The sequence below is a fragment of the Amycolatopsis sp. NPDC024027 genome, assembly GCF_040638975.1.
In the GTDB taxonomy this organism is placed as follows: domain Bacteria; phylum Actinomycetota; class Actinomycetes; order Mycobacteriales; family Pseudonocardiaceae; genus Amycolatopsis.
The window spans coordinates 258,672-314,990 of the sequence record NZ_JBEZYY010000005.1; the positions used below are offsets into that span (position 1 = coordinate 258,672).

The 56,319-nt window shown below is 71.7% G+C and carries 51 protein-coding genes (1 of these 51 cut by a window edge); 18 read left to right on the plus strand and 33 right to left on the minus strand.

The genetic code is table 11. The features are described 5' to 3' along the window. Positions 1-117 precede the first annotated feature (117 nt). Genes AB0F52_RS15610 through AB0F52_RS15625 form a run of 4 tightly spaced genes read right to left on the minus strand, consistent with a single transcriptional unit; the run spans position 118 to position 5,521 of the window. On the minus strand, positions 118-1,770 hold the full coding sequence (locus AB0F52_RS15610; RefSeq protein ID WP_360170285.1) for an ABC transporter ATP-binding protein: 1,653 nt from the start codon (positions 1,768-1,770) through the stop codon (positions 118-120). Further along, positions 1,767-2,663 (minus strand): ABC transporter permease, encoded by an 897-nt coding sequence (locus tag AB0F52_RS15615; protein WP_360170288.1) that lies wholly within the window; start codon positions 2,661-2,663, stop codon positions 1,767-1,769. Before AB0F52_RS15615 ends, AB0F52_RS15610 begins: the two co-directional genes overlap by 4 nt. Continuing rightward, positions 2,660-3,685 carry an ABC transporter permease gene (locus AB0F52_RS15620; RefSeq protein WP_360170291.1) on the minus strand — a complete coding sequence of 342 codons (1,026 nt, stop codon included), beginning with the start codon at positions 3,683-3,685 and terminating at the stop codon, positions 2,660-2,662. Before AB0F52_RS15620 ends, AB0F52_RS15615 begins: the two co-directional genes overlap by 4 nt. Before the next feature lie 3 nt (positions 3,686-3,688). Then, on the minus strand, positions 3,689-5,521 hold the full coding sequence (locus tag AB0F52_RS15625) for an ABC transporter substrate-binding protein (protein WP_360170294.1): 1,833 nt from the start codon (positions 5,519-5,521) through the stop codon (positions 3,689-3,691). A gap of 181 nt (positions 5,522-5,702) precedes the next feature. Here AB0F52_RS15625 and AB0F52_RS15630 point away from each other — a divergent pair, with 181 nt between their 5' ends. Together AB0F52_RS15630 and AB0F52_RS15635 are read left to right on the plus strand one after the other, a co-directional pair. Next, the gene (locus AB0F52_RS15630; RefSeq protein WP_360170297.1) at positions 5,703-6,530 is read left to right on the plus strand and encodes a M55 family metallopeptidase; all 828 of its coding nucleotides are present in this window, start codon (positions 5,703-5,705) and stop codon (positions 6,528-6,530) included. Continuing rightward, positions 6,523-7,821 (plus strand): M20/M25/M40 family metallo-hydrolase, encoded by a 1,299-nt coding sequence (locus tag AB0F52_RS15635; protein ID WP_360170300.1) that lies wholly within the window; start codon positions 6,523-6,525, stop codon positions 7,819-7,821. Before AB0F52_RS15630 ends, AB0F52_RS15635 begins: the two co-directional genes overlap by 8 nt. On the opposite strand, the gene AB0F52_RS15640 is transcribed toward AB0F52_RS15635, so the two are convergent. Continuing rightward, the gene (locus tag AB0F52_RS15640; RefSeq protein ID WP_360170303.1) at positions 7,818-8,543 is read right to left on the minus strand and encodes a dienelactone hydrolase family protein; all 726 of its coding nucleotides are present in this window, start codon (positions 8,541-8,543) and stop codon (positions 7,818-7,820) included. The genes AB0F52_RS15635 and AB0F52_RS15640 overlap by 4 nt on opposite strands. A 24-nt stretch (positions 8,544-8,567) precedes the next feature. After that, on the minus strand, positions 8,568-9,542 hold the full coding sequence (locus tag AB0F52_RS15645) for a zinc-binding dehydrogenase (protein WP_360170306.1): 975 nt from the start codon (positions 9,540-9,542) through the stop codon (positions 8,568-8,570). A 54-nt stretch (positions 9,543-9,596) separates the two neighbouring features. Here AB0F52_RS15645 and AB0F52_RS15650 point away from each other — a divergent pair, with 54 nt between their 5' ends. Continuing rightward, on the plus strand, positions 9,597-10,358 hold the full coding sequence (locus AB0F52_RS15650; RefSeq protein ID WP_360170309.1) for a helix-turn-helix transcriptional regulator: 762 nt from the start codon (positions 9,597-9,599) through the stop codon (positions 10,356-10,358). Here AB0F52_RS15650 and AB0F52_RS15655 read toward each other — a convergent pair. Together AB0F52_RS15655 and AB0F52_RS15660 are read right to left on the minus strand one after the other, a co-directional pair. Further along, positions 10,348-10,992, minus strand: coding sequence for a methyltransferase domain-containing protein (locus AB0F52_RS15655; RefSeq protein ID WP_360170312.1), 645 nt, complete (start codon positions 10,990-10,992; stop codon positions 10,348-10,350). The genes AB0F52_RS15650 and AB0F52_RS15655 overlap by 11 nt on opposite strands. A gap of 42 nt (positions 10,993-11,034) precedes the next feature. Next, entirely contained in the window at positions 11,035-12,690 is a 1,656-nt protein-coding gene (locus AB0F52_RS15660; RefSeq protein ID WP_360170315.1) for a tannase/feruloyl esterase family alpha/beta hydrolase, read from the minus strand. A gap of 149 nt (positions 12,691-12,839) precedes the next feature. Here AB0F52_RS15660 and AB0F52_RS15665 point away from each other — a divergent pair, with 149 nt between their 5' ends. Continuing rightward, positions 12,840-17,165, plus strand: a complete 4,326-nt coding sequence (locus AB0F52_RS15665) for a GH92 family glycosyl hydrolase (protein WP_360170318.1) — start codon at positions 12,840-12,842, stop codon at positions 17,163-17,165. 143 nt (positions 17,166-17,308) lie between these two features. Here AB0F52_RS15665 and AB0F52_RS15670 read toward each other — a convergent pair whose 3' ends face one another. Beyond that, positions 17,309-18,253 (minus strand): WYL domain-containing protein, encoded by a 945-nt coding sequence (locus tag AB0F52_RS15670; RefSeq protein ID WP_360170321.1) that lies wholly within the window; start codon positions 18,251-18,253, stop codon positions 17,309-17,311. Between the two features lie 93 nt (positions 18,254-18,346). Here AB0F52_RS15670 and AB0F52_RS15675 point away from each other — a divergent pair, with 93 nt between their 5' ends. The 3 genes from AB0F52_RS15675 to AB0F52_RS15685 all read left to right on the plus strand — a co-directional run bounded on the left by AB0F52_RS15675 (position 18,347) and on the right by AB0F52_RS15685 (position 24,074). After that, positions 18,347-18,742: a RidA family protein gene (locus tag AB0F52_RS15675; protein ID WP_360170786.1), complete on the plus strand. Its 396-nt coding sequence runs from the start codon at positions 18,347-18,349 to the stop codon at positions 18,740-18,742. Positions 18,743-18,822: 80 nt separating this feature from the next. Further along, the gene (locus AB0F52_RS15680; protein WP_360170324.1) at positions 18,823-21,954 is read left to right on the plus strand and encodes a GH92 family glycosyl hydrolase; all 3,132 of its coding nucleotides are present in this window, start codon (positions 18,823-18,825) and stop codon (positions 21,952-21,954) included. After that, the gene (locus tag AB0F52_RS15685; RefSeq protein WP_360170789.1) at positions 21,951-24,074 is read left to right on the plus strand and encodes an FUSC family protein; all 2,124 of its coding nucleotides are present in this window, start codon (positions 21,951-21,953) and stop codon (positions 24,072-24,074) included. The genes AB0F52_RS15680 and AB0F52_RS15685 overlap by 4 nt, the downstream gene beginning before the upstream one ends. A gap of 67 nt (positions 24,075-24,141) precedes the next feature. On the opposite strand, the gene AB0F52_RS15690 is transcribed toward AB0F52_RS15685, so the two are convergent. From AB0F52_RS15690 to AB0F52_RS15710, 5 genes are all read right to left on the minus strand, one after another. Continuing rightward, on the minus strand, positions 24,142-24,771 hold the full coding sequence (locus AB0F52_RS15690) for a DUF4360 domain-containing protein (RefSeq protein ID WP_360170792.1): 630 nt from the start codon (positions 24,769-24,771) through the stop codon (positions 24,142-24,144). Between the two features lie 245 nt (positions 24,772-25,016). After that, complete coding sequence (locus AB0F52_RS15695) at positions 25,017-25,160, minus strand: hypothetical protein (protein ID WP_360170327.1); 144 nt, start codon at positions 25,158-25,160, stop codon at positions 25,017-25,019. A gap of 34 nt (positions 25,161-25,194) precedes the next feature. Continuing rightward, a complete protein-coding gene (locus tag AB0F52_RS15700; protein ID WP_360170330.1) occupies positions 25,195-26,046 on the minus strand; it encodes a TIGR03560 family F420-dependent LLM class oxidoreductase in 852 nt (283 codons plus the stop codon). Continuing rightward, positions 26,037-26,414, minus strand: a complete 378-nt coding sequence (locus AB0F52_RS15705; RefSeq protein ID WP_360170333.1) for a VOC family protein — start codon at positions 26,412-26,414, stop codon at positions 26,037-26,039. The genes AB0F52_RS15700 and AB0F52_RS15705 overlap by 10 nt, the downstream gene beginning before the upstream one ends. After that, on the minus strand, positions 26,411-26,809 hold the full coding sequence (locus tag AB0F52_RS15710) for a nuclear transport factor 2 family protein (RefSeq protein ID WP_360170336.1): 399 nt from the start codon (positions 26,807-26,809) through the stop codon (positions 26,411-26,413). Before AB0F52_RS15710 ends, AB0F52_RS15705 begins: the two co-directional genes overlap by 4 nt. 94 nt (positions 26,810-26,903) lie before the next feature. Here AB0F52_RS15710 and AB0F52_RS15715 point away from each other — a divergent pair, with 94 nt between their 5' ends. The 3 genes from AB0F52_RS15715 to AB0F52_RS15725 all read left to right on the plus strand — a co-directional run bounded on the left by AB0F52_RS15715 (position 26,904) and on the right by AB0F52_RS15725 (position 29,183). Beyond that, positions 26,904-27,335, plus strand: coding sequence for a MarR family winged helix-turn-helix transcriptional regulator (locus AB0F52_RS15715; protein ID WP_360170339.1), 432 nt, complete (start codon positions 26,904-26,906; stop codon positions 27,333-27,335). A 139-nt stretch (positions 27,336-27,474) separates the two neighbouring features. Beyond that, positions 27,475-28,461 carry a malate dehydrogenase gene (locus tag AB0F52_RS15720; protein ID WP_360170342.1) on the plus strand — a complete coding sequence of 329 codons (987 nt, stop codon included), beginning with the start codon at positions 27,475-27,477 and terminating at the stop codon, positions 28,459-28,461. 122 nt (positions 28,462-28,583) lie between these two features. Then, positions 28,584-29,183, plus strand: coding sequence for an ATP-dependent Clp protease proteolytic subunit (locus AB0F52_RS15725; protein ID WP_360170345.1), 600 nt, complete (start codon positions 28,584-28,586; stop codon positions 29,181-29,183). Between the two features lie 106 nt (positions 29,184-29,289). On the opposite strand, the gene AB0F52_RS15730 is transcribed toward AB0F52_RS15725, so the two are convergent. The 4 genes from AB0F52_RS15730 to AB0F52_RS15745 all read right to left on the minus strand — a co-directional run bounded on the left by AB0F52_RS15730 (position 29,290) and on the right by AB0F52_RS15745 (position 34,077). Next, complete coding sequence (locus AB0F52_RS15730) at positions 29,290-31,344, minus strand: M3 family metallopeptidase (protein ID WP_360170348.1); 2,055 nt, start codon at positions 31,342-31,344, stop codon at positions 29,290-29,292. Positions 31,345-31,437: 93 nt separating this feature from the next. Beyond that, a complete protein-coding gene (locus AB0F52_RS15735; protein ID WP_360170351.1) occupies positions 31,438-32,145 on the minus strand; it encodes a histidine phosphatase family protein in 708 nt (235 codons plus the stop codon). A 50-nt stretch (positions 32,146-32,195) separates the two neighbouring features. Then, the gene (locus AB0F52_RS15740) at positions 32,196-33,038 is read right to left on the minus strand and encodes an undecaprenyl-diphosphate phosphatase (RefSeq protein WP_360170354.1); all 843 of its coding nucleotides are present in this window, start codon (positions 33,036-33,038) and stop codon (positions 32,196-32,198) included. Between the two features lies 1 nt (position 33,039). Further along, a complete protein-coding gene (locus tag AB0F52_RS15745) occupies positions 33,040-34,077 on the minus strand; it encodes an LLM class F420-dependent oxidoreductase (protein WP_360170357.1) in 1,038 nt (345 codons plus the stop codon). 86 nt (positions 34,078-34,163) lie between these two features. Between AB0F52_RS15745 and AB0F52_RS15750 the strand changes: the two genes are divergently transcribed. The 3 genes from AB0F52_RS15750 to AB0F52_RS15760 all read left to right on the plus strand — a co-directional run bounded on the left by AB0F52_RS15750 (position 34,164) and on the right by AB0F52_RS15760 (position 36,465). Next, positions 34,164-35,132 (plus strand): aldo/keto reductase, encoded by a 969-nt coding sequence (locus AB0F52_RS15750; protein WP_360170360.1) that lies wholly within the window; start codon positions 34,164-34,166, stop codon positions 35,130-35,132. 98 nt (positions 35,133-35,230) lie between these two features. Continuing rightward, positions 35,231-36,244 (plus strand): hypothetical protein, encoded by a 1,014-nt coding sequence (locus AB0F52_RS15755; protein WP_360170363.1) that lies wholly within the window; start codon positions 35,231-35,233, stop codon positions 36,242-36,244. Then, positions 36,241-36,465, plus strand: a complete 225-nt coding sequence (locus AB0F52_RS15760; RefSeq protein WP_004561940.1) for a DUF5703 family protein — start codon at positions 36,241-36,243, stop codon at positions 36,463-36,465. Before AB0F52_RS15755 ends, AB0F52_RS15760 begins: the two co-directional genes overlap by 4 nt. Here the strand turns inward: AB0F52_RS15760 and AB0F52_RS15765 are convergent. The 3 genes from AB0F52_RS15765 to AB0F52_RS15775 are packed head-to-tail and all read right to left on the minus strand — an operon-like array spanning position 36,462 to position 38,209. After that, the gene (locus tag AB0F52_RS15765) at positions 36,462-37,199 is read right to left on the minus strand and encodes an SRPBCC domain-containing protein (protein ID WP_360170366.1); all 738 of its coding nucleotides are present in this window, start codon (positions 37,197-37,199) and stop codon (positions 36,462-36,464) included. The two genes, AB0F52_RS15760 and AB0F52_RS15765, sit on opposite strands and share 4 nt — an antisense overlap. 1 nt (position 37,200) lies before the next feature. Beyond that, on the minus strand, positions 37,201-37,788 hold the full coding sequence (locus AB0F52_RS15770) for a helix-turn-helix domain-containing protein (protein WP_360170369.1): 588 nt from the start codon (positions 37,786-37,788) through the stop codon (positions 37,201-37,203). Between the two features lie 31 nt (positions 37,789-37,819). After that, a complete protein-coding gene (locus tag AB0F52_RS15775) occupies positions 37,820-38,209 on the minus strand; it encodes a MerR family transcriptional regulator (RefSeq protein ID WP_360170372.1) in 390 nt (129 codons plus the stop codon). A 28-nt stretch (positions 38,210-38,237) separates the two neighbouring features. Between AB0F52_RS15775 and AB0F52_RS15780 the strand changes: the two genes are divergently transcribed. Next, on the plus strand, positions 38,238-38,927 hold the full coding sequence (locus AB0F52_RS15780; RefSeq protein WP_360170375.1) for a methyltransferase domain-containing protein: 690 nt from the start codon (positions 38,238-38,240) through the stop codon (positions 38,925-38,927). Positions 38,928-38,929: 2 nt separating this feature from the next. Here the strand turns inward: AB0F52_RS15780 and AB0F52_RS15785 are convergent, their stop codons facing one another. The 3 genes from AB0F52_RS15785 to AB0F52_RS15795 form a co-directional block, all read right to left on the minus strand. After that, positions 38,930-39,811, minus strand: coding sequence for an alpha/beta hydrolase (locus AB0F52_RS15785; protein WP_360170378.1), 882 nt, complete (start codon positions 39,809-39,811; stop codon positions 38,930-38,932). After that, a complete protein-coding gene (locus AB0F52_RS15790) occupies positions 39,811-41,133 on the minus strand; it encodes a M20/M25/M40 family metallo-hydrolase (RefSeq protein ID WP_360170381.1) in 1,323 nt (440 codons plus the stop codon). Before AB0F52_RS15790 ends, AB0F52_RS15785 begins: the two co-directional genes overlap by 1 nt. 69 nt (positions 41,134-41,202) lie before the next feature. Continuing rightward, complete coding sequence (locus AB0F52_RS15795) at positions 41,203-42,015, minus strand: NYN domain-containing protein (RefSeq protein ID WP_360170384.1); 813 nt, start codon at positions 42,013-42,015, stop codon at positions 41,203-41,205. A 194-nt stretch (positions 42,016-42,209) separates the two neighbouring features. Between AB0F52_RS15795 and AB0F52_RS15800 the strand changes: the two genes are divergently transcribed. Beyond that, positions 42,210-42,821 carry an HAD family acid phosphatase gene (locus tag AB0F52_RS15800; protein WP_360170387.1) on the plus strand — a complete coding sequence of 204 codons (612 nt, stop codon included), beginning with the start codon at positions 42,210-42,212 and terminating at the stop codon, positions 42,819-42,821. Between the two features lie 7 nt (positions 42,822-42,828). On the opposite strand, the gene AB0F52_RS15805 is transcribed toward AB0F52_RS15800, so the two are convergent. Further along, complete coding sequence (locus AB0F52_RS15805; protein WP_360170390.1) at positions 42,829-43,758, minus strand: LacI family DNA-binding transcriptional regulator; 930 nt, start codon at positions 43,756-43,758, stop codon at positions 42,829-42,831. Between the two features lie 174 nt (positions 43,759-43,932). On the opposite strand from AB0F52_RS15805, the gene AB0F52_RS15810 reads away from it, so the two are divergent. After that, entirely contained in the window at positions 43,933-45,108 is a 1,176-nt protein-coding gene (locus tag AB0F52_RS15810) for a CaiB/BaiF CoA-transferase family protein (RefSeq protein WP_360170393.1), read from the plus strand. 24 nt (positions 45,109-45,132) lie between these two features. On the opposite strand, the gene AB0F52_RS15815 is transcribed toward AB0F52_RS15810, so the two are convergent. Next, positions 45,133-45,888 carry a CoA ester lyase gene (locus AB0F52_RS15815; protein ID WP_360170396.1) on the minus strand — a complete coding sequence of 252 codons (756 nt, stop codon included), beginning with the start codon at positions 45,886-45,888 and terminating at the stop codon, positions 45,133-45,135. Positions 45,889-45,997: 109 nt separating this feature from the next. Here AB0F52_RS15815 and AB0F52_RS15820 point away from each other — a divergent pair, with 109 nt between their 5' ends. After that, positions 45,998-46,168: a hypothetical protein gene (locus AB0F52_RS15820; RefSeq protein ID WP_285991687.1), complete on the plus strand. Its 171-nt coding sequence runs from the start codon at positions 45,998-46,000 to the stop codon at positions 46,166-46,168. 6 nt (positions 46,169-46,174) lie between these two features. On the opposite strand, the gene AB0F52_RS15825 is transcribed toward AB0F52_RS15820, so the two are convergent. The 7 genes from AB0F52_RS15825 to AB0F52_RS15855 form a co-directional block, all read right to left on the minus strand. After that, entirely contained in the window at positions 46,175-46,843 is a 669-nt protein-coding gene (locus AB0F52_RS15825; RefSeq protein ID WP_360170399.1) for an HAD family hydrolase, read from the minus strand. Continuing rightward, positions 46,840-47,721, minus strand: a complete 882-nt coding sequence (locus tag AB0F52_RS15830; RefSeq protein ID WP_360170402.1) for a LysR substrate-binding domain-containing protein — start codon at positions 47,719-47,721, stop codon at positions 46,840-46,842. The genes AB0F52_RS15825 and AB0F52_RS15830 overlap by 4 nt, the downstream gene beginning before the upstream one ends. 14 nt (positions 47,722-47,735) lie before the next feature. Next, positions 47,736-48,104 carry a DoxX family protein gene (locus AB0F52_RS15835; RefSeq protein ID WP_360170405.1) on the minus strand — a complete coding sequence of 123 codons (369 nt, stop codon included), beginning with the start codon at positions 48,102-48,104 and terminating at the stop codon, positions 47,736-47,738. Between the two features lie 59 nt (positions 48,105-48,163). After that, positions 48,164-50,479 (minus strand): glycoside hydrolase N-terminal domain-containing protein, encoded by a 2,316-nt coding sequence (locus AB0F52_RS15840; protein WP_360170408.1) that lies wholly within the window; start codon positions 50,477-50,479, stop codon positions 48,164-48,166. A 96-nt stretch (positions 50,480-50,575) separates the two neighbouring features. Then, the gene (locus tag AB0F52_RS15845; protein ID WP_360170411.1) at positions 50,576-51,340 is read right to left on the minus strand and encodes an NAD(P)H-binding protein; all 765 of its coding nucleotides are present in this window, start codon (positions 51,338-51,340) and stop codon (positions 50,576-50,578) included. Positions 51,341-51,397: 57 nt separating this feature from the next. After that, positions 51,398-54,979 carry a CARDB domain-containing protein gene (locus AB0F52_RS15850; RefSeq protein ID WP_360170414.1) on the minus strand — a complete coding sequence of 1,194 codons (3,582 nt, stop codon included), beginning with the start codon at positions 54,977-54,979 and terminating at the stop codon, positions 51,398-51,400. Positions 54,980-55,182: 203 nt separating this feature from the next. Beyond that, positions 55,183-55,623, minus strand: coding sequence for a helix-turn-helix domain-containing protein (locus AB0F52_RS15855; protein WP_360170417.1), 441 nt, complete (start codon positions 55,621-55,623; stop codon positions 55,183-55,185). Between the two features lie 130 nt (positions 55,624-55,753). On the opposite strand from AB0F52_RS15855, the gene AB0F52_RS15860 reads away from it, so the two are divergent. Further along, positions 55,754-56,319, plus strand: the 5' portion of a protein-coding gene (locus AB0F52_RS15860) for a thiolase family protein (RefSeq protein WP_360170420.1). 631 nt of this gene lie beyond the right edge of the window; the window shows 566 of its 1,197 coding nt (coding positions 1-566); it begins with the start codon at positions 55,754-55,756; its stop codon lies beyond the right edge, outside the window.

The following is a 56,319-nucleotide window of genomic DNA, read 5'->3' on the forward strand; positions in this document are numbered from 1 at the left end:
GGCGCCCCCCGGCCGGGGCGGGGTTGGGTGGCTGCACCCTTTTAACTCTGGGGCCACTTGGCGGCACCTACTCCCCCCCCCCCCCACCTCTACGGGGGCCGGAACCGGTGCCGCGGGTCAGGTTTCGACGGTGCGGTGCTGGAGGGTGCCGCCGGGGAGGGCGGCCAGGAGGGACTTCGTGTACTCGTGCCGCGGGTCGAGCAGGACCTGTTCGACGGTCCCGGTTTCGACGAGCTCGCCGCGGTACATCACGGCGACGCGGTCGGCGATGTTCCAGGCCAGGCCCAGGTCGTGGGTGATCACCAGCGCGGCGAGGCCGAGTTCGCGCCGCAGCCGCAGCAACAGGGCGAGGATCTCGCCGCGGACGGAGGCGTCGAGGGAGGCGACCGGTTCGTCGGCCACCACCACCGACGGTCCGAGCGCCAGCGCCCCGGCGATGACGACGCGCTGGCGCTGGCCGCCGGAGAGCTGGTGCGGGAGCCGGTCGGCGTACTTCGCGGCGGGCCGCAGCTCGGCGGCTTCCAGTGCCCGGTGGACGACGGCCCGCTCGTCGGCGAGCCGGTGGATCCGCGGGCCCTCGGCGACGGCCTCGTACACGGTGTGGGCCGGGTTGAGCGCACTCGTCGGGTCCTGCAGGACGAGCTGGACCTGACGGCGGTAGGCCTTGAGCCCGGCCCCGCCGGTGGGCACGGGTTTCCCGGCGTAGCGGACGACGCCGGAGTCGGGCTTCTGCAGCCCCAGCAGGGTGCGGGCGAGGGTGGTCTTGCCGGAGCCGGACTGGCCGACCAGGGCGACGATCTCGTCGCGGGACACCGTCAGGTCCACCCCGGCGACGGCGTCGATGCGGTTGCCGGTGCGGTCGCGGAAGGACACGCGCAGGTTCTCGGCGGCCAGCAGCGGCTCGCCGGTGGGGGCGCGGTCCGCGGGTTCGGGTGGGAGGGGGGTGCTGGTGGCCGGGGCGAAGCGGGACACCGGGTCGCCGACCGTCGGGAACGCCGCGGCGAGCGCTCGCGTGTGGTCGTGGCGGGGCGAGCCCATCACCTGGGCGCTGGGGCCTTCTTCGACGATCTGCCCGTCGTACATGACGGCGATGCGTTCGCAGGTGGCGGCGAGCACGGACAGGTCGTGGCTGATCATGATCAGGCCGATGCGCTGTTCGGCGACCAGCTTGGTGAGCAGGGCGAGGACCTGGGCCTGGACGATGACGTCGAGGGCGGTGGTCGGCTCGTCGGCGATGATCAGCCGGGGCGAGCAGGCCAGGGCCATGGCGATCATGACGCGCTGCTTCTGCCCGCCGGACAGCTCGTGGGGGTAGGCGCCGGCCCGGCTCGGGGGCAGGTCGACCTGGGTGAGCAGTTCGGCGACGCGCGTGCCGACCTGCGCGTCGGTGAGGGCCTTCCCGGCCGGTGCGTGCAGCCGCAGCGGTTCGGCGATCTGCTCGCCGATCTTGCGGACGGGGTTGAGCGCGTGCATGGCGCCCTGGAAGACCACCGACGCCTCGGCCCAGCGGACCGCGCGCAGCCGGCCCCACTTCATGGTGGTGACGTCTTCGCCGTCGAGGAGGATCTCGCCGGTGATCTTGGCCGTGCGCGGCAGCAGCCGCAGCACGCTCATCGCGACGGTGGACTTGCCCGAGCCGGACTCGCCGGCGACGCCGAGGGTGCCGCCGGGGTCGAGGGTGAGGTCGACGCCGCGGACGGCGGGCACGTCGGTGTCCCCCACGGCGTAGGTGACGTTGAGGTCGTGGATCTGCAGCAGCGGGGCGGTCACTTCTTCAACCTCGGGTTGAACACGGTCTCCAGGCCCCGGCCGACCAGGGTGAAGCAGAGGACGACGAGGACGATGGCGATGCCGGGCGGGAGCACGTTCCACCAGGCGCCGCGGCTGATGGCGCCGTTGTTGAGCGCGGTTTCCAGCACCAGGCCCCAGGTGATGGAGTTGGGGTCGCCGACGCCGAGGAAGGACAGGGTCGCGTCGGCGATGACGGCGTTGCCGACGACGAGGGTGGTGTTGGCCAGCACCAGCGGCATCACGCCGGGCAGGACGTGCCGGCCGATGATGTGCAGGTGGCCGCCGCCGAGGGCGTGGGCCCGCTCGATGTAGGACCGGCTCTCGATGGTGAGGGTCTGGGAGCGGACGAGCCGGGCGGTACCGGGCCAGGCGGTGAGGCCGATGGCGATGATGATCGTGCCGACGCCCTTGGGCAGGACCGCCGAGAGCGCGATGGCGAGGATCAGCGAGGGCAGGACCAGGAAGAAGTCGGTGAACCGCAGCAGGGTCGCCGACACCCAGCCGCCGAAGTGGGCGGCGGCGACGCCGATCAGGGTGCCGATGACCACCGACAGCAGCGCGGCGGAGAAGCCGACGAGCAGGGAGATCCGGGTGCCCCAGACGGTCATCAGCAGCACCGAGCGGCCGAAGTTTTCGGTGCCGAGCCAGAACTCGCCGCTCGGCGGGGACAGTGGCTGCCCGGTGGCCTTGGTGACCTCGAGGCCGCTCTCGTCGCTGATCAGCGGCAGGAGCAGGGCGACGAGCACGGTGGCCCCGAGCAGGACGAGCCCGGCGAGCGCGCCGCGCTGGCCGGCGAACTCGCGCCAGGACCTGGCCAGCGACGCGCGGCGACGGGCCCAGGCGATCTGCCGGGGCGTCTCGGCGGTGGTCATGAGGCACGCACCCTGGGGTCGAGCACGCGGTAGAGCAGTTCCGCGAGCAGGTTCATCAGCACCACCGCGCCGGTCAGCACGGTGAACACGCCCTGCAGCACCGGCAGGTCGGGCCCGTGCAGGGCGTCGTAGATCAGCTGGCCCAGGCCGGGCCAGCTGAACACGGCTTCGACGGTGACCGCGCCGGCCAGCACCGAACCGAACTGCATGAACACCAGCGTGGTGGTGGGCAGCAGGGCGTTGGGGACGGCGTGGCGGCGGCGGACGAGGTCGTCGCGCAGGCCCTTGGCGCGCGCGGTGGTGAGGTAGTCGGCGTTCATCTCCCCCAGCAGCGACGACCGCATGATCAGCATGTACTGGGCGTAGAACACCGCCACCAGCGTGACGCACGGCAGCACCAGGTGGTGCAGGACGTCGAGGGCCTGGGAGAGGAAGTCCGGGGCGGCGTCCGGGGAGTGCATGCCGCGGCTGGGGAACAGGCCGTTGGTCACCACGAGCAGCATCAGGCCGAGCCAGAACTGCGGGACCGACCAGAGGGTCAGCGCGAGCCCGGTCTGGGTCCGGTCGAAGAGGCTGTCGCGGCGCCAGCCGGCGCGGATGCCCAGCCACAGCCCGAGCACGATGGCGAGCAGGGTGGCGCTGCCGACGAGCAGGATGGTCGGCCAGAGCCGTTCGCCGATCATGTCCGCGACCGGGCGGCCGTTGTTGAGCAGCCGGGATTCGCCGAGGTCGCCGTGCAGCAGGTCCCGGAAGTAGTTGCCGAACTGGACGAGCACGGGCTTGTCGACGCCCATTTTTTCGCGCAGTTCGGCGATCATCTGGGGGCTGGTCGGGTGGTCGCGGGTCATGGCGGCGACCGCGTCGCCGGGCAGCATCCGGAAGAGGAAGAAGAACAGCACGATCACCAGCACGATGCTGATCAGCGCTTCGAGGAGCTTCTTGAGCACGAACCGGGCCGTGCCGGTCCCGCCGCGGTGCTCGTCGGGGTCGACGAGCACCGCGGCCTGGTCGGGGGTGGTCATGTCTTACTCGCGGTCCTCTGCGGTCTTGCCGCGGCGGCCGAGCATGATGCCGCCGCCGACGAGGACCACCACGACGACCGCGCCGAGGACGATCCACAGCACGGTGTTGCCGCTGCCGGAGTCGGCGGCGTTCGTGGTGCCGGCCGGGGTGGCGCCGTAGACGCCCCAGTAGCCGGTCTGTTCGAGGATGGCGCCCTTGGGCTGCGGCTGGGTGGTGAAGCCGGAGAACTTGTCGGAGCGGTAGGCCTCGAGGGCGTTCTGGTAGTCGAGCACGATGGTCGGGAACTGGCTGTAGAGCCGGGCCTGGGCCTGCTTGACGTACCCGGCGCGCTTGGCGTCGTCGGTCTCGGTGAGCTGCTTCTTGTACAGGTCGTCGTAGGCGGCGTCGCAGAAGAACGTGTCGGTGCTGCCGCCCTTGCCGTCCGGGCTGGGCCGTGCGCCGCAGGTGTGCAGCGACAGCGCGTAGTCCGGGTCGGGGTTGGTGCCGTAGCCGCCGATGGCGAGGTCGTACTTGCCGGCCTGGGTCCGGTCGGACAGTTCGTCGTCGGAGACGAGGTCCTGCTTGACGGTGATGCCGATGTCCTTGAGCCAGCCGGTGACGTACTGGGCGACGCCCTGGTCGTAGCTGCGGTTGGCGTGGCCGGTGAGGCGCAGTTCCAGCTTGGCGCCGCCGGGGGCGGTGCGGACGCCGTCGGGGCCCTTCGGGTAGCCGGCCTGGTCGAGGGTCGCGTTGGCGGCGGCGAGGTCGAACTTGACCTTCTCGGCGGCGCTGGGGTCCCAGTGGTAGGCGGCGTAGACGGGGGGTACGACGCCGCCGCCGACCTGGCCGAGGCGCTTGAGGACCTTGTCGACGATTGCCTGGGTGTCCACGGCCTGCGTGATGGCCTTGCGGAGGTTGATGTCCTTGAGGACCGGGTTGCCGTCCCCGATGGGGTTGTTCGCGTTGTCGGTGACGCCGAAGTTGATCGACAGCTCGTCGTAGCGGCGGCCGGGGGCGGCGTTGGTGGTGATGCCCTGCTGGCCCTTCAGCGCGTCGAACTGGTTGGGGTTGAGCCGGTTGATGACGTCGACTTCGCCCTGCTTGAGCGCGTTGACCGCGGCCTCGCTGTCCTTGAACTGCAGCAGCTGCAGTTCGTCGACCTTGGGCGCGCCGCGCCAGTAGTCCTTGTTGGCCTTGAACTTGACGTACTCGTTCGGCTTGTACTCGGTGAGCTGGTACGGGCCGTCGGAGACGCCGGCGACGGCGAGGGTGTCGGTCGAGGCGTCCTTGAGGTCCTTGATCGGCTCCCAGATGTGCTGGGGCACGATCGGCACGTCGAGCAGGTTCATGTTGACCTGCACGGTCTTGGTCTTGATGACGAGGGTGGTGTCGTCGGGGGCGGTGACCGTCTCGAAGTTGGCCACGTAGTTGCCGTTGGCGGTGCGGGCGTTCTCGTCGTCGAGCATGCGGTTGAAGGTGAAGGCCGCGTCCTTGGCGGTCACCGGCTGCCCGTCGCTCCACTTGACGCCGCTGCGGATCTTGAACGTCCAGGTGAGCTTGTCCGGCGACGGGGTCCACGACTCGGCGAGCGCGGGCGAGGCTTCGGCCTTTTCCGCGTTCGGGATGGTCAGGAACTCGAAGGTGAACCGGCCGATCTGCGTGGACGCCGACAGCGCGGCGGTGAAGGGGTTCAGGTGGTCGATGCCGGTGGTGAGCGCGACCCGCAGCACCTTGCCCTGCTGGGCCTGGGCGGGAACGGCGAGCGGGATCGCCGCCAGTGTCGCGGCCGCGACGACCGCGCCCACCCGGGCGAACCGCCCGCACCTGTGTTGGAACTGCACCGAAAACCACCCCATCATTCGCTGGTGAGCCTCCCCAAGGACGAGAAGTAACCACATACCGGGACAACCGCGCAATATGTTGCCGCCTCGGCAGGTGCCCGATCGTTATCGACCCGCCGATCGTGACGCTGCGTGATATTCGGCCCTGGGGGCGTTTCGCGTCCGGAGGGCGGGCGCGCTGGCTAGAGTGCCCGGCATGCGCATCCTGATTTCGGCGGACATGGAGGGCGCCACCGGCGTCACCTGGACCGACGACGTCGTGCCCGGTTCGCCGCAGTGGGACCGCTTCCGGCGGTTGTTCACCGGCGACGTCAACGCGGTGCTGGCCGGGCTGTACGAGGCCGGGGCGAGTGATGTGCTGGTCAACGAAGCCCATTCGTCGCAGCGGAACCTGCTGCTGGAGGAGCTCGACCCGCGGGCGCGGATGCTCACCGGGCGGCACAAGCCGCTGTCGATGATGCAGGGCGTCGATTCCGGTGTGGACGGTGTGGTGTTCCTCGGCTACCACGCCGGCGCGGGCTTCGACGGGGTGCTCTCCCACACCTACCTGGAGAACCAGATCACCGGGGTGTGGCTGGACGACGTCCCGGCGAGCGAGGGCCGGCTGAACGCGGGCATGGCCGCGGAGTACGGCGTCCCTGTCCTGCTCGTTTCGGGTGACGACAAAACGTGTGACGACGCCCGTGATTACGCTCCGGAGGCGGAGCTGGTCCAGGTGAAGGAATGCGTGAGCCGGTACGCGGCGATCTGCCTGCCGCCCGCGCGCACGGCGGAGCTGCTGACCGGCGCCGCGGCCGACGCCATGGCCCGCGCCGGGCGGGAAGACCGCCGGGTGGGCGCGCACCGGATCGAGGTGGAGTTCGACGCGAGCCACCTGGCGCAGTCGACGGCGGTGATCCCGACGGTGGAGCAGATCGGGACGCGGCGGGTCGGGTTCGACGCGCCGACCATGACCGAGGCGATGAAGTGTTTCAAGGTCGTCACGGCGATCGCGGCGGGGGCGGTGCAGGGTATCTATGGCTGACGTCGTCGAGCTGTGCGCGGACCTGATCCGGTTCGACACGACCAACCGCGGCGGGAACGACGCCGAGCCGGAGCGGCCGGCGGCGGAGTACGTGGCCGCGTTCCTGGACGGCCTGGGCATCCCGTCGCGGATCCTCGAGGCCGCGCCGGGGCGGGCCAGCGTGATCGCGCGGGTGCCGGGCACCGATCCGTCGCTGCCCGCGCTGCTGGTGCAGGGGCACCTGGACGTCGTTCCGGCGGACGCGGCGGACTGGTCGGTGCCGCCGTTCGCCGGGGAGGTGCGCGACGGGTACCTGTGGGGCCGCGGCGCGACCGACATGAAGGACTTCGTGGCGATGGTGCTCGCGGCGCTGGCCGGCGGGGCGCGGCCGCGGCGCGAGCTGGTGCTGGCGTTCGTCGCCGACGAGGAGGACCGCGGCGACTGGGGTGCGCACTGGCTGGTCGCCCGGCACCCGGAGCTGTTCGACGGCTGCGTCGCGGCGATCAGCGAGTCGGGCGGCTACACCTACCACGTGCCCGCCGCCGACGGCCGTGACGTGCACCTGTACCCGGTCGGGACGGCCGAGCGCGGGACCGCCCACCTGCGGCTGACCGCGCGGGGCCGGGCCGGGCACGGGTCGCGGCCGAACGACGAGAACGCCGTCACCCGGCTGGTGGGTGCGCTGCACCGGATCGCCGCGCACCGGTGGCCGGTGTCGCTGACCCCGGCGGTGCGGGCGTTCCTGGAGCGGACCGGCGCGGCGCTGGGTGTCCCGGTCGAGCTGTCCTCTTCGGACGGCGTGGACGCGGCGGTGGCCGCGCTGGGCCCGGCCGGTGGGCTGGTGCTGCCCACGATCCGCAACAGCACGACCCCGACGATGCTGGCCGCGGGGTACAAGGTGAACGTGATCCCGTCGACGGCGACCGCCCAGGTCGACGTGCGGGTGCTGCCGGGCACCGAGGAGTCGTTGTTCGCCGCGCTGGACGAGCTGCTCGGCGAAGGCGTGACGCGGGAGTTCGTCGCGCACCAGCCGCCGGTGCAGGCACCGGTGGATTCCCCGTGGTTCGCCTCGATGGCGCAGGCTCTGCGGGCGGAGGATCCCGAGGCCGTGGTGGTGCCGTACTGCCTGGGCGGCGGGACGGACGCGAAGGCGTTCGCGCAGCTGGGGATCGACTGCTACGGCTTCGCGCCGTTGTGGCTGCCGAAGGGGTTCCCGTACCGGGCGATGGCGCACGGGGTGGACGAGCGGGTGCCGGTGGCGGGCCTGCACTTCGGCACCCGCGTCCTGGCCCGGTTCCTGGAGAACTGCTAGAGGGCGCGGTCGAGCAGTGCCAGCAGGCTGTCCCAGTGGTGTCGCAGGCCGGCGGGGTCGAAGGCGTCGGTGTCGGCCATGGTGAAGCCGTGGACGGTGCCGGGGTAGATCTCGGAGGTGTACTCGAGCCCCGCGGCGTCCAGGGTCTTGTTGAGCTCGCCGAGCGCTTCGGGTGTCAGGTCGGATTCGGCGTGACCGAAGTGGGTTCGGGCGGTGAGCCGCTGCAGGCTGCCGGGTCCGGCGGCGCCCACGGGAGCGTGGAATCCGGCGAGGGCGGCCACCCGGCCGGGGTGGGCCGCGGCGGTGTGCGTCGCCAGGAGGCCGCCGATGCAGTACCCGGTCACTGCGACCGGGCCGGGGGCGACCTCGGGGCGGGTGGTGAGGAACTCGAGGTAGGCGTCGGCGTCCCGCAGGATCCGTTCGGTGGTGTGCGCCTCGATCATGGGCATCAGCTCGGCGAAGATCGCGGGCCGGGCTTCTTCCCCGATGTGGTCGGGGAGCTCGAGCACCGGCGCCGGGCCGTGGCGGTAGAAGATGTTGGGGACGAGCACGAAGTACCCGTGACCGGCCAGTTCTTCGGCCATTTCCCGCAGGACGGGCCGGCTGCCGAAGCCGTCCGGGTACATCAGCACTCCGGGGTGGCGTTCGCCTTCGCCGGGGAACGCGGCGAAGGCGTCGGCCTGGCCGTCCGCGGTGGGGATCTGCAGTGACTGGGTGGGCATGATGGCCGAGCCTAGGCCACCGGATCAGGGCACGACGACGAGTTTCCCGGTGGCGCGGTCGTCCTCCATGTACCGGTGGGCGGTGGCGATCTCCCCCAGGGGGAAGACCCGGTCGACGTGCGGGTGGTAGGTGCCGGCTTCGACTTCGGCGACGATCCGCTGCAGCAGGGCCGTGCTGCCCTTGCGGTCGTCGCTGTGGAAGGCGGTGAGCTTGGTGCCGGACGGGATCTTGGCGATCGGCTCGAAGTCCGGGACGATCCAGCCGCTGAGCGAACCGGCCACGCACACCGTGCCACCCCGGCGGACCAGGCGCAGGGAGTCCACGGCCGTGCGGGCGCCGACGAGGTCGAGGACCCAGTCCGGGCCCTCGGGCCAGAGTTCCGGCAGGCCGGCCAGCGGGCCGCCGTCGTCGTCGTCGATGAGAACGTGGCCGGCGGTCAGGGCGGCCGCCTTGTCCGGCCGGCGGGTGGTGGCGGCGACCTCCAGGCCGTGGCCGGCCGCGATCGAGGCGGCGGCCAGCCCGACCGACGACGTGCCGCCGCGGATCAGCAGCCGGCCGTGGCTGCCCGGGCCGATGCCGAGCGCGTCGAGTGCGCCCTGCGCGGTCAGGTAGGTCTCGGGGAGCGCGGCCAGCACGTCCCAGGGCAGGGTGGTGGTGACCGGCATCAGCAGCGGGTTCGGCAGCAGGGCGTATTCGGCGTAGCCGCCGTCGAAGGCGCGGCCCATCTCCCCCATCACCGCCGCGACCGTGGTGCCGTCCGGGAGCCGCGGGTCGGTCGAGGCGGCGACGGTCCCCACGCATTCGATCCCGAGCACCCGCGGGAAGACCACGTCCGGGGAGTGCCCTTGCCGGGTCCTGAGCTCCGATCGGTTCAGCCCGGTGCCCCGCACCCGCACCAGGCTCCAGCCGTCCCGGACCGCCGGGACCGGCACCTCGTGGATCTCCAGCACGTCCGGGCCGCCGGCGCGGACGCAAACCGCCGCTCGCATCGTCTTCATGCGTCCCACTGTCGTCGGCGCGGGCCTGGCCGACCACCGGTAGAATGCCAAGTCATGCCCATTGGCCGCCAAGCCTCGCCGGTCTCGCGGATCTGGCCGTCCGGCGGGGTGCACCTGTGGCCGCCGGGGGGAACCAGCGCGGCGGACGCCCACGAGCGCGGGCACCTGGTCTACGCCGCCCGGGGCGTCCTGTCGGTGCACACCGAGCGGGGCACGTCGATCGTCCCGGCGAACCGGGTGGCCTGGACGCCGGCCGGCTTCACCCACCGGCACCGCGCGCACGGCCACACCGACATGCGGATCGTGTTCCTGCCCGCGTCGCTGGCCCGGCTGGTGCCCGATCGGCCCGCGGTGTTCACCGCGTCGGGTCTCGCCCGTGAGGTGCTGCTCGCCCTCACCGGCCCGCGCGAGTACGACCGGGCCGCCGGTGCCCGCCTGCGCCGGGTGCTGGTCGACGACCTACGCGAAGCGCCCGAGCAGCCGTTGCACCTGCCCGAGCCGCGCGACGACCGGTTGCGGGCGATCGCGCGGAGGCTGTACGAGGAACCCGGGGACAACACCCCGCTGGCGGAGCTCGGGTCGCGGATCGGCGCCAGTGCGCGCACGCTGAGCCGGTTGTTCCGCGACGAGCTCGGCATGACGTTCCACGAGTGGCGCACCCAGGTGCGCGTCGGCCACGCGCTGATCCTGCTCGCCGACGGCCATGACACCGCGTACACGGCTCGCGCGTGCGGCTGGGCGAACCCGAGTCACTTCATCGCGGCGTTCACGGCCGTCGTGGGGACGACGCCCGGCCGGCATCGGGCTAACGGGTGAATGTGGCCCAGTAGCGGGCGCCGTCTCGGATGGTTTCCAGGCTGACCAGCCGGACGCCGTCCTGGGCGACGGATTCGATCTCGGCGCGGCTGAACGGCCACGGCGGGCTCTGCCAGTTCGCCATGTCCATGTTCTCTTCCGCCACCTCGCACACGATCGCCGTGCCGCCCGGGGCGAGGAACGAGGCCAGCGACGCACACGCCGCGGGGCGGAAGTCGCGGGGCATGGCCTGGATGTTCATCACCTCCACGACCAGGTCGAACGCCCGGGCCCACGCCGCCGGTGGGTTCAGCAGGTCCGCCACGACGTAGTCCACTGCCGACTCCGGGAACCGGGCGCGGGCAGCCGCCACCGCGGTCGGGGCGACGTCGAAGCCCGTCACGGCCCAGCCGTGGGCCGACAGCAGTTCCGAGTCGTCGCCGAGGGCGCTGCCGACGACCAGGGCGCGGCGGCCGGCTCCGGGGTGGGCCTCGGCCCAGGCCGCCAGGTCGATGCCCGGTTTGCCGCGGGTCCACGGGACCTCGGCCTCGCCGCGGGCGGCGGCGGTGTAGAGCTGGTCGAACCACCGGGTGGGGCTGCCTTCGGCGAGGGAGGCGCGGGCGAGTACGCGGTCGGCGGGTTCCGGCGTCGTCATGATCGTGACCCTAGCGGCGACGCCGGGACCCGCGGGACCGATTTACGGCGCGACCGGCCCCGGGAGGTCGTACAGCTTCTCCCCCGCCCAGTGGACGACGTCCCGGACCGGCGAGGACGGCGGTGCGGGACGGAAGTTGGCGGCGTCGTCGACGCTGCCGGTGCCGTCGTAGACCGCTCGCTGCGGGTAGGCGAACACCGGCCGGGTGCGGGTGACGGTGCCCGCGGCGTCGCGGCCGGTCGCGGTGACCCGGGTGGGGGTGGTGCCGCGTTCGACCCAGGCGACCAGTTCGCGCAGCGGGTCGAACTCGGTGAGCGTGGTGCCGCCGCCGCAGTGGTAGAGCGACGGGACCATGAACAGCCGGGCCCAGTCCTGCGGACGGCCGTGGGTGAGCCGCTGGTAGTAGTCGAGGGTGCCGGCCGGCGGGATGGCTTCGTCGTTCCAGCCGTGCCAGAGCAGGAGCTTGCCGCCGCGCCGGTGGAACGCCGACAGGTCGGGGCTCATCGCGTTGTAGCGGACGCCGACCCGGGTGAGCCGGTCGAATTCCGCCTGGGTGAAGGCGAAGGTGTCGACGGTGGCGGCCGGCGCGCCGATCGGGTAGCCGAGGTAGCGCAGGTAGTTGTCGGCGAGGTTGCGGGCGAAGGCGAAGCCGCCGGTCTCCGGGGTGGCGATGATCCACCCGGCCCAGGACAGCTCCGACCCGGGCAGCTGGCCGCCGGGGTAGAGCAGCGTGCCGTGGGCGTCGGCGGGCGGCGAGTACAGCCGGCGGGTCGCGGCGACCTGGTCCGGGGTGAGGCAGGCCGGGCTGTCGCCGTCGGGGCAGGTCAGTGCCGCGGGGTCGAAGTGGCAGGCGCGGGGGTCGTCGAGCTGGCCGTCGGCGAGCCCGTCGAGGCGGTCGCAGGCGGCGAGGACGGCGTTGTGCAGGGCGGGCAGTTTGGCGGCGGTGAGGATGGGGCTGCCGTCGGCGGCGGTGTTCGCCCGCGCGAGCCAGGTCTGGTAGACCCCGAGCAGCGGGCTCCAGGAGTTCGCGGGTGCGCCGGCGTCGATGCCGTCGAAGTCCGCCGGGTAGCGCTGGGCGAGCTGGAGGCCTTCGCGGCCGCCGTCGGAGCAGCCGCTGAAGTAGGACTTGCGCGGCGGGGCGCCGTAGAAGGCCTGGATGATCGCCTTCGAGGCGCGGGAGACGACGTGGGGTGCGCGGAATTCGAGGTCGTTGCGGGCCGCTTGGTCGTGTGCGCCCCAGCTGCCGTCGTCGACGACGGCGGGGGTCTTGCCGATGTGCCCGTCGTCGGTGGCCGCGACGGCGACGTCACCGCCGTGGGGCAGGCCGCAGTCGGCGAAGGCGGGCGGGTTGACCAGGCCGCAGAAGCCGCCGCAGCCGTACTGCAGGTAGCGCCCGGCGTAGGTCTTGGTGGGCAGGCGCAGCTCGAACCGGACGGCGGGTTCGACGTAGCCCTGCACACCGCAGTGTTCGGGGTCGGTGCCGGTGGCCGCGACGACGGTGGCCACCGTGACGTGCGTGGCGGCCCCCGGGAGGGCGAACCCGCGGGCGAGGTCGGTGCAGGCGGTCACCGGCCGAATGATCGATTCCGGGGCTGCGACGGCGATGGCGGGGACGAACGTGGCCGCGGGAGCAGGGGCGAACGCGGCGGTGGCGAGGGTCAGCGCGGTGATGGCGGTGAAGATCTTCAGCGGTCTCATCCGTCCCCCGTTTTTCCGCGTTGTCTGATTCCGGCCAGGTTTGGCGACCGGTCTTGACATCGATGTCACCCGCGCGTTTCCCTTCCTTGGCGCCGCCGGTCCCCGCCTGCGCGCGCTGCTGAAATCCGCCCTCCGAGCTTGGAGCAACGATGCCCCGAAGCGCCAGACCCCCGGTCGCTTTCCTGGTGACCGCCGCCGTGGTCGCCGCCGGCCTGGTCGCCCTCCCCGCGGCCTCGTCCGCCGCCGAAGACGCCCTGCCCGCCGACTTTTCGTCCTCGTTCGAGGCCGGTGACGTCCAGCCGACGTGGACCGACACGGTCGACACCGACGCGGCGGGCAAGCCGCGTGCGTCCGGGATCAACGGCGCGAACGGTACCGCGATCCCCGGTGACATCCGCGGCAAGGTGACCGAAACCGGCGCCAGCAGCGAAAACAGCGGTGGCGGCGAAGTGGTGTCGAACCTCGTCGACGGGACGACCGACACCAAGTGGCTGTCGTGGGACCCGACGGCGTGGGCGCAGATCACGCTGACGGAGCCGACGTCGATCACGCACTACGCGATCTCCTCGGCCAACGACTTCGACAACCGCGACCCGAAGGACTGGACGCTGCAGGGCTCGAACGACGCGAGCGCCTGGACCGACCTGGACAAGCAGTCCGATCAGGCGTTCACCGCGCGGTTCCAGCAGAAGGACTACAAGCTGGCCGCGCCGACCGCGGCGTACAAGTACTTCCGGCTGGACGTCACCCGCAACAACGGGGGGCCGATCCTGCAGCTGTCGGAGCTGCTGCTGGCCAACGACGAGCCGGCGCCGCCGCCGCTGCCGAACATGCGCAGCTTCACCGACTCCGGGCCGACCAGCGGGTACACGAACAAGAACCGCGTCGGCTTCACCGGGCTCAAGGCGTTCCGCTACTCCGGCAGCCAGACCCAAGGCCACGGCTGGTCCTACAACAAGGTCTTCGACGTCGACATCCCGGTCGTGGCCACGACCGAGCTGACCTACAAGGTGCAGCCGCAGTTCATCACCGGTGACCTGAAGTACCAGAGCACGAACGTGGCGATCGACCTGGTCTTCACCGACGGCACCCGGCTGCGCGACCTGGGCGCGACCGACCAGTACGGGTTCCCGCTCACCCCGGAGGGCCAGGGCAAGAGCAAGGTCCTCTACACCAACCAGTGGAACCTGGTGCGCTCGGCGATCGGCACGGTGGCCAAGGGCAAGACCGTCGACCGGATCCTGGTCGGCTTCGACAACCCCGACGGCCCCGGCTCGCTGCAGGGCTGGCTGGACGACGTGAAGATCTCGGCGACGCCGACCCCGCCGGCCAGCACCCGCCCGACCGACAACGTCCTCACCACGCGCGGCACGATGGCCAACGGCACCTTCTCCCGCGGCAACAACTTCCCGGCCACGGCCGTGCCGCACGGGTTCAACTTCTGGACCCCGGTGACCGACGCGAACGCCGACAACGGCGACGTCCGGTGGATGTACAACTACCACAGCCAGAACAACGAGCAGAACCTGCCCGAGCTGCAGGCGTTCAGCGTCAGCCACGAGCCGAGCCCGTGGATGGGCGACCGGCAGACCTTCCAGGTGATGCCGTCCGCGGCCACCGGGGTGCCGGACGCGAACCGCGACGCCCGGGCGCTGGCGTTCAAGCACGACAACGAGACCGCTCGCGCGCACTACTACGGCGTGCAGTTCGAGAACGGGATCAAGACCGAGATCGCCCCGACCGACCACGCGGCGGTGTTCCGGTTCTCCTTCCCGGGCAGCGACTCCAGCCTGATCTTCGACAACTACAAGAACCAGGGCGGGCTGACGCTCGACACCGCGGGCGGCACGCTGTCGGGCTACACCGACGTCAAGAGCGGCCTGTCGGCCGGGGCGGGCCGGATGTTCGTCTACGCCACCTTCGACAAGCCGGTCACCGCGGGCGCCAAGCTCACCGGGCAGGGCCACGACGACGTGGCCGGCTACCTGCGGTTCGCCGCCGGCGCCGACAAGACCGTGACCATGCGGATCGCGACGTCGCTGATCAGCGTGGACCAGGCGAGGAAGAACCTGGCGCAGGAGATCGCGCCGACCGCGACCTTCGACTCCGTCCGCGACGCCGCGCAGCGGGTCTGGGACGACCAGCTGAAGGTGATCGAGGTCGAGGGCGCGTCGAAGGACCAGCTCACGACGCTGTACTCGAACCTGTACCGGCTGTTCCTCTACCCGAACTCCGCGTTCGAGAACACCGGCACGAACGAGAAGCCGAAGTACCAGTACGCGAGCTTCGTCTCGCCGAAGGCCGGGGCGGACACCCCGACGCAGACCGGGGCGAAGATCGTCGACGGCCAGACCTACGTCAACAACGGGTTCTGGGACACCTACCGCACGACGTGGCCGGCGTATTCGCTGCTCACCCCGGAGATGGCCGGGAAGATGGTCGACGGGTTCGTGCAGCAGTACCGCGACGGCGGCTGGATCTCGCGGTGGTCCTCGCCGGGCTACGCGGACCTGATGACCGGTACCAGCTCGGACGTGGCGTTCGCCGACGCCTACCTCAAGGGCGTGCGCAACTTCGACGTCAAGGCGTCCTACGACGCGGCGCTGAAGAACGCGACGGTGACCCCGCCGAACAACGCGGTCGGCCGCAAGGGCATCGACGAGGGCATCTTCCTCGGCTACTCGCCCAACACGGCCGACCACGGGTTCTCGTGGTCGATCGAGGGGTACGTCAACGATTTCGGCATCGCGAACCTGTCGAAGAAGCTCTACGACGAAGCCCCGGCCAGTGACCCGCGCAAGCAGGAGTACCTGTCGAACTACGAGTACTTCACCAGCCGCGCCCAGCAGTACGTGAACCTGTTCGACCCGAGTGTCGGGTTCTTCCAGGGCCGGGACGCGGCGGGCAAGTTCAGCCGGTCGCCGCAGGACTACGACCCGCGGGTGTGGGGCATCGACTACACCGAGACCAACGGCTGGGGCATGGCGTTTTCCGTGCCGCAGGACGGTCAGGGCCTGGCGAACCTCTACGGCGGCAAGGCGGGCCTGGCGAAGAAGCTGGACGCCTTCTTCGCCGACCAGGAGACGGCGAACTTCCCCGGCTCCTACGGTGGGGTGATCCACGAGATGCGGGAGGCCCGCGACGTCCGGATGGGCCAGCTCGGGCACTCCAACCAGGCCTCGCACCACACGCTCTACATGTACGACTACGCGGGCCAGCCGGCCAAGACGCAGGAGAAGGTCCGCGAGGCGCTCTCGCGGCTCTACACCGGCAGCGAGATCGGCCAGGGCTACGGCGGTGACGAGGACAACGGCGAGCAGTCGGCGTGGTGGACCTTCAGCGCGCTGGGCTTCTACCCGCTGCAGATGGGCAGCCCGGACTACGCGATCGGGTCGCCGCTGTTCAAGAAGGCGACGATCCACCTGGCCGGCGGCAAGGACCTGGTGATCAACGCGCCGAAGAACAGCGCCAAGAACGTCTACGTCCAGGGTGTGAAGGTCAACGGCAAGGCGTACTCCTCGACGTCGCTGCCGCACGAGCTGATCGCCCGCGGCGGGAAGATCGACTTCGACATGGGCCCGAACCCCTCGGCGTGGGGCACCGGCCCGAACGACGCGCCGAAGTCGATCACCCAGGGCGCCGGCGCGCCGGCGCCGCTGCACGACGAGACCGGTCCCGGCAAGGGCACGCTGTCCACTTCGGACGGCTCGGACGCGGCCGCGCTGGTGGACAACACCTCGCGCACCCAGGCCGCGGTCACGGGTGCCGTGCAGTACCAGCTGAACAACACCGATGAGGCCGTCACGAACTACACGCTGACGTCTCAGACCGGTGCGGGTGATCCGAAGAGCTGGGTGCTGAAGGGCTCCTACGACGGCAAGACGTGGGCGGTGGCCGACCGGCAGGAGAACCAGGCGTTCAGCTGGCGGCAGCAGACCCGGGCGTTCAAGGTGGCCGACCCGGCGCACTACACCCACTACCGGCTCGAGGTGACCGCGACCAGCACCGGCGCCCCGGCGCAGCTGGCCGAGTTCGAGCTGCTGGGCAAGCCGGACGCTTCCTGCACTCGCACGGTGACGGGCGTCCAGTCCGGTCCGCTGTCGATCACTTCGGGCACGGTGTGCCTGCAGGACGCGACCATCTCGGGGCCGGTCACGGTCGGTCCCGGAGCGTCGCTGATCGTCCGCGGCGGTCAGGTCAAGGGCCCGCTCGCGGCGACGGGTGCGGCTCAGGTGGTGCTGAACCGCACGAAGGTGGGCGGTCCGGTGGCGATCACGGGCGCGACCGGTCAGGTGTCGATCGAGCTGACCGACATCGGTGGCCCGGTGGCGTTGACCGGCAACCACGGGCCGGTGCTGACGTCCAGCACGGTCGGCGGCCCGCTGGCGTGCGCGGTGAACAACCCGGCGCCGACCGACCACGACCTGCCGAACGTCGTGCGCGGCCCGGTCGCCGGGCAGTGCACGACGATGTAGGTCCGCGGTAGTGCGGTGAGGGCCACCCCGAGTTGATCGGGGTGGCCCTCACCGTTTCCGGAGTTGCAGCCGGAACCGAATGCAGTGAATGACTCATTCCTGGCCTCCGACGCCAGGAATGAGTCATTCACTGCATCGCTGGGTCAGGGGGCGTCGGTGTAGCGGGTGGCGATCGCGCTCGCCCGTTCGCGCAGGGCCGTGCGCAGCGACTCCGGCGTCAGGGCTTCGGCGTCCGTGCCCAGCTGCCACAGCGCCCACTCCGCGTGCCACGCGTCCTGGTAGGTGACCTCGAGCCGCAGCCACCCGTCGTCCTCGGGTTCCTCCGCGCGGACCGCCACCGCCGCGCTCAGCAGATCCTCCCGGCGGGCCGGACGCACCCGGACCCGCACCGTCAGGTGGCCGTCGGCGAGGAAGGCGGCGCAGCGTTGCCGCCAGATGCGGTCCAGGTCGACCTCGCCCGGCCGCTCGGCCGGTTCGTCCAGCGATTCGGCGGCGAGGATTCGCGACAGCCGGTACGTCCGGTCCGCGCCCGCTCTGGTCGCCAGCAGGTAGCCGCGGTCGCGGACGGTGACCAGGCCGATCGGGTCCACCGTGCGCCACCGCGGCTCCTGGCCCGTGGCCGCGTAGTGCAGGCGCAGCCGGTGGCCGGCGAGGACCGCGCGGCGGACCTCGAGCATCGTCGCCGGGTCCACCTCCTCGGGCTCGGGACGGCGGGAAAGCAGGTCCGTCTCCGGCTCGACGAGGAAGCGCCCGGCCGTGACCACGTGGGTTTCGGGCAGCGCGTCGGCCACCTTGCGCACCGCCGACGCCAGTGCCGGGCCGAGGCCGAACGCGCGCCCGGTGGTCAGCAGGGCCAGGGCCTCGTCGTGGTTCAGCCCGGTGAGCTCGGTCCGGAAGCCGGGCAGCAGCGCGAACCCGCCGTACCGGCCGCGTTCGGCGTAGACCGGGACGCCGGCCGCCGACAGCGCGTCGATGTCGCGCAGCACCGTGCGGGTGGACACCTCCAGCTCGCGGGCCAGCGCGTCCGCGGTCGACCGGCCGCGCCGGCGGAGCAGCAGCACCAGGGAGACCAGCCGGTCGGCACGCACCTCGAGACCGTAGCGAATACACGACAGAGGATGTCGTGATTGGCCGGAAAGCTCCTCGGCGCAGTACTCGCAACGAACGGAGCTGATGTGGCACTGGAACGAACAGCGGTCAACCCGGTGACGTGGTCTCATGCGCTGGGCTTCAACCAGGGGGAGGTGGTCTCCGGGCAGACCCGCACCCTGTACTGCTCCGGGCAGACGTCGACGGACGCCGAAGGCAAGCCGCAGCACGAGGGTGACATCGCCGCCCAGCTCGCGGTGAGCCTGGACAACCTGGAAGCCGTGCTCGCCGAGGCAGGCATGTCTCTGGCGCATCTGGTCCGGCTCAACGTCTACACCACCGACGTCGACGGGCTGTTCCCGCACTACGGCGTGCTGGCGGCCCGGCTGGGTGCCGCCGGGGTGGCCCCCGCCACCACGATGCTCGGGGTGAGCCGGCTGGCGATCCCGGGCCAGCTGGTCGAGCTGGAGGGCACCGCCGTCGCCTGAAAAGGACACTGCTGCCCGCACCGGCGCGGGCAGCAGTGTTTCAGCACGCTGCGCCGTTCGGCGCCGGTTACGGTGGGCGCATGCCCGACGCCGTGTTCTTCTCGTCCTTCGAAAGCGGTGACCCGCAGCCGGCGGACCCCGGCCTGCACGTCGGCGACGGACCGGACCGCTCCCCCACGGCCAAGACCGGCGTGGGCTTCACCGGCACACGTGCTCTGCGCTACACCGCCCGGCCCCGCGCCGTCCTGTTCGAACTCGACGTGCCCGTCACCGGGCGCACCGAGCTGTCCTATGTGGTCTTCCCGGTCGCCGACGGCGAGATCCCCGCCTACCACGCCACCCGGGTCAGCCTCGACGTCGAATTCGCCGACGGCACCTCCGCCGGGTTCGCCCCGGCGGACGACAAGACGCTGTGGGTGGACCAGTGGAACCTCGTCCGCCGCCCGCTGGGGGCCTTCGCCGGGCGCCGGATCAGCCGGATCGTGCTGCGCACCGACGCGCCCGCGGAGATCACCGGCTGGCTCGACGACGTCCGCGTCGCCGACCGTCCCGAACCGCCGCGCGACGCCGTCGACTGCGTCCGCACCACCCGCGGCACGCACTCCAGCGGCGACTTCTCCCGCGGCAACACCTTCCCGGCCACGGCCGTGCCGCACGGGTTCAACTTCTGGACCCCGGTCACCGACGCCGGCGTGACCAACTGGCTCTACTCCTACCACCGCCACAACGACGCGCAGAACCGGCCCGCGCTGCAGGCGTTCGCGCTATCGCACCAGCCGAGCCCGTGGATGGGCGACCGGCACACCTTCCACATCATGCCCGGCACCGGCCCGGTCGAGCGCGGCCGCCGCAAGCGCGCCCTGGCCTTCAGCCACGACGACGAGACCGACTCACCGCACCACTACGGCGTCCGGTTCGCCAACGGGATGACCGCCGACCTCGCACCGGCGTCGCACGCGGCGATCATGCGGTTCACCTTCCCGGACAAGCACGGCTGGCTGCTGTTCGACAACGCCCGCAACCGCGGCCGCCTCCGCCTGAACCCCGACACCGGGGTGATCAGCGGGTACACCACTGTCCGCTCCCGGCTGTCGGCCGGGGCGCGCCGGATGTTCGTCTACGCCGTGACCGACGCCCCGGCCACCCGCGGCGCCAAGGTCCGCTTCCCGCCGTGGCGGCGGGTTTCGGGCTACTTCGAGTTCGACGGCCCCGACGTCACGCTGCGGATCGCGACGTCGCTGATCAGCCTCGCCCAGGCCCGGCGCAACCTGGAGCTGGAAATCCCGGCCGGGACGACGTTCGAGCAGGTCAAAGCCCAGGCCAGGCGGCTGTGGCAGGAGGAGCTCGGCCGCGTCGAGGTCGAAGGCGCCACCGAGGACCAGCGGACCACGCTGTACTCCGGCCTCTACCGGCTGTTCCTGTACCCGAACGTCGCGCATGAGAACACCCCCGACGGGATCCGGCACGCCAGCCCGGTCGTGCGCCGGCGGTGGCCGAGCACCCGCCGGCGCACCGGCGCGAAGGTCGTCGACGGCGAGCTGTACGTCAACAACGGCTTCTGGGACACCTACCGCACCACCTGGCCCGCCTACGCACTGCTCGCCCCGGAGCGCTGCGGCCGGATGATCGACGGCTTCGTCCAGCAGTACCGCGAAGGCGGCTGGATCGCCCGCTGGTCCTCCCCCGGCTACGCGGACCTGATGACCGGCACCAGCTCGGACGTCGCCTTCGCCGACGCCTACCTCAAGGGCGTCCGCGACTTCGACGTCGAGGCCGCCTTCGACGCCGGGCTGAAGAACGCCACCGTCAGCCCACCGCGCCGCGCGGTCGGCCGCAAGGGCCTCGAAGAGTCGATCTTCCTCCACTACACCCCGGCGTCGGTCCGCGAAGGACTGTCCTGGGCGCTGGAGGGGTGCATCAACGACTTCGGCCTGGCCAACCTCGCCGAGACACTGTCCCGGGAAAGCGACGGGCCGCGAGCCCGGACGTACGCCGACTACGCCGCCTACTTCCGCGAACGCGCGAAGGACTACGTCCACCACTTCGACCCGGAGATCGGCTTCTTCCAGGGCCGCCACCGCGACGGCCGCCGCAAGTTCGCCCCCGAGGGCTACGACCCGGCCGCCTGGGGCGGCGACTTCGTCGAGACCAACGCCTGGAACACCGCCTTCACCGCACCGCACGACGGCCCCGGCCTCGCCGCCCTCCACGGCGGCACCGAAGCGCTCGAAGCCAAGCTGGACACCTTCTTCGCCACCCCGGAGACCGGCCGCCGTCCCGGCGCGTACGGCGGCCTCATCCACGAGATGACCGAAGCCCGCGACGTCCGGATGGGCCAGTACGGCCACTCCAACCAGCCCTCGCACCACATCCCCTACGTCTACAACCTCGCCGGCGCGCCCGCGAAAACCCAAGCCGTCGTGCGGGAGGTGCTGCGGCGGCTCTACCTCGGCAGCGACATCGGCCAGGGCTACCCCGGCGACGAGGACAACGGCGAGATGTCCGCCTGGTACGTCTTCAGCGCCCTCGGCTTCTACCCCCTCGCCGTCGGCAGCCCGCGCTACGCGATCGGTTCACCACTGTTCGAGAAGGCGACCGTGCACCTGGGCGAGGGCAAGAAACTGGTCGTCCACGCGCCCGGCAACACCGATGAGACCGTCTACGTCCGCGGGCTCACCGTCGACGGCGCACCGCACGACGCCACCTCGATCGCCCACGCCACCCTCGCCGCCGGCGCCGAACTCGTCTTCGACCTGACGACCGAACCCACCGGCTGGGGCGCACCGCCGCCACCCGCCGAGCACCCGGCCCCCGTCACCGACCTGTCCGGCACCGCGACCAGTTCCGACGGCGCACGCGTCGGCGCGCTCTTCGACGACACCACCCGCACCCAGGTCACCTTCCGCAGCGCCACCCCGGCGATCGAGTTCACCGTCACCGGCGAACCCCGCGAAGTCACCCTGTACACGCTGACGTCCGGGGATCGCCGCGGCGACCCGAGCGCGTGGGTGCTGGAAGGCTCCGACGACGACACTGACGGCGCCGGCTGGACCACGTTGGACGAACGCGAGGGCGAACTGTTCCGCTGGCGCCGCCAGACCCGCCCGTTCGCCCTAGCCACCCCGGCCGCGCACGCCCGCTACCGGTTGCGGATCACCGCCACCCGCGGCCGCCGTGCCACCCTCGCCCAATGGGAGCTCCTCGCCCGATGAACCACCTCCGCACCGCCGCCCTCGACCGGCTCGTGGCGGCCGACCCCGGCCTGGTCCGGTTGCGGCTGGCCGGCTCCGCCGTGCTCGGCATCGTGCTCGCCGTGGCCGCGCTGCTCCCCGCGCACGTCCCGCTCACCGTCACCCTCGTCGGCGCCATCGCCGCGATGATGACGGCGTTCACCGTCAACGACCCCACCCCGGGCGGCCAGGCCGTCACCCTCGTCCTGGCCTTCCTCACCGGGGCCGCGTCGATCACCGTCGCCAGCCTCGGCTCGGCCGTGCCGCCGACCGACAGCATCGTGTTCGTCCTGCTGATCTTCGTCGCGGTCTACGCCCAGCGCTTCGGCGCCCGCGGCACGGCGCTCGGCTCGATCGCCTTCTTCCTGTTCTTCTTCCCGATGTTCCTGCAGGCCCACGTCACGCAGGTCCCGCAGCTGCTGATGGCGCTCGGCGTCGGCGTCCTGGCCAACGCCGTCGTCCGGTTCGTCCTGCTGCGGCGCAACGCCGCGGCCGAATTCCTCCGCGTGCGCCGCGCCTTCCGCGCCCGCCTGGGTGCCGTCGTCCGCGCCACCGAGGCCCACCTGGCGGTGTCCAACGCCGTCTCCGCGGGAAGAAGTACGTCGGCGGTCAACGGCAGCGAACGCACCCGCAAGCAACTGCGCTCGGCGCTGGCTCGGCTGCACGAGTGCGTGCTGCTCATCGAGGACGCCGCCCCCGACGTCCTCGACGACCGCGCCGCCGACCGGCTGCGCCGCCGCGCCATCGAAGTCGAGCTCGCGGTGCAGTGGCTGGCCATCACCGTCCAGCGCACCTGCTCCGGCGAACTCACCGCCGAGGTCCGCGACGACCTCATCGCCCGGCTCGCCCGCTTCCGCGCCCTCATGGAACGCGACCCGCGCGAGCTCCCGCTGATCAGCCAGACCGGCGAATACAGCCGCATGCTCGTCGAAGGCAGCCGCATCGACGAACACGCCGCCCCCGGCGACGGCGTCCGCAAAGCACTGGCCGAGCTGGCCCTCGCCGACGACCGGGCCCAGCGCGCCGCCGCGCCGGAAACCACCGCGGACCCCCTCGAAGACGAAGACGAGGAACCGGAACCCCGGCTCGCCTACGACAACCGGACCCGCAGCGCCATCCAGGCCGTCGTCGGCGGCGGGCTCGCCGTGGTCGGCGGCGAACTCGTCTCCCACCAGCGCTGGTACTGGGCCGTGCTCACCGTCTTCGTCGTGTTCATCGGCGCCTCCAGCGCCGGCGCCACCTTCGTCAAGGGCGTCCGCCGCCTCGGCGGCACCCTGATCGGCATCGTCGGCGGCGTCCTGCTGGCGTCGCTGGTCGGCGGCAACACCGCCGCCACCCTCGGCCTCATCCTCGTGTGCGTGTTCGGGATGGTCTACACCGCCCGGGTCTCCCAGGTGGTGATGGCCTTCTTCGTCACGAGCATGCTCGGCCTGCTCTACAGCCTGCTCGGCACGTTCAGCCTCGAAGTGCTCTGGATCCGCGTCGCCGAGACCGCCGTCGGCGCCGCCGCCGGCATCCTCGCCGCGGTCGTCATCGTCCCGGTCCGCACCCGCTCGGTCATGCTCGACGACATCGCCGCGGTGCTCGACGACCTCGAAGAGTTCCTCGAGCACACCCGCGGCCTGCTGGCGGGCGAGGAGAACGTCAACATCATCGAGCTCTCCCGCGACCTCGACCGCAGCGTCGAGCAGGTCCGCACCACCATCGAACCGCTGACCCACCCGGTGAACCTCCGCAGCGCCCGCCGCGACTACGGCTGGCACGTGCTCACCACCCTGGAAACCATCGCCTTCCGCGCCCGCCACGTCGCCGCGCGCGCCCAGCCCGGCCAGCTCGCCGGCCCCGACGCCGACCGGCTCCGGCAGTTCACCGGCCGGCTACTGGCCAACATCGACGTCCTCCGCAAAGCGCTGAGCGCCCCGGGTGGCCCCACACCCGGCACGCTCGTGCGCGACGACGGCACCCCCGTCTCCGACCGCGTCGAAGCGGCCGAAACCCGCGCCGTCCTCTCCAGCCTCAGCCACCTCGACGAGGCCCTCGTCTCCCTCGGCCGCGTCTTCGACGTCGAAGCCACCGATCCCCGGGCCCCGGCGACGCCCTGACGGCACCGGGGCGGCGCAGCTTTTCCCGCCGCGCCGCCCCTCTCCACCTCCGGTCACCCGGAGCCGATCACGGGCAGGTCAGCCACGCGAAGTGGTAGGTGGTGGTGATGCTGCCGTCGGTCGAGTCCATCGTGACGTAGCTCGTCGTCTTCTTCGGATCCGACGTCCCGACCGCGGACCGCAATTCCGTGTTGATGTTCAGGTTGCGTTCCTCGCCACACGGCTTGAACGCGATCGCGCCCACCTCCGTGGAATCGGTGAAATGCCAGTCGTCCTCGAAAGGCCCGGTCAGCGGGTGCTGAACGTACGCCGTCGGAGAATTGCCCTGGAAATAGTAGTTCGCTCTTTCCAGGCCGGTCGCACCACGTTCCAGGTGCGCGAATCCGCGGTAGTCGGCCTGCGCGATTCCGTAGGTGAACCCCTGCGGCACGTGCACCCGCAGGCCGATCTGGCAGTTCTTCCGGGCGTCCAGCGGCCCGGCTCCGACCCCGACCAACGCTGTGTAGGCGCTGTAGGTCACGGTGAACGCCGTATTGTCCTGCGAGACGGCGACCGCGGACGTACCGGTCGGACAGCCGGTGCCGATGGCGTTGACGACGTCGATGACGATTTTGTCGGGCGGCGGAGGGGTGTTCCACGAATGCGGGGTGACCACTGAGGACAGCGCCATTACGGCAGCAACGACCGCAGACAGCATCGGAATCCTTCCCAATACATTCAAATTGGGGACGGGGGCGCCGACCATGGTATCGAAAGGATCATGGAAGCAAACCCCGCTGAACGGAGCAACGCTGCACGGCTCGTCCCACCAAGCGACATTGCTCACGTTTCGATAATTTTCGCAAAGCCCATTCCGGTCGCCGCGAATAAATGCCCGGAGAAAACGATTTCGCGCCCCCGCTCCTCTGGCCGGCGCCCGCGATCACCCGCGTGACGTCCGGCTCAGCCGATCAACGCCGCCGCCCACCCCAGCGTCTCGACCCCGCCACCGGCCACGCACCGGATGATCCGAGCGATCAGCGACTTGATCAGGCTGGCCGCCGGGAGTTCGGCCACCTCGATCCGGCGCCACGAATCGCCACCCACGATCGAGCGGTGCACGCTCCGGCCGCCGCCCGGCTCAGCCGACCAGGGCGGCCGCTCGCCCCAGCGTCTCGACCCCCGCCACCGGCCACGGGCCGGCCGTGATCACCACCGCGTGGTCGATGCCCCACCCGGCGAACTCCTCGCACCGCCGCGCGAACGACTCCGCCGGCTCACCGGGGACCAGCCGGGTGCTGATCGTCTTCTCGATGGCGTCGTACGGCCGGCCCGCCTCTTCGCAGTGCCGCGCCAGGACGGCGAGCTTGTGGCGCACCGTCCGCCCGCCGTCCGGGATGTCGAACACGTTGCACGCGTCGGCGTACCGGGCGACCAGCCGCAGCGTCCGCCGTTCACCCGCGCCGCCGACGAGGATCGGCGGCCGCCGCACCGGCCGCGGACTCCCGATCGGACGCTCGAGCCGGTAGTGCTCGCCTTCGAACGGCGACTCGTCCCCCGCCCACATCCGCAGCGCCAGCCGCACGGTCTCCTCCACCCGCGCCAGCCGCTCGCCCGCCGGAGGGAACAGCAGGCCCATCGCCCGCGCCTCGCCGTCGTGGTGCCCGGCACCGATGCCGAACCGGGCGCGCCCACCGGACAGCACGTCCACCGTGGTGACGGCCTTGACCAGCAGCGCCGGCGGCCGGAACGTCACTGCCGAAACCATCGTGCCGAGCCCGATCCGGGCGGTCCGCCCGGCGAGGAAACCCAGTGTCGTGTACGCCTCCAGCATGGGCGAGTCCGCGGTGCTGTGCGGGTCGGCCTGCAGCAGGTGGTCGGCGACCCACACCGTGTCCAGCCCGGCATCCTCGGCCGCCACCGCGACCGCCGCGAGCTCTTCGGCCGGCTTGTCCGGCCACGAAAAGTCCGTGACCCCGATGCTCAAGCGCACGGCTGCCCCCTCGTCAGCAGCTCCAGGTTGTGGCCGTCGGGATCCTCGAAGTAGATCCCGCGGCCGCCGTGGAGACCGTTGACCTCACCGGGCCGTTCGTGGAACGGGTCCGCCCAATAGCCGACGCCCGCCGCTTCGATGCGCGCCATCGCCGCGTCGAAGTCGTCCTCGCCGACCAGGAACGCGTAGTGCTGGCTCGTGACGCGCTCCACCTGCAGGTAGTCCAGCGTGACGCCGTTCGCCAGCCGGACAGGCACGAAGGGCCCGGCGACCGGATCGGTCCGCAGGCCCAGGATCCCCGCCAGGAACTCCGCCGACTTCTCGCGATCGGTGGCACACACGATCGTGTGGTTCAGCTCGACGCTCATCGCCGGTCACCGCCGGGGACGAACGGCGCACCGATCGGGCTCAGGTGGATCCCCGCCAGCCGCCAGCGGCCGTCCTCGCGGACCAGCACGTGCGTGGCGCGGAAGCGCCCGTTCACCGGGTTCCCCCGGTGCGTGGCGACCTGCTCGTGCACGCCGATCGCGATCGCGGTGCCACCGAAGTCGCGGACCTCGACCTCCGTCCACCCCAGCTTCTCGGTGACCAGCTCGCCGCCGTCGTAGCGCGCCAGCCACTGGTCCCGGTCCAGCACGAACCCCAGCGGCCCGACCAGGCGGAACCCGTCGGTGGCCAACGCGGCCAGTGCCACGGTGTCGCCGCGTTCCTCCGCGGCAGCCCACACCCGGCCGAACTCGCGGACCTGCTCTTCGGTGCTCATCGCGTTCCCCTTCCGTTCGATGCCTCAACGTTAGAAGTCTAATCATTAGATGTCAAACGCTTAGACTTCTCGGCATCTGCGCTAGGGTTCCGCCGTGCCCAAACCCGCCACCGCCCCCATCGGCGTCGTCCTCGCCCGCACCGCCAAAACCGCCGCCCGCGCCTTCGACCACGCCCTCGCCGCCGCCGGCGGCTCCCAGCCCATCTGGCAGATCCTCATCTCCCTCAAAACCAGCCCCGTCGCCAACCAGCGCGAACTCGCCGACGCCGTCGGCATCCAAGGCGCCACCCTCACCCACCACCTCAACGGCATGGAAACCGCCGGCCTCGTCACCCGCCGCCGCGACCCCGAAAACCGCCGCGTCCACCTGGTGACGCTCACCGCGGAGGGCGAGCAGCTCTTCCTCCGGCTCGCCTCAGCGGCGATCGCCCACGACGAACGCATGCGAAAAGGCCTCACCGACACCGAGATCGCCCAGCTCGCCGACCTCCTCCACCGCCTCGCCGCCAACGTCACCGACAACTGAAAAGCGAGCTGTGACAACCGGGGTTCCGGAACCCCGAAAGCGATCCTCACAACAGTGACTGGACGCACCCGACCGGCAACGCCCAGGAGGGATAGGCTCCACAGCACTAGCCAAAGTCGTCTCAAGCTGGAGAACCGCAATGACCCAAGCCCCAGTCAACGTGACCGTCACCGGCGCCGCCGGCCAGATCGGCTACGCGCTGCTCTTCCGCATCGCGTCCGGTCAGCTCCTCGGCCAGGACGTCCCGGTGAAGCTGCGGCTCCTCGAGATCCCGCAGGCGGTCAAGGCGGCCGAGGGCACCGCGATGGAACTCGAAGACGGCGCGTTCCCCCTCCTCGCCGGCACCGACATCTTCGACGACCCCAAGCAGGCCTTCGAAGGCACCAACATCGCCCTCCTCGTCGGCGCCCGCCCCCGCAGCAAGGGCATGGAGCGCGGCGACCTCCTCGAAGCCAACGGCGGCATCTTCAAGCCCCAGGGCGAAGCCATCAACGCCGGCGCCGCCGACGACATCAAGGTCCTCGTCGTCGGCAACCCCGCCAACACCAACGCCCTCATCGCCCGCTCGCACGCCCCCGACGTGCCCGCCGAGCGCTTCACCGCGATGACCCGCCTCGACCACAACCGCGCCCTCGCCCAGCTCGCCAAGAAGCTCGGCGTCCCGGTGACCGAACTCCAGAAGGTCGCCATCTGGGGCAACCACTCCGCCACCCAGTACCCCTCGGTCCAGCACGCCGAATTCGGCGGCAAGAGCATCGCCGACGCCGTCGACCAGGCCTGGCTGGAGAACGACTTCATCCCCACCGTCGCCAAGCGCGGCGCGGCCATCATCGAAGCCCGCGGCCTCTCCTCCGCCGCCTCCGCCGCCTCGGCCGCCATCGACCACGTCTACACCTGGGTCAACGGCACCCCCGCCGGCGACTGGACCTCCGCCGCCGTCGCCTCCGACGGCTCCTACGGCGTCCCCGAGGGCCTCATCTCCTCCTTCCCGGTCACCGCCGAGAACGGCCAGTACAAGATCGTCCAAGGCCTCGAGATCGACGACTTCTCCCGCGCCCGCATCGACGCCTCCGTCGCGGAACTCGTCGAGGAACGCGACACCGTGGCCAAGCTCGGCCTCATCTGAGCCCACCCACCACGAAGGGCCGCCGTCCACTGCGGACGGCGGCCCTTTCGCGTCCGGCGAACACCGCACGCCCACAGCGAAACCGGCCCCGCAACCCGGGGCCCGCACCCTAACGTCGGCCCATGACCCTTCTCGCCGTACCCGACATGCAGGCACTCACCACCCCGTCACCCGACGACACGGTCTACCAACAGCTCCTGCGCGACCGCATCGTCTTCCTCGGCTCCGAGGTCAACGACGAAGTGGCCAACCGGATCGTCGCCCAGTTGCTCCTGCTCGCCGCCGACGACCCCGCGAGGGACATCACCTTCTACATCAACTCACCCGGCGGCTCGGTCACCGCGGGCATGGCCATCTACGACACCATGCAGCTCGTCCAGCCCGACGTCGCCACGTACGGCCTCGGGTTCGTCGCCTCCATGGGCCAGTTCCTGCTCTCCTCCGGCACGCCGGGGAAGCGCTACCTCCTCCCCAACACGCGGATCGTCATGCACCAGCCGTCGGCCGGGATCGGCGGGGCTGCCACCGACATCGCCATCCAGGCCGAGGTGTTCGGCCGGATGAAGCGCCGCATCGCGGAGATCACGGCGAGCCAGACCGGCCAAACCGTCGAGCGCATCACCGCGGACGCCGACCGTGACCGCTGGTTCGACGCCGACGAAGCTCTCTCCTACGGCTTCGTCGACCACATCGTCGCGGGCTCGCGAGCCGTCACGGCCTGACTGCCCGGTCTTTGCAGCTTTTAGGGTGCCGATAGCCGTACCGCGGGGCGGTTTTTCAAAATTGCCCCGCGGTATAGGTCGTTATACACTTGATGGTGGAGAGTGCTCAGACTCCGTCGAGGCCTCGGCGGGCCAGGAGGGGCTCGATCTCGGGGTCGCGGCCCCGGAAGGCGCGGAACGCGTCCATCGGGTCGATGCTGCCGCCCCGGCCGAGGAGGGTGCGGCGGAAGTGGTCGCCGTTCTCGCGGGTCAGTCCCCCGTTTTCGCGGAACCACTGGACGGTGTCGGCGTCGAGGACTTCGCTCCAGATGTAGGAGTAGTACCCGGCGCTGTAGCCGCCGCTGAAGATGTGGGCGAAGTAGGTCGTGCGGTAGCGCGGCGGGATCGCGTCGACGGCCACGCCGGCTTTCACGAGTGCCTCGGCCTCGAACGACTGCACCTCCCCCACGTGGTCGTCGACGCCGAGTCCGTGCCACGCCTGGTCGAGCAGGGAGGCCGCGAGGTACTCGGTGGTGGAGAACCCTTCGCCGTACTGCTGGGCGGCGAGCAGCTTCTCGACCTGCTCCTGCGGGAGGGCCTCCCCCGTCTCGTGGTGCTTGGCGTAGTGGGCCAGGACTTCCGGCCACAGCATCCACATCTCGTTGACCTGGGAGGGGTATTCGACGAAGTCGCGGGGGACGTTGGTGCCGGAGAACGTCGGGTAGCGGACCGCGGAGACCAGCGCGTGGAGGGCGTGGCCGAACTCGTGGAACGCGGTGACGACCTCGTCGAAGGTGAGCAGGGTCGGCTCCCCCGCCGGCGGCTTGTTCACGTTGAGGACGTTGACCACGACGGTTTTGCGGCCGAGCAGCTCGGACTGGTCGACGAAGGTGTTCATCCAGGCGCCGCCGCGCTTGGCGTCGCGGGTGTACAGGTCGAGCAGGTACAGGCCGAGCGGGGTGCCGTCGGCGTCGAAGACCTCGAAGGTCCGGACCTCCGGGTGGTACTTGGGCAGGTCGTCCCGCTCGGTGAAGGTCAGGCCGTACAGCTTGGTCGCGGCGTGGAAGACACCGTCGAGGTACACGCCGTCGGCCTCGAAGTACGGTCGCAGCGCTTCGGTGTCGACCTCGAAGCGCTCGCGGCGGACCTGGGCGGCGTAGAACGGCCAGTCCGACGGCCGCAGCTTCGCGCCGGGCACATCGGCTTCCAGCAGCTGCTGGAGCTCGGCGGCTTCGGCGCGGGCGTTGGCGACCGCCGCGGGTGCCAGCCGCTCCAGCAGCCCCGCCGCGGCTTCGGCCGTCTTCGCCGTCTCGTCCGCGATGACGTACGCGGCGTGGTCCGGGTAGCCGAGCAGCACGGCCCGTTCCGCGCGCAGGCGGACGATTTCGGCGACGACGGAGTTGTTGTCGCAGGCGTTGCCGCGGTTGCCGCGGGCCATCGACGCGGCGTGGATGCGCTCGCGGACGTCGCGGTTGCGCAGGGTTTCCAGTGGCGACGCCTGGCTGGTGGGGAGGCTCAGCGTGAGCACGTACTTGCCGTCCTCGCCGCGCGCGGACGCCGCTTCGGCCGCCGTGGCGATCGCGCCTTCGCCGAAGCCGTCGAGCTCGGCGCGGTCGGCGATGACGACGGCCAGCTCGTTGGTGTCCTTGAGCAGGTTCTGCTGGAACTTCGTCTGCAGGGTGGAGAGCTGCTCGTTGAGCTCGCGCAGCCGGGACTGCTCGGCCGGGCCGAGGCCGGCACCCGCCCGGCTGAAGTCGGTGTGCCGCCGTTCCAGCAGCCGCAGCGACTCTTCGTCGAGGCCGAGCTCGTCGCGGCGGGTGTGGAGCGCGTCGATCCGGGCGAACAGCTGCGGGTTCAGGTGGATCGCGTCGTGGTGGGCGGCCAGCTTCGGCGCGAACTCCGCCTGGATGGCCTGGATCTCGTCGGTGCTGTTGGAGCCGGACAGGTTGTAGAAAACGCTCGCCACGCGGCCCAGCAGTCCACCGGCGTGCTCGAGCGCCACGATGGTGTTCTCGAACGTCGGCTCGGCGTCCTGCGCCGCGATCTGCTCGATCTCGGCCGCGTGCTCGGCCAGCCCGGCTTCGAACGCGGGCCGGTAGTGCTCGTCGGAAATCCGGTCGAAGGGCGGCAGGGCGTAGGGCAGCTCGCTGGGTGCGGCGAACGGATTGTCCGGCGAAATCATCGGGCAGGCTCCTGGTCGGGGACGAACACTCGGTCCCGCCACCCTACGGGGTCCCCCGGTGCCGATGTCAGCGCTTTCCGGAGGTGGCCGGGGTCACCGGCCCGTGGTACCGCCCACCACGGCATCGCTGCTCGACGCGGCTTTCTTGCCCCGTTTCGGCTTGGGTTCCGGCGGCACGATGCCGCGCAGGTCGCCGCCGTGGTCGTTGACCCGCATGACGAACGGCCGCGTCTCGGTGTAGCGCACGACGGAGATCGACGCGGGGTCGACGACGATCCGCTGGAAGGCATCGAGGTGCTGGCCGAGCGCATCGGCCAGGATGGCCTTGATCACGTCGCCGTGGCTGCACAGCAGCCAGACCGCGTGGTCGCCGTGCTCGGCGGCGATCCGCCGGTCGTGGGCGCGGACGGCGGCCACCGACCGCGCCTGCATCTGGGCGAGGCCCTCGCCGCCGGGGAACACCGCCGCGGAGGGGTGCGCCTGCACGACCCGCCAGAGCGGCTCCTTCGCGAGGTGCTTGAGCTCCTTGCCGGTCCAGTCGCCGTAGTCCACTTCGGACAGCCCGGGCTCGACGGTCTTCTCGAGGTCCCGGGCGGCCGCGAGCGGGCCGACCGTCTGCTTGCAGCGCAGCAGGGGCGAAACGACGAGCCCGGCCAGCGGCACCCCGCCGAGGCGTTCGACGAGCTTCTCCGCCTGGGCACGTCCGGTGTCGTCGAGGTTGACCTTCGGAGACCGCCCGGCCAGGATGCCGGCGCCGTTGGCGGTGGACTTGCCGTGCCGGAGCAGAATGACCGTACTCACGGGACCCACCCTACGTGGGGACCGATCATGCGGTCCCCACGCGGGCGGCCTCAGTGCCCGACGGGCCCCGCGTTCGGATCCAGGACTCCGCTGAAGATCAGCACGTACAGCAGCACGCCGAGCACCAGCCGGTAGACCACGAACGGCACGAAGCTGCGCTTCTTGATGTAAGCCATCAGCCAGGCGATCACGACGTACCCGACGCCGAAGGCGACCAGCGTGGCCAGGATCGTCGGGCCCCACTGGGCCGGCACGTCGCCCGAGCCGATGTCCTTGAGCTTGTACACCCCCGAGCCGAACACCGCCGGCAGCGCCAGCAGGAACGAGTACTCCGCCGCCTCCGCCCGCGTGTAGCCCAGCAGCAGGCCCGCGCTCGTGGTGCCGCCCGAGCGGGACACGCCCGGGATGAGGGCCAGCGCCTGCGCGAAGCCGAAGCCCAGGCCGTGCGGCACGGTCAGGTCGTCCAGCGTGCGGTTCTGCTTCCCGATCCGGTCGGCGATCAGCAGGATCACGCCGAACACGATCAGCACCGTCGCGGTGATCCGCAGGTCGCGGAACGCGCTGTCGATCTGGTCCTGCAGCAGCAGCCCGAGCACCACGATCGGCAGCGAGCCGACGATGATCAGCCAGCCCAGCCGGGCGTCCGGGTCACGGCGCCACTCCGCCTTGTACAGCGAAAAGAACCAGGCTCGCAGGATCTTCCCGATCTTCGGCCCGAAGTAGATGATCACCGCCAGCTCGGTGCCGATCTGGGTGACCGCGGTGAACGCCGCGCCCGGGTCGTCCCAGCCCGCCAGCGCCGCGACGATCCGCAGGTGCGCGCTCGACGAGATCGGCAGGAACTCCGTCAGGCCCTGGACCAGGCCCAGGACGAGTGCTTCGAACCACCCCACGTCAGGCCACCCCCGCCAGCTCGAGCGCTTCGGCGGCGGTGCGCAGCGCCTCGGCCGGCTCCGGCGTGTAGGGCGACACCGACAGGGTGGTCACGCCGGCTTCGGCGTATTCCGTCATCTTCTCCGCGATCCGTTCCTTCGGACCCAGCAGCGACGTCGCGTCGAGGAACTCCGGCGGCACCGCCGCCATCGCCCCGGCCCGGTCGCCCGCCAGGTACTTCTCCTGCACTTCGGCGGCCTCGGCCGCGAATCCCATCCGGCACGCCAGCCGGTTGTAGAAGTTCTTCTCCTTGCTCCCCATCCCCCCGAGGTACAGCGCCGCGTAGCCGCGCACGGCGTCCGCGCAGGTCAGCCAGTCGTCGCCGGGCACCAGCGGCACCGACGGGACGACGTCGAAGCCGTCCAGGGTGCGCCCGGCCCGCTCGGCACCGGCGCGGACGTGGGCCAGCTGCTCCCCCGCGTGCGCCGGCGAAAAGAACACCGGGAGCCAGCCGTCGGCGATCTCCCCGGCCAGCTCCAGGTTCTTCGGTCCGATCGCCGCCAGGTAGAGCGGGATGTGCTTGCGGGCCGGGCGGACGGTCAGCCGCAGCGCCTTCCCCGGCCCGTCCGGCAGCGGCAGCGTGAAGTGCTCGCCCTCGAACCTCACGCGCTCCCGCCGCAGCGCCGCCCGCACGATCCCGGCGTACTCCCGGGTGCGGCCCACCGGCGAGGTGAAGCGGACGCCGTGCCAGCCCTCGGACACCTGCGGGCCGGACACGCCGAGGCCGAGCCGGAACCGGCCGCCCGAGAGCGTGTCGAGGGTCGCGGCGGTCATCGCCGTCATCGCCGGGGTGCGGGCCGGGATCTGCAGCACGGCGGCCCCGACGTCGATCCGCGACGTCCGCGCCGCGATCCACGACAGCACGGTGACCGCGTCCGAGCCATAGGCCTCCGCGGCCCACACGACCGCGTACCCGAGGTCCTCCGCGTGTTTCGCCAGGGCCAGGTTCGCGGGGTCGTTCCCCGATCCCCAGTAGCCGAGATTCAGTCCGAGTCGCACGGGGCCAGACCCTAACGGGGGCCTTGATCGCGACACGACTCACCTTGGTCTCCTCCGGACGGGGCAGCCCACTAGGCTCGGCGGTCGTGGAAAAGCGACTGCTCGGCCGCTCGGGACTGCGCGTCTCCCGTATGGCGCTCGGCACCATGACCTGGGGTGGCGACACGGACGCGGAGGAAGCCGCCAGCCAGCTGGTCGCCTTCGTCGACGCCGGCGGCACCCTGGTGGACACGGCCGACATCTACGGCGAGGGCGAGAGCGAGCGGGTGCTCGGCTCGCTGCTCGGCGACCTCGTGCCCCGCGACGACGTCGTCCTGGCCACGAAGGCGGTCGCCCGGCGCGACGACGGCCCGTTCGGCGGCGGTGCCTCGCGCGGGGCGCTGCTGACCGCGCTCGACGGCTCGCTCAAACGGCTCGGCACCGACCACATCGACCTGTGGCAGCTGCACGCCTGGGACGACTGCGTCCCGCTCGCCGAGACGCTCTCCGCTCTCGAATACGCCGTGACCAGCGGAAAGGTCCGTTACGTCGGCGTCTCGAACTACGCGGGCTGGCAGCTGGCCACCGCCGCCGCGGGCGCCTCGGCCATCGCTCCCCTCGTCTCCACCCAGGTCGAGTACTCGCTGCTGGAGCGCGGGGTGGACCGCGAGGTCGTGCCCGCGGCCGCCCACCACGGCATCGGGCTGCTGCCCTGGGCGCCGCTCGGCCGGGGCGTCCTGACCGGCAAGTACCGCACCGGCACGCCCGCCGACTCGCGCGGCGCGAACAGCGCCTACGCCGGCTACGTCGAGCACCACCGCACCGACCGCGCCGCCCGGATCGTGCAGGCCGTCGCGACCGCCGCCGACGGGCTCGGCACGTCCCCGCTGGCCGTCGCGCTGGCCTGGGTCCGCGACCGGCCCGGCGTCGTCGCCCCGGTCGTCGGCGCGCGCGACACCGGCCAGCTCACCGGCTCGCTGACGGCGGAGGGCATCACCCTCCCGCCCGCCATCCGGTCCGCGCTCGACGACGTCAGCGCGATCGAGGTCGGCTACCCCGAACGCTGGCCGCGGTGAGCGCCAGGTGTCTGTTCGGTGACACGCACGTGACGACACGGGGATCAGGGAGCATGCTGGTGAAAACCGTCCGCCGAGGGACAACTGGAGGCCGCAACGTGCGTCGGCTCGCCGCCGTGTCGTGGATCGCGCTCCCACTCGCCGGTGCCCTCGTGCTCTCGGGCTGTTCGTCGGTCAAGTCGACCGCCGACGACCTGCAGATCGTGGCGAACCCGACCGCCGCACGCCCGGCCGTCTCCCCTGCCGTGACCGTGAAACCCGCCGGTCAGGTGCTCGGGACGGGCTCGGTGTCGGCCGTCGCCGTGGACGCGAAGACCTCGACCCTCGTCGTTGCGGTTTCCTCGCCGGCGGCCTTGCAGCTCTACGACCTGGACGCGCTCGCGTCACCCCCGGTGAATATGCCGTTATACGGCAAGGTCTCGCGGCTGACGGTGGCGCCGGGGCGGGTCGAGATCGCCGAGCCCGATCAGGGTGTGGTGCAGCAGCTGACGTTGCCGGACCGGAAGCTGACCGAGACGAAGACGGGCGGGCAGCCGGCGTCGAGCATCGCGTTCGGGGCGGATCGGCTGGTCGCGATGGGGGCGGGCAAGGACATCCGGGTGCTGCCGGCGGCGGGTCCGGCGCGGACGATCGGCGGGCAGCTCTACAGCGCCGACGACGTGGTCGACACCGGGAACGGCGTGGTGGTGCTGGACCGGCTGCGGACGGCGGTGTTCTCGGTCGACGTCGCGGGCGGGAAGGTCGACGAGGGACTGCGGGCGGGCGATGGCGCCGCGAACGCCGTGGCGGACTCCTACGGGCGGGTGCTGGTGACCGACGCGCGGGCGGGGGCGCTGCTGGCGTTCTCGGCGGCCCCGCTGATCCTGAAGCAGCGGTTCCCGGTGCCGGGCGGGGCGTACGGGATCGCTTACGACGCGACGCGCAGCCTGGCGTGGGTGACGCTCACCGAACGCAACGAAGTGGCGGGGTTCGACGTCCGCGGCGGCGAGCCCGTCGAGAAGTACCGGTTCCCCACCGTGCGCCAGCCGGACTCGGTCGGGGTGGACGAGAAGAGCGGCCGGGTGATCGTCGGCTCGGCCGCCGGAGAAGGGACCCAGGTGATCCAGCCATGACAGCGGTCAGCGAGGCGGTGGTCGAAGGGGATTGGGAGTATCGCCGTCTGCACCTCCCCCCGGGCGTGTCCCGGCGTGCGGCGGCGATCCAGCTCTCCATCCACGCGGAGTTCGCGGGCTGGGAACTGCGCACCGTGCGGCTCTACGCCGACGGGACGCGCCGGGTCTGGCTGCGCCGCAAGAAGACGGCCCAGAGCCTGCCCGGCGCCCTGCCGACCTAGCCGAACACCCGCTTCAGCCACTCGCCCCAGGCCTTCTCCTCGGTGCCGGGGTCGGTTCCCGGCGTGAAGACGTGGTGGGAGGCGACCATCGGCCCGTGGAAGCCGCGCAGGAAGCGGTACATCGCTTCCCCGGTGCGGACGCCGACGGCCTGGTCGTTCACGAGGTAGACGACGCCGTCCCGGCCGCCCGGCTCGATCCGGACGCGGTCGCCTTCGGCGGGCCGCGCCGGCAGGCCGAGGGCCGTGCCCAGCCGCGCCCACGCCTGGTCCCAGTCCCCCACCGGCGGGCCGAACGCCGTCACCGGCACCGCCGTGCGGCCCGTGAAGTGCGTGACGTACTCGACCAGGGTGCGGAAGAACAGCGCGCCGCCCGCGGTCATCGCCTCGAACTCGTCCTCCCAGTCGTCGCCGGGCAGGAAACCGCTGGTGACGCACCGGATCACCGAGCTGCCGCCGGCCCGGCCCTCGACGAGGAACTCGTAGGCGATCCGCCGTCCGTCCGGCGCGGTCCCGCTGCCGTAGGCGAGCTTGGCGGGCGGCTCCCACTCGCGGATCCGGTACTCCGGCTCGTACCCGCCGAAGGCGCCTCGGACCGTGCCGCCGGTGCCGCCGTCGACCTCGTTGCGGCCCATGAACCACGAGTCGATGCCGGGACCGGTCGCGATGGCGGCCCACACCTGCTCGGGCGTGGCGCCGACCTCGGCGGTGTCGGTCAGTTCGAATTCGGGCCCCATTTCAGGACTCCTCCGGGACGCTCGGGTGCACGGCGACGACCACCCGGTGACGGCGGCCCTTCTCGGCCGTCTCGTCGTGGTACTTGCCCACCAGCGTCGTGACCGCGGTCGTGAGCTCCTCGGCGAACGCGGCCCGGTCGGCGGCGGAGGCGAACCGCACCTCGCCGTCGAGCGCGAAGGTCGCGACGCGCTGCTGGGCCTTCGCCGCGCCGGTGATCAGCACGCCGACGTCGCGCACCAGCCGGCCGGCGACGGCGAGCAGCCACCGCGCCGAGAGCCGGTCGGGTGAGCGGGCCGGGTCCGGCTGGACCGCGGCCAGCGCCGTCGGCGAGATGACGTACGAGGCCGCCGTCGCCCGCATCATCCGCTCGGTGACGTTGCCCTTGCGGCGTTCTTCGACCAGTTCCACCAGGCCGTGCTTCTCCAGCGCCCGCAGGTGGTAGTTGACCTTCTGGCGCGGCAGGCCGACGCGGGTGGAGAGCATCGTCGCCGACGCCGGCTCGGCCAGTTCGGCCAGCAGCCGGGCGCGGACCGGGTCCAGCGACACTTCGGCCGCCGCCGCGTCTTCGATCACCGCCACGGGAAACATGGGGCCAGCATCCAGCCGAACAGAGAAGTTGTCAAGAATTCGCTTCTTGTCGGCCGAGCCGCTCGGCGAGCAGCCCCTGGAAGTGGGGGCACGCCATGAGATCGTCGTGCGGGCAGTCGCCCTCCAGGAGCTCGAGCGCGGCCTGCGCCCGGGCGATCCGGGTCCGCAGCCGCTCGCGCTGCCGGGCCGCCATCGCCGCCCGGTCCGCCGCGGACCGCGCGGTCAGCATCGTCCGGATGTCCGCGAGCTCGAACCCGGCTTCCTTCGCGACCAGGATGGCGGCCACCCGGCGCAGATCCGCCTCGGTGTAGCGACGCCGTGGCCCCACCCGGGCCGGGGCCAGCAGCCCTTCCGCCTCCCAGTAGCGCAGTACGTGAGCGGGCAGCCCGAACCGGGCCGCCACTTCGCCGATTGACTTCATCCCGGCATTAAGTCGCAGGATGGGCCGCATGTCCACGTTGCTCACGCTCCTTGACGCCCTCGACGACCGCCCGCAAGCCGTCGACCTGCGGGAACGCACCTACCGAGGCCTCGGCGACGCCGTGGTCGACGTCGGCTGCGGCGGCGGCCGCGCCGTCGGCGAGCTGGCCGCCCGCGGGGTGCGGGCCATCGGCGTCGACGCCGACCCGGCCATGATCGAGACGGCCGCCGCCCGCTGGCCCGCCGGCGAGTTCCACGTCGCCGACGCCGCCGCTCTGCCCCTCGGCGACGGCTCGGTCACCGGCTACCGCGCCGACAAGGTCCTGCACGTCCTGCCCGACCCCGCGCGCGCCGTCGCCGAGGCCCGTCGCGTCCTGGCCCCGGGCGGCCGCGCGGTGCTCACCGGCCAGGACTGGGACACCATCGTGATCGACTCCGACGATCCCGTGCGCACCCGTTCGATCGTCCACACGCGCGCGGACGGCATGCCCCACCCCCGGATCGCGCGGCGGTACCGGAACCTTTTGCTGGACAACGGGTTCACCGACGTCACCGTCGAAGTCCACGCGCTCGTGTGGACCGACGCCGGGGCCTTGCCGGTGCTCGCCAACCTCGGCGGCGACGGGGCCTGGCTGGCCGAGCAGGCCGCCCGGGCCCGCGACGACCGGCTGTTCGTCGCGGTGCCGATCTTCCTCGCCGCGGGCACCCGCGCCGGGTGAGCTCAGCTCCGCAGGCTCGCGTTGACCAGCGCGACGATCCGCGGCAGCACCTGGGCCGCGGCCTCCAGCGGCACGACGTGCCCGACGCCGGGCAGCACCACGGCGGTGCCGTTGCCGAGGCCGCGGACCCACTGCTCCACATCGGACGCACGGACGATCCGGTCCCGCTCCCCCACGATCGCCGTCACCGGCAGGCCGGCGACCTGGGCCAACGCCGCGTCGCGGGCGTAGGCGTCCATGGCCGGGCGGAACACGGACACGGTGTGGGGCCAGTTGCCGCGGATCATCTTCACGGTCAGTTCGACCAGGTCCGGGTCCGGGTCGTCGCCGAACAGCCACCAGCGCAGCCCCGCGCTGACCGCCCGGCTGGTGTGCTCCCGCACGACGCCGAACAGCTTCGAGCCGAGCACCGCCTCGAGGTCGCGGACCAGCTTCCCCAGCGCGTTCGGCCAGGTCGCCGACACCTCCGCGGCGAGCGTGCCCGACGACGTCGCCAGCAGCACCAGCCCCGCCACCCGTGCGGCGAACAGGTCCGGGTGCCGTTGCGACAGCGACATGACGGCCAGGCCGCCCATGTCGTGGCCGACCAGCACGATCCGGCCCTCGGGCACCTCGCGCGCCAGCAGCTCGGCGAGGTCGTCGCCGAGCTGTGCCATGGTCGCCGTCCCGCGCCGCGCCCGCCCCGAGCCGCCGTGGCCGCGCTGGTCGTAGGTCAGCACCGCCACCGGCCCGCCGGCGGCGTCCGGCACCAGCGGCGCGATCCGGCCCCAGCTGCGCTGGTCGAGCGCGTAGCCGTGGACGAACACCACGGTCACCGGCGCGGCCGGGTCGCCCCTGCGGATCACCTGCAGGGGCGTGCCGTCGGCGAGCGCGAACCCGGTCATCAGGACGTGCGCAGGAACCGGTCCAGCACGCGGGTGCCGAACTTCAGCGCCTCGACCGGGACCCGCTCGTCGACGCCGTGGAAGAGCGCCGAGAAGTCGAGGTCCGCGGGCAGCTTGAGCGGGGCGAAGCCGAAGTTGCGGATGCCCAGCTCCTGGAACGACTTCGCGTCGGTGCCGCCGGACAGCATGTACGGCAGCGTCTTCGCGCCCGGGTCTTCGGCCAGGACCGCGGCGGTCATGGCGTCCACGAGCGCGCCGTCGAAGGTCGTCTCGACCGGCGGGAGCTCCATCCACTCCTTCTCGATGTCCGGGCCGAGCAGCTCGTCGAGCTCGCGGTCGAAGGCCTCCAGGCGGCCCGGCAGGATCCGGCAGTCGACCGCCGCCTCGGCGACCGACGGGATGACGTTCGACTTGTACCCGGCGGTGAGCATGGTCGGGTTGGCGGTGTCGCGCAGGGTCGCGCCGATCATCCGGGAGATGTTGCCCAGCTTGGCGACCGAGCCCTCCAGGTCGTCCTCGGGGAAGTCCCAGCCGGTGATCTCGGTGACGCCGGCGAGGAACTCCTTCACCGAGTCGGTGAGCACGAGCGGGAACCGGTGGTTGCCGAGCTTCGCGACGGCCTCGGCCAGCTTCGTCACCGCGTTGTCGCGGTGGATCATCGAACCGTGCCCGGCGGTGCCGCGCACGCGCAGTTTCATCCAGCGGATGCCCTTCTCCGCCGTCTCGATGAGGTACGCGCGGACGTCGTCCTTGAGCGTGATGGAGAAGCCACCGACCTCGCTGATCGCCTCGGTGACGCCCTCGAAGAGCTCGGGGCGGTTCTCGACCAGCCACTGGGCGCCGTACTTGCCCCCGGCCTCCTCGTCGGCCAGGAAGGCGAAGACCAGGTCCCGCGGCGGCACGACGTTGTTCAGCTTGTAGTGCCGGGCCAGCGCGAGCGCCATCCCGCACATGTCCTTCATGTCGACCGCGCCCCGCCCCCAGACGTAGTCGTCCTGGACCGCGCCGGAGAAGGGGTGGACCGACCACTCCGAGGCGTCGGCGGGCACGGCGTCGAGGTGGCCGTGGATGAGCAGCCCACCCCGGGACCGGTCGGCGCCTTCCAGCCGGACGATCACGTTGTGCCGGTTCTTCCCGCCCGACTCGACGTAGGTGATCTCGTAGCCGGCGTCGGTCAGCTTCTCCGCCACGTACTCCGCCGCCGCCCGCTCGCCGACCAGCGTGTCGGGATCGCCGGTGTTGGTCGTGTCGATGCGGATGAGCTCACTGGTCAGCGTGACGGCCTCGGCCGCGGCGGCTTCGATCAGGTTCGGTTCGGTCACCGGCCATTCCTATCACCCGGATGGCCGGGTGCGCTGGCCGTGGGAACCGGGTGTGATCAGCGCGGGCATTCACTCAGGCGGCGGCCCGGCCTGTTCGGGCGCGGCAACCTGGCCGGGGCGTCGTCGTCGGTCGCGCACGTAAATGACCGGCGGCTTGCTCTCACCGGGGCTGCGGCGGCTCATCTCGAACAGCGTGGTCGCGGCGATCAAGTCACTGAGCTTGGCGTAACCATAGGTGCGGGAGTCGAAGTCCGGACGTTGCTTCGTGACGATGTTGCCGATGGCGGACAGCGACGCCCAGCCATCGTCGTCGGAAGCGGCTTCGGCGGCGTTGCGCAGCACAGCCATCAGCGAGCTGTCGCTCGCGAGTTGCGCGGCCCGAGCGGACGGCTTCTGCGCGGGCACCGAGTCGACCGGCGCGGCCGCGCCGCCGGAATAGCCGAGGTTCTCGACGTAGATGAACTTGTCGCAGGCCGCGACGAAGGGTTTGGGTGTCTTGCGTTCACCGAAGCCGTACACGGTCAGACCCGATTCGCGCAGACGCGCCGCCAACCGGGTGAAGTCGGAATCGCTGGAGACGATGCAGAACCCGTCGAAGCGGTCGGAATACAGCAGGTCCATCGCGTCGATGACCATCGCCGCGTCGGTGGCGTTCTTGCCGGTCGTGTAGGCGAACTGCTGGATCGGCTGAATCGACTGGGCCAGCAGCTGATCTTTCCAGCCTTTCAGGCTCGTACCGGTCCAGTCGCCGTAAGCGCGCTTCACGTGCGCGGTGCCGTACTTGGCGACCTCGGCCAGCAGCGCCTCGGTGATCCCCGGCCGCGCGTTGTCCGCGTCGATGAGCACTGCCAGCTTGGCGGCGCTCTCACTGGCTGTGGCCATGTCGTACTCCCCGTCATCCTTCACCGCGGCCGGACGGAACCACCGTTCCAGGAGTTCTCCCCTGGCCGGCCCGAGTGAATCCTGCCCGACCCGGGGACTCGGCGCGCCCCGGTTTCCCGGTCTCCGGCGAACATGAAACAAAATCGGCTACTTGCCGGTACGCTCCGCCGCGGCCGGCTGGTGGACTGTCAGCCATGTCGTCCACTTCGAAGGCGCGGCTCGCCGTCGCCGGCGTCGCCTCCTCCGTCCTGCTGCTGCTCGGCAGCGCCGGGACCGCCGATGCCCGTTCCGCGGCCGGGCCGGCCGCGGTCTCGGCCGCCGCTCCCGCCTACGCCACCTGGATCGCGGACGTCACCGCGGTCACCGCCCCGGCCGCCGACTACCTCGACCAGCGGCTCGCCGTCCCGGGCGGCCGGACCGCGATCGTGCTCGACATCGACAACACCAGCCTGGAGACCTACTACTCCGGCGGGATCACCACGCCGGCAGTCAAGCCGGTCCTGGCGCTCGCCAAGTTCGCCCACGCCAAGGGGGCCGCGGTCTTCTTCGTCAGCGACCGCACCGAAATCCTCCGGTGGCCCACGGAAGGCAACCTGAAGGCGGTCGGCTACCCGATCGACGGGCTCCACCTGCGTCCCCTGTTCAACTTCGACCCGGTCCAGGCCAACAAGACCAAGGCCCGGACCGCGATCGAACAGGCCGGGTACGCCATCGTCGCGAACATCGGCAACAACCGCACCGACCTCGACGGCGGGCACGCCGAGCGGACCTTCAAACTGCCCGACTACAACGGCGTCCTGTCCTGACGCCGGCTCAGGCGACGGGAGCGATCGTCTCCCCGGCCACGGGCGGGCAGGTGAGCAGCCGATGCCTGCCTGCCCCCGTGCCGACCACCGACGCCAGCAGCCGCACCGCCTCGCGCCCGAGCGCGCGCCGCGGCACCTCGAAGCCGCTGATCTCCGGGCCGGCCGTCCCGGACGGCGGGCGGCCCAAGACCGCCAGGGAGACGTCGCCGGGCACCGTGGCCCCGGCCGCCCGCAGGGCCCGCTGCGCCGGGGCGAGGACGGCCTCGTCCACCACCAGCGCGGTCATGCCTTCGGCGAGCCAGCCGCGGATCGCCGCCTCGGCGAGGCCGGTGCCGTCGGCGACGACCACGACGCCGGCCGCGGTGCGGATCCCGCGTTCGCGTTCGCGCGCGGCCGGGGTGTCGGCCGGCTCGCGCAGGTAGCGGATCCGCCGGTGGCCCGCCCGCACCAGCCGGGCAACCACTTCGGCCGAGGCCGGCGCGTAGTCGGCGTCGACACACGGAACGCGGCCGCCGAGCTCGGCACAGCGTCCGATGTGGACGATCGGAAAGCCGCCGGTGAGCAGCTCTTGCGGAACGGGACCCCCGAGGAACAGGCAGCCGTCGGCGAGCCGGGTGCGGCGGACGAGCGCGGGACCCGCCGCGGCGAACACGATCAGGTCCTTGCCGAGCGCGGCCGCCTCCGCCGCGATACCGGCCAGGACCGCCTGGTGCGCCTCGAACACCGGGGTGGTGGCGCAGATCCCGAAGAGGTCTTGGCACGCCGGCCGCTTCGCCAGCGGATCGGCGTAACCCAGCCGCCGGGCGGCTTCCAGCACCCGCAGCCGCGTCGACTCCGCCAGCCGGACGCCCGTGCGGTTGCCGCCGAGCACCACCGACACCGTCGCCTGGGAAACCCCCGCCACGCGCGCGATGTCGGCCTGCCGCACCCTGCCCATCGGGCACCTCGCTCGCCGGTCGCCGGGGTCAGCTGATCCGATTCAGAGTGCAAGCCCGCCCAGGGGTCGTCAACGGTTTTGCCCGAAACTCCAGCAGATTCGACCCCCGCATACTGATACGTATCACTCCCCGGCATCGCCGGTCAGGCCCGGCTCGGGTGGCAGGATGCGGCCATGCGTTCCCTGCCCCTCGACGGCGTCACCGTCGTGTCGTGCGAACAGGCCGTCGCCGCACCGCTGGCCACCCGGCACCTGGCCGACCTCGGGGCCCGCGTGCTCAAGGTCGAACGGCCCGGCACCGGCGACTTCGCCCGCGCCTACGACGAGACCGTGCACGGCCTCTCCAGCCACTTCGTCTGGCTGAACCGGTCGAAGGAAAGCGTCACGCTGGACCTCAAGAGCGACGCGGCGGCCGACGTCATGGCCGCGCTGCTGGACCGCGCCGACGTGTTCGTGCAGAACTTCGCACCCGGCGTCGCGGAGCGGCTCGGGCTGGGCGCGGCCGCCCTGCGCGCGACCCGGCCGCGGCTGATCACGTGCTCGGTGTCGGGCTACGGCTCCACCGGACCGTACCGCGACGCGAAGGCGTACGACCTGCTCATCCAGTCCGAAGCCGGGCTGGTGTCGGTCACCGGATCCGCGGCGGAGCCGGCCAAGAGCGGCATCCCGGCCGCGGACATCGGCGCCGGGATGTACGCCTTCTCCGGCATCCTCTCCGCGCTGTACGACCGCGAGCGGACCGGGCTGGGCACCGAACTCGAAGTCAGCCTGTTCGACTCGCTCGTCGAATGGATGGGCTTTCCGCTGTACTACGCCGGGTACGGCGGAACACCGCCACCGCGGACGGGCACCAGCCACGCCGCGATCGCCCCCTACGGCACCTTCACCGCGGGCGACGGGACCGAACTGGTGCTGGCGGTCCAGAACGACCGCGAGTGGGCGGCGTTCTGCGAGCACGCGGTCGCCCGCCCGGACTGGGTCACCGACGCCCGGTTCGCGACGGGCAGCGCGCGGGTGGCGAACCGGGCCGCCCTGGAAGCCGGGATCGACGCGATCTTCGCCGAGCTCACCGGCGCCGAGCTGGAGACGCGGCTGGGAGCGGGCCGCATCGCGCACGCCCGCCGCCGGAACCTGCCGGACGTCCTGGCCCACCCCCAGCTCACGGCGCGCGACCGGTTCGCCGAGGTCGCCACGCCGGCCGGGCCGATCCGGGCGACGCTGCCGCCGATCACGGTCCCGGGCCGGGCGCCGCGGATGGACCCGGTGCCGGCACTGGGCGAGCACACGGACGCGGTGCTGGCGGAGTTCGGCTTCGACGCGGAAGTGTTGCGGCGTCAGGGCGCGGTGTAGCGCACGCCGGCCTGCGGGTTCGCCTCACTCCCCCAGGATGTGCCGGGCCCGGGCGAGCACCGGCTTGTCCACCATCCGGCCGTCCACAACGGACACCCCGTCCCCCGCCGCCACGACCCGGCGGGCCCAGGCGCGTTCGGCTTCCGTCGGTGTGAAGCCGGCCCGGGCCGGGGCCACCTGCGTCGGGTGGATGCAGAGCTTGCCCCCGAAACCCAGGCGGCGCGCGGAGCGGACGTCCTCCGCCAGCGGCGAGCCGGCGCCCAGATCCGGGGTGACGCCGTCCACCGGCGGCGCGAGGCCGGCCGCCGCCGAGGCGATCACCAGCCGCGAACGCGCGTAGGCGAACGGCTCCCGGTCTTCCGGCGCCACCCCGAGCTGGGCCGCCAGGTCCTCGCCGCCGAACGCCAGCCGCGTCACCGACGGCACCGCGGCCAGCTCACCGGCGCGTTCCACCCCCAGCGCGGTCTCGACGAGGGCAATCACCGCACCGAACCCGGCGAGCACCCCCGGTGTCTCGGCCTTCGGCACCATCACCGGCACGCCCCGCGCGGCCACCAGCTCGGCGTCCGCGTCGAACCACGGCGTGCCCGGCGCGTTGATCCGGACCATCGCCCGGTGGGTCTTCAGCCACTCGCCCGCCGACGCGCGCGCCGCGTCCTTGGCCGCGGGGGCGACGGCGTCCTCGAGGTCGAGGATCACCACGTCGGCGCCACTGGCGAGCGCCTTGCCGAAGCGGTCGGGCCGGTCGCCGGGCACGAACAGGAACGTCGTCGCGGCCACCCGGTCACGATAGCGGGTAAGGGGCCGGCCGGCGCCGGACTGCGTGTTCACCCGATGCGGGCGCGGACCCCTCAGGACGATCGTGGGCTCAACGACGAAAGGAGCCGCCATGCGAGGCGACTGGATCCACGACTGGGTGCAGGTGGAAATGGACTACCGGGCCGGGACACGCCCGGAGCCGGCGTTGCAGACGCCGAGGGAACGGCAGCCCGCGAAGCCGTGGAAGGCGCTGTGGGCCGCGGTGTTCCCGCCGCGCCCGGCCGGGGTGCGCCACCCGTGACGGCGGTCAGCGGGCTCCGGCGTGCACCCGCTCGACCGTCTCGGCCAGGCCGCCGAGATCGGGCCGGACCGCGTCCGCCACCGCCGGGTCCTGCGGGCCGGCGTGCCGGTTGACCCACACGCGCGGGATGCCCAGCGCCTGGGCCGGCACCATGTCGTGGAAGTGGCTCTGCGCCACGTGCACCCAGTTCGCGGCGGTCGCGTCGAAGGACGCCGCGAACCGCCGGAAGTGACCGTGGCCCGGCTTGTACTCGCCGACGTCCTCCGCGGTCACGATCGCGTCGATCGGCACCGCGAGCCGCCGCTGGGTCTCGCCGATGAGGTCACGGTCGCAGTTCGTCAGCAATGCGAGCCGCCAGCCCGCTTCCCGCAGCGCGGCCAGCGCCGGCCGGGTGTCCGGGAAGACCGGCCAGTACGGCAGCCCGGTCCCGAGCACCGAAGCGTCGTCCGCCACCAGCTCCAGCCCGGCTTCGGCCGCGGTCCGGCGCAGGGACTCGGCGAGCACTTCCCGGTACCGCCGCACCGGCACCTCGGCCTGCACCTGCGGCTCGAACCGGTTGTAGACCTCCAGCAGCTCCGCGCCGCGGCCGGGGTACAGCAGCTCGAGCCCGGTGGCGATGCCGTGGCGCCAGTCCACCAGCGTGCCGAAGCAGTCGAACGTCGCCCAGCGGATCATCGTGTCCTCTCCCCTGCGTCGGCCAGGCCCGCGAAGATCTCCGCGAACTCGAAGATCACCCGCGACCGCCGGCCGGACACCCACGCCAGGCACACCTCGTTCGGCGGCAGGTCCTCGACCGGCACGCGCACCACGTCGGGCCGGGTGTAGTACTCCGATGTCGACCGCGGGACGACCGCGATCCCGCGCGCGGCGGCCACGTGCTCGAGCTTCTCCTCCACGCTCCGGAACGCCCGCCGCGCCGGTGCGGCGCCTTCGCGCAGCTCGACCGCGATGTCGCGCCACTCGGGCACCGCGTCCGGGTCGTTGAGCAGGTGCTCGTCCACGAGGTCGCCGACCCGCACCGATTCCTTGCCGGCCAGCCGGTGGCCGGCGTGCAGCACGGCCACGCGCGGCTCGCGGAACAACGGCCGGACGCTGAGCCCGCGCCGGTCCACCGGCAGCCGGATCACGCTGACGTCGGCGCGGCCGTCGTGGAGGACTTCGGTCTGGTCGTCCCACGTCGTGCGCAGGAGCTCCACCGCCAGGCCGGGCTGCCGCGCCGAGAGCTCGCGGACCGCGCCGGTGACCGTGATGCCCGGCATGAACGCCACGGTGAACGCCGAGGCACCGCGCGCGGCCGTCGCGACCCGGCGGCGGAGGGCGTCGGCCGAGGCCAGCAGCGGCCGCGTGTCCTCCAGCAGCTGGCGCCCGGCCGCGGTGAGCTCGGTCGACCGCCTGTCGCGCCGGAACAGCTGCGCCCGCAGCTCGCCTTCCAGGGCCCGGATCTGCCGCGAAAGCACCGGCTGCGCGATGTGCAGCCGCGCGGCGGCGCGCCCGAAGTGCAGTTCTTCGGCGACCGCCACGAAATACCGCAGCTTGCGCAGATCGACGTCCATCGGGCTCCAGGGTATTAGCCCGCGAAGCGGCCCGCCGCCACGAACGCCGCCAGCAGGAGCAGCACGACGTTCATCGGCAGCGCCTTGGTCTCCTTCCGGCGCGCGTGCACGACGATCGCCCCGGCCTGGACGAGCACCAGCCCGGTCGCGGCCAGCGGGGTCAGCACCGGGGCGATGTCCAGCGCCCACGGCAGGATCAGCCCGAACGCGGCGAGGATCTCGACCGCGCCGATGCCCTTCACCGCCGCCTCGGAGAAGTCCGTCGTCCAGCCCATGTTCGGGTTTTCCAGCAGCTTCTCGCGTGGGGTCGCGAGCTTCACGCCCCCGGCGAACAGGTACACCACGGCGAGCAGACCCGCCGCGCCCCACAGGACGACGTTCACGGTCACCTCCGGTCGGAAGAGAGTCGTTGAACACTATCCCTCTTTCCGGAGGTCTCATCTCAGCTTGGCCGGACCGTGACCGACGCTCCCGGCCGCAGGGTGATCGCCCGCCGCCAGGTCCCGGCCCGCACCTCGAGCCGGGTGCCGCCGACGCTGCGGATCACCGCCCGGGTGACCTTCCCGGCCCGCCATTCGAGGTCCACCTCGAACCCGCCGCGCGCGCCGATCCCGGTCACCCGGCCCGAAGCCGCCCACGCCGGCGGCAGCGCCGGGAGCAGCTCCAGCACCCCGGGGCGCGAGTGGACGAGCATTTCGAGCATGGCCGTGGGCGCGCCGAGGTTCGCGTCGATCTGGAAGATCGTGTAGCTGCCCTGGCTGTACATGTCGAAGAAGTTGGGCGCGGTGCCGTTGCCGTTCGCCACCGACGGCCGCAGCACGGTGAGCAGCAGCTGGTACGCGCGATCGGCGTCCTTGAGCCGCGCCCAGCACGCCGATCGCCACGCCGTCGCCCAGCCGAAGCTGTCCATCCCGCGCGCGATCAGCAACGCCCGGACGCCGTCGAGCAGCTCGCGCGGGGCCGTGTCGGCCGCGATGCGATCACCCGGGAAGAAGCCGATCAGCGGCGACAGGTGCCGGTGTGTGGTCTCGCCGAGGTTGTCCGGCGACATCCACTCCTCGAGCCAGCCGGTCGACGGGCTCACCTTCGGCAGGTACAGCTTCTTCTGCAGCCCGGCGATCCGGTCGCCGTAGGCGCGGTCCCGGCCCAGCACCGCGGTGGCCTCGCGGTAGTGCTCGAACAGGTCCCAGACGATCTCCTGCGCGTAGGTGATCCCGCGGGCGTCCTGCGGACCGTGTTCGGGCGACCAGTCGTGGTCGTCGACGAGCACCTCGCGGCCGTCGACCGTCATCGGGATCAGCCGGGCTTCCCAGAATTCGGCGGCCCCCTTCAGCAGCGGGTAGATCCGCGCGAGGTAGGCCTTGTCCTGGGTGAAGGAGTAGTGGTCCCACAGCGAGTTGCACAGCCACGCGTTGCCGCCGGGGTGCCACCACCAGCCGGAGCCGCCGTAGATGTTCGTGGAGAACGCGACCGCCCAGCCGGCCACCTTCCCGCTCGTGTTGCGGAAGCGGTTCCTCGGGTCGTTGAACAGCCGGTTCGTGCTGTCCGTCCACACGGGAAGCTGCGCGAGGCAGTAGCCGGCCAGGGCAGTGAAGCTCCCGGGCAGCGCCGCGCGGTCGGCCAGCCAGTAGTTCATCTGGAGGTTGATGTCGGTGTGGTAGTCGCTCATCCAGTCCGGCGTGTTCGTGTTCTGCCACAGGCCCTGCAGGCCCATCGGCAGGCCGTCGCGCGAGCCGGTGATCGTCAGGTAGCGCCCGAACTGCAGGTAACTCGCCTCCAGCTCCGGATCGGGCACGCCCGGCTGGTCGTGGCGGGCGACCAGCCGCGACCACGTGTCCAGGGCCCGCTTCGCCGGCGGCGACTGCCCGAGGTCCACGCTCATCCGGTCGTACAGCCGCCGGTAGTCGGCGACGTGGGTCGCCCGCAGGACCCCGCCGCCCACGGTCAGCGCCGCGGCCGCCTTCCGCTTCGCCAGGACCAGGGGGTCGAGCGAGGCGTCGAGGAATTTCCGCGCCGCGTCGGGGACGTAGTTCGTACCGCCGCTGAGCACGACGACGACCTCGCTGCTCCCGCTGAAGGTCAGCCCGCCCGACGTCGTCACCGTGCAGGCGTACTTCAGGCCGTTGGCGAACGCGCCGGTGAACGCTCCGGCACCGGCCGCCGCTTCGCCGCGCGTGGGCTCCAGCGACACCGACCCGGTGACGGGGCCGCCGCTGAGCCGGACCACCACGACGTCGTCGGGGTGGCTCGCGAAGTACTCGCGGCGGTACTGCACGCCCTGGTACCGGTAGGTGATCACGACCAGGCCGTTGCCGAGGTCGAGCGTGCGCCGGTAGTCCGTGACGCCGGTGTGGGCCGGGACCGCGATCCGCAGCTTCGCGAGCAGGCCGAGCGTGCCGAACTTCTCGAGGTCGTAGGGGAACTGGCCGTCGTCCTGGAGGACGTCGTTGGGGCCGCCGGTCCACAGCGACGCGTCGGCGAGGTAGAGGAAGTCGGCGGCCGGGTCACCCCCGACGAGCGCACCGATCCGACCATTGCCGATCGGCAGGCCCTGTTCGATGATTTTCGACTCGCTCGCGGGCGCCGGGTACCACAGGGTGCCGGCCGGCGACGGCGGGGCGAGGTCTTCCGCCGCTGGGCGGACGACGTCGGCGTTGGCAGCAAAGGGACGTAGGCCACCCAGCGCAACACCGGCGCCGACCGCGCCACCGAGTTTGAGGAAGGACCGCCGCGACGGCGGGAGAGGCAGTTCCGGCATGGGTCATCCGTTCGGCGTGGGCGGAAAACGGCCGCGAAGCCCGCCAAACATATGATCTATCCGGTCCGGTGGTCAAGAATCTTCGGAATGGACCGATTACCCGTGATCGGCTCGCTCGGCCAGGTACTCGCGGAACGTGATCTCGCCTTCGCGGTGACCGGGGGCCAGGTGCCCGCCGTCGGCGTAGGCCCGGAACGTCTCCCCCGGCACCTTGAGCGGCACGATCCGCCGGCGCCGCGCGGTCGCCTCGGCGACGGCCTGGGCCAGCTCGGTCGCGGAGAGGATCTCCGGGCCGCCGAAGTCGGGCGCCCGGCCCGCCGGGTCGTCCAGTGCGTGGCCGGCGAGGCGGCGGGCGACGTCCCGGACGTCGACCGGCTGGAACGAGATGCGCGGCACCGGCACCACCGGCAGCCGGGACGCGCCCGCGAGCAGGGTGCGGACCAGGCCGTGGAACTGGGTGGCCCGCTGGATCGTGTGGGGCAGGCCCGAGGCGGCGATCAGCTGCTCGGTCTCGTGCTTGGCCCGGTAGTAGCCGAGCGGGACCCGGTCGACGCCGACGATCGAGACGTACACCAGGTGCGGGCCGCCGGCCCACCGCGCCGCCTCGACCAGCGTGCGCGCGAGCTGCGCTTCCCGCCCGAGGTAGTCGGTGGCGCAGTGCACGACCACGTCCACGCCGGCGACGGCGCTGTCGACGCCACGGCCGGTCCGCAGGTCGCCGCGGACGACGTCCGGGGCGACCCGGCGGCTCAGCACGCGGACCTCCTCGCCCGCCGCCCGCAGCCGGGCCACCACCGCACTGCCCAGAGCTCCGGTGCCGCCGGTGACCAGGATCCGCACGTCGACCACCTCCGGCGTCATCCTGGCACGGCGCGGGCCCGCCGGGAACGGCTTCCCGGCGGGCCCGCGCCAACTCGGTCAACTGCGGTTGATGGTGAACGTGGTCGTGCGGTTGCGGATGTCCTCGGCGTTGTCGGCCAGGGTGAGCCCGGTGAAGGTCGCCGAGCCGACGGCCGGGCCCTGGCCCGGTTCCGGCAGCTCGTTGGCCCAGATCCCGATCCCGGACTTGGCGTCGAAGGCGTCCCCGCTGCGGTGGGCGCCGGTGATCGACACGTTCGTCAGCACGGTGTCCTCGACCGGGTGCTCCGGACCGCCGTTGTACTTGGTCTGGAACATGATACCGCTGTAGGTCGGGCTCTGGATGTCCACATCGGACACCCGGATGCCGCGGAACTCCTTGGACGCGGAGAACAGCCAGATCGCCGGGAACGTCTGCTGGCCCCAGAAGTGGCCGCCGTCCCGGACCAGGGAGGCGTTCTGGACCGTCGTCGGCTGCGGCCCGAACCCGAGGAACGGGTAGCCGAAGTCGAGCGAGCTGATCGTGATCGCCGAGTAGGTCAGCGTGTCCGCGATGTAGAGGTTCCGGAAGGTGTTGTCGTACCCGCCGTACACCGCCAGCCCGGCCGCGCGCCACGGGGTGAGCGCGGTCAGGTTCTCGAACACGTTGCCGTACTGGTTGCCCGGGTTGAGGTCCGTGGCGGCGAACAGCGCGAAGCTGTCGTCACCGGTGGACCGGGCTTCGTTGTTGGTGACGTGGTTGCCCGTGCTGCCGTTGGTGAGGTTGACGCCGTCGGCGAAGGTGTCGCGGATCCGGGAGTTCTTGATCGTGGTGTCGTCCACATTGGTGCCCCAGACCATGACCACCTGGTGCTCCACCCAGATGTCGTCGATCGTCAGGTTCGCGACGTTCGTGAGGTTGAACACCTTGCCGGGGCCGTCGATGCGGGAGGTGTAGTTCCCGAACACGGCGAACCCGCTGAACGTCGACCCGTTGGCGCTCGACTGCACGTCGATGCCGATGTCGGTGTTCTCCTGACCGGAAGGTGCGGAGAACTTCGTGAACCACGGCCCCGCGCCGGTGACCGTGACGGCCTTGCCGTAGACGTTGAGCTTGCTCGACAGCGGGTAGTTCCCGGCCGGCAGGTACACCCCGGTGAGGGTCGCGTCCTGACGAACCTTGTCGAGGGCGTTCTGGACGTCCTGCTGGGTGAACCCGGCGGGCACCGCGAAGTGCGCCGGGTCGGGGTTCGCCTTCGCGGCCGCCTGCTCCAAGCTGACGAAGTCGATCGCGTAGTTCGTCGTGTTCGCGGCATCCTTCTGCAGCTTGATCCGGCTGCCCGCGGGCACGGTGGCGCCGAGCAGCGTGCTCGCCTCGTCGTAGAGGTGCCGCGGCCCGGCGCCCGGTGAGTTGCCCGGGCCGGTCTCGGCGCCGTAGAGCCACGCGTAGTGCGAGGTCAGGTCGATCGCCTTGAGGAAGGTGCCGTTCACGTACACGTTCAACGTCGAGTCGATGCCTCCGCCGCCCGCGGCGTCCGGGATGGAGAACCGCGTGACCAGGGTGTTGGTCGCAGCGCGGGTGGTGAACTCGACCGAGGAGCCGGTCGAGTTCAGCGTGACGGCCTTGCGGCCCGACGCCTCGCCGGCGAGGTCGCCGATCGTGCGGTTGGGGCCGACCACGGCCGCACCGCCCGCGACGACGCCGTCTTCGGCCTCGTACGTGTCGTAGGGCATGTTCGCGCCCCGGCCGACGAACAGCTGCTGCGTGCCGGTGTTGTTGCCCTGCTTGACGGGCAGCTCGTTGGCGTCGTTCGCGACGACCGTCTTCACGGTGTACCGGCCGTTGGCCGCGGTCCAGGTGCCGGCCGTCACCGGAGGCGCGGTGGCGCCGGCGGCGATGGACCCGGAGTAGCTGCCGGTCAGCGTCTTGACGACGGTGCCGTTCTGGTCGGTGATCGTCACCGTGACGCCGTGGGCGCCGCCCGCGGACGCGATCGTGCCCTGGTTGCGCAGGGTCGTGGTGAAGGTGACCGTGTTCCCGGCCGAGGGGTTGCCCGGCGACCACGCCGTCGCCGCGACGAGGTCGGAGCTCTGCACCGGGCTGACGACGAGCGCCGTCGCGGCGGTGTAGGAGTTGTTGGCCTCGTTCTGTTCGATGACGGCGTTGGCCTCGTCGACCTTCGCGGTCAGCTGGTAGCTGCCGGCGTCCCGGGTGCCGATGGTCGCCGACACCGTCGTCGACGCGCCGGCCGCGAGCGCGCCGACGTTCGCCGTGCCGACCTTGGTCGTGCCCAGGTAGAGGTTGACGTTCGTCGCGCCGGAGGCCGCCGTCCCGGCGTTGCGGACGGTCGCCGACGCGGTGATCGCGTCGGTCTCCACGGGGTTCTGCGGCGACCACGCCACGCCCGAGATCGTCAGGTCCGGGTTGGGTGCGGGGACGCCGAAGACCTGGAACTCCGCGGCCTGCCCGCCGCCCGCACCGGAGTTGGCGGTGACGCGCAGGCGGACGTCGGCGGCGCGGCCGCCGAGCGGGATCGTCACGGAGTTGCCGGTCGCGGGGCTGAAGCTGTAGGTCTGCGCGGCGGCGAGGGTGGTGAACGCGGACGCGCTCTGCTCACGGCCTTCGACGGCGATCGTCTGGGTTCGCGGACCCCACGCCGGGTCGGGGTTGAGCTTCACCACCACCTGGTTCAGGTCGGCGTTCGCACCGAGCGCGACGGTCAGCAGGTTCGGGTAGGTCCCGCCGCCGCCTTCCCAGTACGTGGCCGGAGAGTCATCGTTGGCGTTGGCCGCCACGTACGTCCACTCCGTCGAGGACGCCGTGATCGGCTTGCCCAGCGCGAGGTTCGTGCCGGCCTGGGTGCCGGTGCGCGTCACGGTGGCGCTGTTCGCCGACTGGTTGCCCGCGGCGTCCTTCGCGCGGACGAAGTACGAGACGGTGGTGCCGTCGGGCTGGGTGTCGGTGTAGGTCAGGACGTTCCCGGCGACGCTGCCACGCAGCTGGTCGTTCGCGTAGACGTCGTAGCCGGCGACACCGGTGTTGTCGGTCGACGCCGACCAGGTGAGCCGGATCTGGCCACTCGCGGGCTGGGTGTAGGCGAGGTTGGCGGGCGCCGACGGCGGCTGGGTGTCACCGCCGGCGGGGCCGTGCACCTCGAACTCCGCCAGCTGCGCGGCGGGCCAGCCGCTGTTCGCCGTGACGTTCAGGCGGACGTACCGGGTGTTCGCGGTCAGGTTCAGGGTGACGGTGTTGGCCGTCGCGGGATCGAAGCGGTAGCCCGCCGAGGGGACCAGGTCGCTGAAACCCGTGCCGTTCGTGCTGCCTTGCACGCCGATGGTCTCGGTGCGGGCCTCCCAGTTCGCGGGCAGCTTCAGCACGAGCTGGGCGACGTTCGTGGCGGTACCCAGGTCGGCCTGGACCCACTGCGGGAACTGGTTGTTCGCGCTCTCCCAGTAGGTGGCCTGGTTGCCGTCGCCGACGTTCGAAACGGGGTAGCCGGCGAGCTGGCTGCTCGCGGTGTAGGTCGCCGCGGCGGCCTGGACGGCGGCCTCGGTGGCGGTGGGTGCGGCCGGAGCAGCGCTCGCGGCCACGGCGGGAGCCGCGAGGAGCAGGGACAGGGCGGCGTAGGTGGCCGCGCGCGACAGAAGCCGCTTCGTTCTCATGGGGTTCCTCTGATCCGGGGAGGAGGGAGACGACTCGGGCGGAGACCGGGTGCTTCCTGACTGCTGCCGCGATTTGCCGGTGCGCTGTCAGTTTCTTGCGTTGATTCGTTCAAGAGTTACAGTGACGTGGGTCTCAAGTCAACGGCCGGACGCGGAAAAGGCCTCCTCGCGAGATGCGAGGAGGCCTTTTGCGGAGACGGGGGTCAGGCGTGCACGGCGCCGAGGCGGATCGCGTGGGTGCCCGGGGCGTTCACCGGGTCACCGCAGTGGGCGCAGACGGTGGCCGGTTCCAGCACCTCGCCGCAGGCGTGGCGCCAGAGCGTCGGCGGCTCACCCTGGTGGACGTACTTGTCACCCCACGCCATCAGCCCGAGCAGGACCGGCTGGAGCGCGCGGCCGGCTTCGGTCGGGTGGTACTCGTGGCGCGGCGGGTGGGCTTCGTACTGGACCTTCTCGAGCACGCCCGCGTCGACGAGCTTGCGCAGCCGGGCGGCCAGGATGTCCCGGCTGGCGCCGGTGTTCTCGGCGATCTGGTTGAACCGCCGCTCGCCGAGCATGATCTCGCGCAGCGCGAGGAGGCTCCATCGCTCGCCGACGACCTCCAAGGCCTCGGCGACCGAGCACTCACGACCACGCCGGACCATGCCACCTCCACGGGGTTGAAAATCCAACCTAGCACGTCAACCCCCTGTGACGTGGCGAACAGCTGAGTTGTGGATTCCAACTGACCCGGCGTATACCGAAGGCATCCCGATCTGCGAGGAGGCAGACGCCATGACGGACGCGGTGATCGTCGACGCGGTACGAACCCCGATCGGCAAGGGCAAGCCGAACGGCACGCTCGCCGGGGTGCACCCGGTCGACCTGCACGCCCACGCCCTGCGATCGCTCGTCGAGCGCACCGGCCTCGACCCGGCCCGGATCGACGACGTGATCAGCGGCGCGGTCGGGCAGATCGGCGAGCAGAGCATGAACACCGCGCGCTGGGCCGCGCTCGCCGCCGGGCTGCCGGAGTCGGTGCCGGCGGTGACCGTCGACCGCCAGTGCGGCAGCAGCCAGCAGGCGATCCACTTCGCCGCGCAGGGCGTCATCGCCGGCGCGTACGACGTCGTGATCGCCTCCGGTGTCGAATCGATGAGCCGGGTGCCGATGGGCAGCCAGGTGGCCGGCCGCGACCCGTTCGGCCCGCAGATCGCCGCGCGTTACCCGGACGGGCTGGTGCCGCAGGGCATCAGCGCGGAGCTCATCGCCGCGAAGTGGGGCTTCACCCGCGCCGAGCTGGACGAGTTCTCCGCCGAAAGCCACCAGCGCGCCGCAAAGGCGTGGGCGGACGGCAAGTT

Coding starts and splice junctions, on each gene's coding strand:
- AB0F52_RS15710 (WP_360170336.1), bottom strand. CDS start 26,809: ATGAGCACCGAAGAGCAGGTCCGCGAGTTCGGCCGGGTGTGGGCTGCC.
- AB0F52_RS15665 (WP_360170318.1), top strand. CDS start 12,840: ATGCCCCGAAGCGCCAGACCCCCGGTCGCTTTCCTGGTGACCGCCGCC.
- AB0F52_RS15820 (WP_285991687.1), top strand. CDS start 45,998: ATGCGAGGCGACTGGATCCACGACTGGGTGCAGGTGGAAATGGACTAC.
- AB0F52_RS15855 (WP_360170417.1), bottom strand. CDS start 55,623: ATGGTCCGGCGTGGTCGTGAGTGCTCGGTCGCCGAGGCCTTGGAGGTC.
- AB0F52_RS15775 (WP_360170372.1), bottom strand. CDS start 38,209: ATGAAGTCAATCGGCGAAGTGGCGGCCCGGTTCGGGCTGCCCGCTCAC.
- AB0F52_RS15680 (WP_360170324.1), top strand. CDS start 18,823: ATGCCCGACGCCGTGTTCTTCTCGTCCTTCGAAAGCGGTGACCCGCAG.
- AB0F52_RS15630 (WP_360170297.1), top strand. CDS start 5,703: ATGCGCATCCTGATTTCGGCGGACATGGAGGGCGCCACCGGCGTCACC.
- AB0F52_RS15795 (WP_360170384.1), bottom strand. CDS start 42,015: ATGGCCACAGCCAGTGAGAGCGCCGCCAAGCTGGCAGTGCTCATCGAC.
- AB0F52_RS15720 (WP_360170342.1), top strand. CDS start 27,475: ATGACCCAAGCCCCAGTCAACGTGACCGTCACCGGCGCCGCCGGCCAG.
- AB0F52_RS15620 (WP_360170291.1), bottom strand. CDS start 3,685: ATGACCACCCCCGACCAGGCCGCGGTGCTCGTCGACCCCGACGAGCAC.
- AB0F52_RS15825 (WP_360170399.1), bottom strand. CDS start 46,843: ATGATCCGCTGGGCGACGTTCGACTGCTTCGGCACGCTGGTGGACTGG.
- AB0F52_RS15850 (WP_360170414.1), bottom strand. CDS start 54,979: ATGAGAACGAAGCGGCTTCTGTCGCGCGCGGCCACCTACGCCGCCCTG.
- AB0F52_RS15615 (WP_360170288.1), bottom strand. CDS start 2,663: ATGACCACCGCCGAGACGCCCCGGCAGATCGCCTGGGCCCGTCGCCGC.
- AB0F52_RS15840 (WP_360170408.1), bottom strand. CDS start 50,479: ATGCCGGAACTGCCTCTCCCGCCGTCGCGGCGGTCCTTCCTCAAACTC.
- AB0F52_RS15845 (WP_360170411.1), bottom strand. CDS start 51,340: ATGACGCCGGAGGTGGTCGACGTGCGGATCCTGGTCACCGGCGGCACC.
- AB0F52_RS15650 (WP_360170309.1), top strand. CDS start 9,597: ATGCCCATTGGCCGCCAAGCCTCGCCGGTCTCGCGGATCTGGCCGTCC.
- AB0F52_RS15780 (WP_360170375.1), top strand. CDS start 38,238: ATGTCCACGTTGCTCACGCTCCTTGACGCCCTCGACGACCGCCCGCAA.
- AB0F52_RS15770 (WP_360170369.1), bottom strand. CDS start 37,788: ATGTTTCCCGTGGCGGTGATCGAAGACGCGGCGGCGGCCGAAGTGTCG.
- AB0F52_RS15655 (WP_360170312.1), bottom strand. CDS start 10,992: ATGACGACGCCGGAACCCGCCGACCGCGTACTCGCCCGCGCCTCCCTC.
- AB0F52_RS15810 (WP_360170393.1), top strand. CDS start 43,933: ATGCGTTCCCTGCCCCTCGACGGCGTCACCGTCGTGTCGTGCGAACAG.
- AB0F52_RS15765 (WP_360170366.1), bottom strand. CDS start 37,199: ATGGGGCCCGAATTCGAACTGACCGACACCGCCGAGGTCGGCGCCACG.
- AB0F52_RS15635 (WP_360170300.1), top strand. CDS start 6,523: ATGGCTGACGTCGTCGAGCTGTGCGCGGACCTGATCCGGTTCGACACG.
- AB0F52_RS15640 (WP_360170303.1), bottom strand. CDS start 8,543: ATGCCCACCCAGTCACTGCAGATCCCCACCGCGGACGGCCAGGCCGAC.
- AB0F52_RS15830 (WP_360170402.1), bottom strand. CDS start 47,721: ATGGACGTCGATCTGCGCAAGCTGCGGTATTTCGTGGCGGTCGCCGAA.
- AB0F52_RS15800 (WP_360170387.1), top strand. CDS start 42,210: ATGTCGTCCACTTCGAAGGCGCGGCTCGCCGTCGCCGGCGTCGCCTCC.
- AB0F52_RS15660 (WP_360170315.1), bottom strand. CDS start 12,690: ATGAGACCGCTGAAGATCTTCACCGCCATCACCGCGCTGACCCTCGCC.
- AB0F52_RS15725 (WP_360170345.1), top strand. CDS start 28,584: ATGACCCTTCTCGCCGTACCCGACATGCAGGCACTCACCACCCCGTCA.
- AB0F52_RS15805 (WP_360170390.1), bottom strand. CDS start 43,758: ATGGGCAGGGTGCGGCAGGCCGACATCGCGCGCGTGGCGGGGGTTTCC.
- AB0F52_RS15690 (WP_360170792.1), bottom strand. CDS start 24,771: ATGCTGTCTGCGGTCGTTGCTGCCGTAATGGCGCTGTCCTCAGTGGTC.
- AB0F52_RS15785 (WP_360170378.1), bottom strand. CDS start 39,811: ATGACCGGGTTCGCGCTCGCCGACGGCACGCCCCTGCAGGTGATCCGC.
- AB0F52_RS15685 (WP_360170789.1), top strand. CDS start 21,951: ATGAACCACCTCCGCACCGCCGCCCTCGACCGGCTCGTGGCGGCCGAC.
- AB0F52_RS15625 (WP_360170294.1), bottom strand. CDS start 5,521: ATGGGGTGGTTTTCGGTGCAGTTCCAACACAGGTGCGGGCGGTTCGCC.
- AB0F52_RS15645 (WP_360170306.1), bottom strand. CDS start 9,542: ATGAAGACGATGCGAGCGGCGGTTTGCGTCCGCGCCGGCGGCCCGGAC.
- AB0F52_RS15705 (WP_360170333.1), bottom strand. CDS start 26,414: ATGAGCGTCGAGCTGAACCACACGATCGTGTGTGCCACCGATCGCGAG.
- AB0F52_RS15760 (WP_004561940.1), top strand. CDS start 36,241: ATGACAGCGGTCAGCGAGGCGGTGGTCGAAGGGGATTGGGAGTATCGC.
- AB0F52_RS15730 (WP_360170348.1), bottom strand. CDS start 31,344: ATGATTTCGCCGGACAATCCGTTCGCCGCACCCAGCGAGCTGCCCTAC.